The following is a 57,671-nucleotide window of genomic DNA, read 5'->3' as shown; positions in this document are numbered from 1 at the left end:
ACTTCAACAGGGGCGCGCTTCACCTTGTTTTCAACGCGGTCCAGCGCGTTGTAAACGATCTTTTCGGCAACAGATTTCTTGCCGTCGATCATCAGGTTGTTCATGAATTTGCTCAGTACCTTGTCGCCAAATTTGGCGTCAGGCAGAATCTCGCGTTTTTCGGCGGCGTGACGACGTGACATATCAGCCTCTCCTTCTTACTTAGGACGCTTCGCGCCGTACTTGGAACGACGTTGCTTACGGTCTTTGACGCCTTGGGTATCCAGAACACCACGCAGGATGTGATAACGGACACCCGGAAGGTCTTTTACACGGCCGCCACGGATCAGAACCACGGAGTGTTCCTGAAGGTTGTGGCTTTCACCTGGGATGTAAGAGATCACTTCGTAACCGTTGGTCAGGCGCACCTTCGCAACTTTACGCATAGCGGAGTTCGGTTTCTTAGGCGTGGTGGTGTACACACGTGTACATACACCGCGCTTCTGAGGGCACTGCTCCAGGTGCTGTGACTTGGAGCGCTTGATTTTAGGCTGACGCGGTTTGCGGATCAGCTGCTGAATCGTTGGCATAGGGTCTCTTTCCTATTGCTTCCATTATGCGCGGGGCGAGCCCCACACGGTTTTCGTTTTTTCTGCACATGATGTTGCCACATGCGCAAAAACCGCATTCGTTCCCATTCCGAGGCGAACGACGCGGTGGAGTCTCAGAGGTTGCGGCCTTCAAAGTAGACCGGAACTTGACCACTACAGGTATGAAACGGCGTTGGGCACACTGCTCCCATTGCCGGATGAGCGCGCGTATATTGGGAGTCGGAGCACTTGTCAACAGCTGCCCCCCTGTTGCGCTGGCCCGCCGCTGCTGCCAAGGTGCGGCCAGCAGGAAATAAGGCGCGTAAGATGCACAGCAAAGACATGCAGGTGATTGGCCTGTGCCGGTTTTCATACCCGGCATTGGGCGGGTTTCAAGTGGAACATGAGAGCATCGAGGACCGCATTGCCTTTCTCTATCAGGAGCACCGGCTGGAGGAGCGCTTCAAACTGTTTGAGGCCATCGCCCTGCCCTGCCTGCGGGAACAGACCGACCAGAATTTCGAGCTGATCGTGGTGATTGGTGACAGCCTGCCCAAGCGCCACAAAGAACGGTTGCATGACATCACCGCCGACCTGCCGCAGGTCCGCATTGAGGCCCATCCGCCCAAGCCGCACCGCCCGCTGATGAAAGAGATCATCAACCGCGCGCGCAAGGACATGAAAGCGCCCTGCCTGCAGTTCCGCCATGATGATGATGACGCCATCTCGTTGGATTTCTTTGAACGGCTGCGCGCGGCGGTGGACGATGTGCCGGGGCTGTTGCGCGACAATGCCACCGTGGCGTTTGACTGGAACCGGGGCTACATCGCGGAGATGAGTGCGGCTGGCATTGCAGCCACCGACACAGTGCGCAACCTCTATGTGGCCGCTCTTGGCATGTATGTGCGCGGCGGCGTCTCCCATACCATCATGAACTTTCGCCACGGCATCATGAACCAGCATATGCCCACGGTCTCTTTCACCGACGCGCCCATGTGGCTGCGCACCCACAACGGCTATAACGACAGCCGCCAGAAAAAGGTGAAACCGGTGCCGGTGGAACCGCTCAGCGCCGCGCAGGAGGAAGAATACCGCCTGCGCTTTGCGGTGGATGCGGATCAGGTGCGCGCGCTCTTTGCCTGAGACAGACGCCGCCCGCGGATCAATGTGAAGACCCCGGCGGCCACCACAATCGCGGCCCCGGTCAGGGTGATCGGATCGGGCCAGTCGCCAAAAACCACATAGCCCAGCATCAGCGCCCACAGCAGGCTGCTGTAGCGGAAAGGCGCGATAAAGCTGATCTCGCCCACGCGCATCACCAGCACCGAAAACAGATAGCCCCCCAGAATGAACACCGCCGCTCCGGTGAGCAGCATCCACTGGCGCAGATCCATCACGACCCACTCAGAGCCGAGGCTCGCCACTCCGGCAAAGAGCATCACTCCCAGCGAGGCCACAAGGGTCACGGTCAATGAGGGCACATCAGAAGACATCTTGCGTGTCGCCAGATCGCGCAGCGTGACAAACCCCACCGCCACCAGCGCATACAGTGCGTATTGATCAAAGCCATCCGGCCCGGGGCGCACAATCAGCAGCATCCCGCAAAAGCCGGCGGCGATGGCCGAGGCGCGCCGCCAGCCGACCGCTTCGCCAAAAAACAGCGCCCCGCCAAGGGTTACGGTCAGCGGCAGGATCTGCAAAACCGCCGTCATATTGGCAATCGGCATGTGATAAAGCGCCGTGATAAAGAAATAGGCCGCGCCGATTTCAGAGAGCGTGCGCAGCGCCACCAGCCCCCAGTCATGGCGCGACAGCTGCCAACGCAGTTTGCCAAGGGATTTGGCCAGCAGATAAATCAGCGCACTGGCAACCACACCGCGCAGAAACAACATCTGAAACAGCGGCACATCCGGCCCCAGCGACTTCACCATGGTGTCGTTGAACGTAAAGGCCGCCATGGAGCACATCATCAGAAGCGCGCCCTTGGTGTTGTCTGACATCGCCATGGACCGCCCTCCCCGTTTAGCAACCGCGCGACGTTAGGGCCGAGCGCGGGATTTGCCAACCCCGGGGGTTCCTCTTGCCCCAAATATCCTCGCCGAAGGCAAAAGGGCCCCCGGCTCGATGCCGGGGGCCCTTTTTAATCATCATTCAGTCTGAGAGGTCTCAGTCGAAGTCGCGGCTTTCCGGTGTTTCCACCAGACCGCTGTCAAACACGTCCTCGGCGGTCACATCATCGGTTGGCGCGGCCAGACGTGCGGCGGCTTCTGCCTCCTCACGGCGGGCTTCGATCACCACATTGTCGCGCTCAGACGCGATGCGGCGCACCTTCTGCGTGGCCCCACCGGTACCGGCCGGGATCAGACGACCCACGATGACGTTCTCTTTCAGGCCGACCAGCTTGTCTTTCTTACCTTGGACAGAGGCCTCGGTGAGAACACGGGTGGTCTCCTGGAACGATGCCGCGGAGATGAAGGAACGGGTCTGCAGCGACGCCTTGGTGATACCCAGCAGGATCGGCTCACCCTGAGCAGGACGACGGCCTTCGGCCAGTGCCTTCTCGTTGGCGGCGTCAAACTCGGCCTTCTCAACGTGCTCGCCTTTGAGCAGCGTGGTTTCACCAGAATCCTGGATCTCCCACTTCTGCAGCATCTGGCGCACAATCACCTCGATGTGCTTGTCGTTGATCTTCACACCCTGCAGTCGATACACGTCCTGCACTTCGTCGATCATGTAGTCCGCCAGCGCTTCAACACCCATGATGGAGAGGATGTCGTGCGGTGCCGGGTTACCGTCCATGATGTAGTCACCCTTCTGCACGAAGTCGCCTTCCTGCACAGGGATGTGTTTGCCCTTGGGCACCATGTATTCCACGGTTTCCTGGCCTTCATCAGACGGCTCGATCGCGATGCGGCGCTTGTTCTTGTAGTCGCGGCCAAAGCGCACGTAACCATCGATTTCCGCGATGATTGCGTGGTCTTTCGGACGACGCGCTTCAAAGAGTTCGGCCACACGAGGCAGACCACCGGTGATGTCCTTGGTCTTGGCGCCTTCACGCGGGATACGCGCGACAACGTCACCGGCCTGAACGTCCTGACCGTCTTCGACAGACAGAATGGCGTCCACGGACATCGGGTAGTGTACCGGGTTGCCAGCATCGTTGCGCACAGGCTCACCATCCGCGTCCACAAGGATCACTTCCGGCTTGAGCTCATTGCCCTTCGGTGCGGCGCGCCAGTCAGACACGATCTTCTGGGTCATACCGGTTGCGTCATCGGTTTCGTCACGCACCGACAGGCCGGTGATGAGGTCAACGAACTTCGCTTTACCATCTTTCTCCGCGAGGATCGGGAGGGTGTATGGATCCCATTCAAACAGCTTGTCGCCGCGGGCGATGACCTGACCGTCCTTGACAAACAGCTTGGAGCCATAACCCACTTTGTGGTTTGCGCGCTCGTCGCCGTCTTCGCCTTGGATGATCAGCTTCATGTTGCGGCCCATCACCAGAGCTTCGCCTTTGGCGTTCTCAAGGATGTTGGCGTTTTCAAAGACGATCGTGCCTTCTTGGCTCGCTTCGAGGAACGACTGTTGGCCACCCTGCGCAACACCGCCGATGTGGAAGGTCCGCATCGTCAGCTGTGTACCAGGTTCACCAATCGACTGCGCCGCGATGATGCCAACGGCCTCACCGGTGTTGACCATGGTGCCGCGTGCGAGGTCACGGCCATAACACATGGCACAGACGCCCTCTTCGGCCTCACAGGTCAGCGGGCTGCGGATGCGGGCGTTCTGAACACCTGCTTCGTCGATGGCGTCCGCCATACGTTCGTCGATCAGCTGACCATGGGCCACCAGCACTTCATCGCTGCCCGGCTTCATGATGTCCTCAGCCGCAACACGGCCCAGAACACGCTCTGCCAGCGAAGAGACAACCTCACCGTCGTTCACAGCCGCTTCGGCGTTGATCGCAGCATCAGTGCCACAATCGTGCATACGCACGATGCAGTCTTGCGCAACGTCCACCAGACGACGGGTCAGGTAACCCGAGTTCGCCGTCTTAAGCGCCGTATCGGACAGACCCTTACGGGCACCGTGGGTAGAGTTGAAGTACTCCAGAACGGTCAGGCCTTCTTTAAAGTTCGAGATGATCGGGGTCTCGATGATGTCGCCGTTCGGCTTCGCCATCAGGCCGCGCATCCCACCCAGCTGCTTCATCTGAGTGACCGAGCCTCGCGCACCGGAGTGCGCCATCATGTAAACGGAGTTTGGTTCCGCTTCGGCCCCGTTCTCGTCAGTCTGACCCGCCGAGATGGTGTTCATCATCGCGTCGGTGACTTTGTCGTTACACTTTGACCACGCATCGACAACTTTGTTGTACTTTTCGCCCTGAGTGATCAGGCCGTCCATGTACTGCTGTTCGAAGTCTTTCACCTGATCACGGGTGTCATCCACGATGGTCCACTTGTTGTCGGGGATCACCATGTCGTCTTTACCAAACGAGATACCCGCCTTGAACGCTTCACGGAAGCCCATGGTCATGATCTGGTCACAGAAGATGACGGACTCTTTCTGACCGCAGTAGCGGTAGACGGTGTCAATCACGTTCTGCACGTCTTTCTTACGCAGAAGCTTGTTCACCAGCTCAAACGGCGCCTTGTTGTTCTGCGGCAGAAGTGCGCCCAGACGCACACGGCCCGGGGTGGTTTCAAAACGCTGAACAACTTCCAGACCGTTCTCGTCGATCTGCGGGATACGGGCGTGGATCTTGGCGTGCAGGTGAACCACACCGGAATCCAGCGCGTATTGCACTTCCTCGATGGAGGAGAAGACCATGCCTTCACCCTTCATGCCTTCGCGCATGATGGTGGTGTAGTAGAGGCCCAAGATCATATCCTGAGACGGAACGATGATCGGTGCACCGTTGGCCGGCGACAGAACGTTGTTCGTGGACATCATCAGAACACGGGCTTCCAGCTGTGCCTCAAGGCTCAGCGGCACGTGAACAGCCATCTGGTCCCCGTCAAAGTCCGCGTTAAACGCAGAACATACGAGCGGGTGCAGCTGGATCGCTTTACCTTCGATCAGAACCGGTTCAAACGCCTGAATGCCAAGACGGTGCAGCGTTGGCGCACGGTTCAGCATGACAGGGTGTTCGCGGATCACCTCATCCAGAATATCCCAAACTTCGGGACGCTCTTTTTCCACCAGTTTCTTGGCCTGTTTCACAGTGGAGGACAGACCTTTGGCTTCCAGACGGGAATAGATGAACGGCTTGAACAGCTCGAGCGCCATCTTCTTGGGAAGACCACACTGATGCAGCTTGAGTTCCGGACCGGTCACAATCACCGAACGGCCAGAGAAGTCGACGCGCTTACCCAAAAGGTTCTGACGGAAACGACCCTGCTTACCTTTCAGCATGTCAGAGAGCGATTTCAGCGGACGCTTGTTGGCGCCGGTGATCACGCGACCACGGCGGCCGTTGTCAAACAGCGCATCCACGGATTCCTGCAGCATACGCTTTTCGTTACGCACGATGATGTCAGGCGCACGCAGTTCGATCAGACGCTTCAGACGGTTGTTCCGGTTGATCACACGACGATAGAGGTCGTTGAGGTCAGAGGTCGCAAAGCGGCCACCGTCCAGCGGCACCAGCGGGCGCAGCTCTGGCGGGATCACAGGGATCACGGTCAGGATCATCCACTCTGGACGGTTGCCGGACTCGATGAAGCTCTCAACCACTTTCAGACGCTTGATGATCTTCTTGGGCTTCAGCTCACCGGTGGCTTCGGCCAGATCAGCGCGCAGCTGGTCGGCTTCGGCTTCCAGATCGATCTGCGCCAGCATCTCACGGATCGCCTCAGCACCGATGTTGGCGGTGAAAGCGTCCATGCCGTATGCGTCCTGCGCATCCATGTACTCTTCTTCGGTCAGCATCTGGCCGTATTGCAGGTCGGTCAGACCCGGCTCGATGACAACGTAGTTTTCAAAGTACAGCACACGTTCCAGATCACGCAGGGTCATGTCCAGCATCAGGCCGATGCGGGATGGCAGCGATTTCAGGAACCAGATGTGTGCCACTGGCGCGGCCAGTTCGATGTGGCCCATACGCTCACGGCGCACTTTCTGAAGGGTAACTTCAACACCACATTTCTCGCAGACAACGCCGCGATACTTCATGCGCTTATATTTGCCGCAGAGACATTCGTAGTCTTTGATCGGGCCAAAGATACGCGCACAGAACAGGCCGTCACGCTCTGGCTTGAACGTACGGTAGTTGATGGTTTCCGGCTTTTTGATCTCACCGTAGGACCACGACAGGATCCGCTCAGGAGACGCGAGAGACACTTTGATCTCGTCAAACGCCTTTTGCGGTGTCAGCGGGTTGAACGGATTGTTCGTCAATTCTTGGTTCATTTTGGTACCTCAAAGGTTAGAGGGTGCAGAGGGGACGGTGCGCAGAAACTGCGCACCCTACGTAGGGTGTGCCCTGAGGGCGCACCGTTACTCATCCACCTCCGTATCCAAGAGTTCCATATTCAGGCCGAGGCCACGGACTTCCTTGACCAGAACGTTGAACGATTCTGGCACGCCCGCTTCAAAGTTGTCCTCGCCCTTGACGATGCTTTCGTAGACCTTGGTCCGGCCTGCCACGTCATCCGACTTAACGGTGAGCATTTCCTGCAGGGTGTAGGCGGCGCCGTAAGCTTCCAGAGCCCAGACCTCCATCTCCCCGAAGCGCTGACCACCAAACTGTGCCTTACCACCCAGCGGCTGCTGTGTGACGAGGGAGTATGGGCCAGTGGAACGCGCGTGGATTTTGTCGTCCACCAGGTGGTGCAGTTTCAGCAGGTACTTGATGCCCACGGTCACCGGACGCGCAAACTGTTCACCGGTACGGCCGTCAAACAGGATGGACTGACCGCTCTCAGAGAAGCCAGCACGCACCAGAGCGTCGTTCACGTCACCTTCTTTGGCGCCGTCAAAGACCGGGGTCGCGATTGGAACACCACGGGTCACATTGCCCGCCGCTTCCAGAAGCTGACCTTCGTCCATGCCAGCGATGCCTTCTTCGTAGACATCTTCGCCATAAGCCAGACGCATCATTTCGCGAACCGGTGTCAGGTCGCCGGAGCGGCGATATTCCTGAACCGCGTCGTCGATCTTCAGACCAAGGCCACGTGCGGCCCAACCCATGTGGGTTTCAAGGATCTGACCAACGTTCATACGCGAAGGTACACCCAGTGGGTTCAGACAGAAGTCAACCGGCGTACCGTCTGCGAGGAACGGCATGTCTTCCATAGGCACAACCTTGGAAATAACACCTTTGTTCCCGTGACGACCGGCCATCTTATCGCCCGGCTGAAGCTTACGCTTCACAGCGATGAAGACTTTGACCATCTTCATCACACCCGGTGGCAGATCGTCGCCGCGACGGACTTTCTCGACCTTGTCCTCAAAGCGGTGCTCAAGCGCACGCTTCTGGATCTCATACTGCTCGTTCAGAGCCTCAACGATCTGTGCGTCGGCCTCATCTTCGAGTGCCAGCTGCCACCACTGACCACGGCTCAGGCTTGCCAGCAGTTCCTCGGTGATTTCCGAGTTTGCTTTCACGCCACGCGGGCCTTTGACAGCCACTTTGCCGAGGATCATGTCTTTCAGACGGGCATAGATGTTACGATCCAGGATCGCGAGTTCGTCGTCACGGTCACGCGCCAGACGCTCGATCTCTTCACGCTCGATCTGCAGCGCACGCTCGTCTTTTTCCACACCGTGGCGGTTGAAGACGCGCACTTCCACAACAGTACCGAAGTCACCCGGCTTCACGCGCAGCGAGGTGTCACGCACGTCAGAAGCTTTCTCACCGAAGATGGCACGCAGAAGCTTTTCTTCCGGAGTCATCGGGCTTTCGCCCTTCGGTGTGATCTTACCAACGAGAATGTCGCCCGGCTCAACGTCCGCACCGATGTAAACGATGCCGGCCTCATCGAGGTTGCGCAGCGCTTCTTCACCGACGTTCGGAATGTCGCGGGTGATCTCTTCTGGGCCAAGCTTGGTGTCACGTGCGGCGACTTCGAATTCTTCGATGTGAACCGAAGTAAACACGTCGTCACGCGCGATGCGCTCGGAGATCAGGATGGAGTCTTCGTAGTTGTAGCCGTTCCAAGGCATAAAGGCGACGACCACGTTTTTACCAAGCGCCAGTTCACCGATATCGGTGGACGGACCGTCAGCAATCACCTCGCCCTTCGCAACCGTATCGCCCACTTTCACCAGCGGACGCTGGTTGATGCAGGTGTTCTGGTTGGAGCGCTGGAACTTGCGCAGACGGTAGATGTCCACGCCCGCGTCGCCCAGCTCCAGATCGGAGGTGGCACGGATCACGATACGCTGTGCATCCACTTGGTCGATGATACCCGCACGCTTAGCCTGAATGGCCGCGCCGGAGTCGATCGCCACTTTTTCCTCGATACCGGTACCCACCAGCGGTGCCTCAGCACGCAGTAGCGGAACCGCCTGACGTTGCATGTTCGAGCCCATCAGAGCGCGGTTGGCGTCGTCGTTTTCAAGGAACGGAATGAGCGAGGCCGCCACAGACACCAGCTGTTTCGGGCTCACGTCGATCAGGTCGACGTTTTCCGAAGCTGCCAGCGTATATTCGCCAGCCTGACGGGTGTTGACGAATTCGTTCACGAATTTGCCGTTTTCATCCAGCGCCGCGTTTGCCTGAGCAACGGTGTGACGCTGCTCTTCGGTTGCGGACATGTAGCTCACATCGTCGGAGACCACACCGTTCTCAACCTTGCGGTAAGGCGTTTCGATGAAACCGTATTTGTTCACGCGGGCAAAGGTTGCCAGCGAGTTGATCAGACCAATGTTTGGACCTTCCGGCGTTTCAATCGGGCACATACGACCGTAGTGGGTCGCGTGCACGTCGCGCACCTCAAAGCCCGCACGTTCACGGGTCAGACCGCCTGGGCCCAACGCGGAGAGACGACGCTTGTGGGTCACCTCGGACAGCGGGTTGGTTTGGTCCATGAACTGCGACAGCTGCGAGGAGCCGAAGAATTCACGCACAGCCGCTGCGGCCGGTTTGGCGTTGATCAGGTCTTGCGGCATCACAGTGTCGATCTCAACAGAGCTCATACGCTCTTTGATCGCACGTTCCATGCGCAGCAGGCCAACGCGGTACTGGTTTTCCATCAGTTCGCCAACGGAACGCACACGACGGTTGCCGAGGTGGTCGATGTCGTCCACGTCGCCTTTGCCGTCACGCAGCTCAACCAGCGCCTTGATGCAGGAAATGATGTCTTGCTTGCGCAGGGTGCGCTGGGTGTCTTCTGCATCCAGAGCAAGGCGCATGTTCATCTTCACACGGCCAACCGCGGAGAGGTCATAACGCTCTGAATCAAAGAACAGGGTGTCAAACAGCGCGCTTGCCGCTTCAACGGTGGGTGGCTCACCCGGACGCATCACACGGTAGATGTCCATAAGCGCGGTGTCGCGGCTCATGTTCTTGTCTGCCGCCATGGTGTTGCGCATGTATGGACCGACATTGACGTTGTCGATGTCCAGCACCGGAATGTCGGTGAAGCCAGCGTCGATCAGGTCTTTCAGGGACCCGCCGATCAGATCGCCGTCTTTGTCATATTCCAGCGTCAGCTCATCGCCGGCTTCGACGTAGATTGCACCGGTTTCTTCGTTGATGATGTCTTCAGCAACGAATTTGCCCACAATGTGGTCAAACGGCACGAGCAGCTCGGTGATGGTGCCTTCGTCGATGATCTTCTTGACCGCACGCGGGGTGACTTTCTTGCCTGCTTCACAGATCACTTCGCCGGTTGCGGCGTCGATCAGATCCATCACAGGGCGGGTGCCACGCACACGCTCAGGGAAGAACTTGGTGACCCAACCTTTGTTCTTCTCCAGCTTGAAGTTCACCGTGTCATAATAGGCATTCATGATGCCTTCCTGGTCCAGACCCAGCGCATACAGCAGGGTGGTCACAGGCAGCTTACGGCGGCGGTCGATACGGGCGTAGACGATGTCTTTGGCGTCAAACTCAAAGTCCAGCCAGCTGCCGCGGTAGGGAATGATGCGGCAGGCAAACAGCAGTTTGCCGGAGGAGTGGGTTTTGCCTTTGTCGTGGTCAAAGAACACACCAGGGGAACGGTGCATCTGAGACACGATCACGCGCTCGGTGCCGTTCACCACAAAGGTGCCGTTCTGGGTCATCAGAGGCATGTCGCCCATGAAGACGTCTTGTTCTTTGATGTCTTTAACGGATTTCGCGCCGGTATCTTCGTCGATATCAAACACGATCAGACGCAGAGTGACCTTCAGCGGCGCGCTGTAGGTCATGTCACGCTGCTGACATTCCTCAACATCGTACTTCGGCTTTTCCAGCTCGTAGTTCACGAATTCCAGAATGCTGGTTTCGTTGAAATCTTTGATCGGGAATACCGACTGAAACACGCCCATGATGCCTTCGCCAGCGGTTGGCTGCGGTGCATCACCGGATTTCAGGAAAAGATCATATGAGGATTTCTGAACCTCGATCAGGTTCGGCATCTCCAGCACTTCGCGGATCTTGCCGTAATATTTGCGCAAACGTTTCTGGCCAAGAAAGCTTTGAGCCATGACTATCGTCACCTTTCATTTCTCACCGAACGCAAGTGCCGTCGGGTCCCCGGCACCACGCCCATACGAGACGGTCAAGATCTGGACAATTCCCGGCCCCCGTCCCAAAGGGAGCCTCCCGTTCCAAACCCTGCCTTGGAAAACCTCTCATGTGCGCCTAGATCGCACCCCGAGAGGCTTACCAAGCCGGGGCTATTCGTCGATTTTTAAGGTCCGTGTAGTAACTTCCGTCAGTCTGATCTGATCGCGGGGTTTGCCGCCCCTATGCCCTGCCCTAGCTGTCTATTCGCCATTCTGTCCGCGCCACTCCGGCCACAACGTGTCCGCATAGGGCAAAAGCGGCCCCGAATCGCTCGAAACCGCAAGAGACTACCGAATAGTGAATCGCCCGTGCCTTTGCAACCCCTCAGGGCTTGACATTTGGACAAAGGCCTTCGCCCGACCTGAGCGCCGCGCCCAAGACCGGGCGCGACACTCTATGGGGTCGCTGCGTAACTTGCCCTAAAGTCCCGCGTCACACCATCGCGATAATGCGGGCCGGGCCGCCGGTGCCGCCGGCAAACTTTGGCGCGCCGATAAAGACGGTTGCGCCCGAGGCTGGCAGCTTGTCCAGATTGGCCATGTTCTCGATGCCAAACCGATTTGACGGCAGCCAAGCGTAATGGGTGGCAAAATCCGCTGAATTGCCCGGATCCAGCGACAGGGTGTCCACCGCCAGCGAGGCCGCGCCGGTCTCCTCCATCAGCATCTGCGCCGCCTCAACATGAAAGCCCGGATAGTGCTGGGCCTGACCGTCAAAATTGCGAAATTTCTCCGTGGTCACATGTGCGCCCCAGCCCGAATGCATCGCCACGCAGGCTCCGTCCGGGATATCCCCATGCGCAGAAATCCAGGCCTTCAGATCATCCGGCGTCACCGTGGTGTCCGCATCCTCCGCCGCACGTGCGGCGATATCCACCACGCAGATTGGCGCGATCAGATTTTCCACGGGGATTTCATCCACCGAATTGCCATCCGCAGAAAAATGCAGCGGTGCGTCGATATGGGTGCCGGTGTGCTCGTTGATCGTGAGGTTCAGCAGGTTGAAGCCATCTTTGGCAATCTTGAAGACCTGCTCCGCCGCAAAGCCCGGCTCCCCGCCCCAAGTGGGAAACTCCGATGACAGGCTGTAGGTCAAATCCGTGATGCCCCCGTGATTATGCGCCCGCACCGGGGTTGCGCTGGCCGCCCCGACGGCGGCAACCGCCCCTGCTGCCGCGCCCGCGCGGAAGAACTCCCGCCGCGACAGCATTTTGTCTTTGACCGCATTGATCACACATATATCGCACATTCCGCCGCTCCTTTTTGTGGCTGTGGTCTCCGTCTTTTCTTGCGTCTCTTCTGGAATTTCCCAGCAGCGTCAGCGAAGTGGCTGCAAAAAACAAGGGACTGACACAATCGTGTTTGCGAGGCGGCACCGCCCAAACGCAAAACAGGCGCCCCGAGGGACGCCTGCCAAAAGCTTGCGATAATGCGCAGGATCAGCTGTTCGCTGCGATCAGCTGCTGTGCCACCAGATCGTGGTCGAGCCACAGAACCGGACCATCGGCATTGCTGGAGGCGCCAAAGATCAAAGCGCCGGTCGCGCTCACCACATGGGCGCTCAGCACGTCACTCACCAGCTCTTTGCGGTTCTTGTGCAGCGCCACGATGTCAGCGGATGTGCCCACGGTCATTTCGACTTGCTCCGGGCTGTTCTGCATCGGCCAGGCTTCAAAGTTATAGAAGGACTGCATCACCGGGTTCTGCTGATAGGCCCCAACGGTCTCCAGAATGGCTTCCAGCGTTTCGCCGTCTTTGAGCAGCGCCTGACATTCATCCCAGACACCCTGCACCCAGGCGCCACCGCCCTCTTTGCGGTAAGCTTCCAGCAGCGGCACCAGCGACAGCTCGATCCCGGCAAACACATCCGAAGAGTTGGTGCGGATTTCAGGGCAGTTGAACACGGTTGCCTTCACGCCCTGCTCCCAAGCCTTCTGCGCAAACGCTTCCAGGTTCATCTTGGCATAGCCCTGCGTGTAGCTGGTGTAGGTCTGCCACTGATAGGTGCCATCAATCAGAACGCGGGTGCCGTGGTAGCCATATGCGGAGTAACGCACCTGCCCGCCGCCCGCTTCGATCTTGCTGCGCAGCGCGGCACTTTGCTCAAGCAGATGGCCAAAGCTGTTGGCGGTCACCTCATCAAAGTTCTGCAGGATCAGCTTGCCCAGATCGCTGTCCATCAGCGCCTGAGACGGCATGTGACGTGCGCCACGGCCTTTGTAGATGCGGTTGGCAATCGCCAGAAACGCTTTTGCGCGTGGAATGCCGCCAGCCATGGTGTGAGCAAAGAACACGTTCTTGCCCTCAGGGATCAGACCTTCCAGCTCTGCCATCACGCGGCCAAGCGCCTCGGTGAAACGCGCAGTGCCGATCTCGCGGCAGGCGTCCACTTTGGCCCAGTCGAGCTTGTACTCCTGCCAGTTGTCCAGCGTCATGTCGCCAAGCATGTCGGTCGGGGTTTCGCCACCGGCAGGCGCGTCCATGTCAAAGCCCGCCATCAGCGGGATGTTGATGATCTTGCCGCCGAGGTTTTCCTCTGCCGCTGCGTGCTCCTCATCGGTCAGCGCCCGTAGCGCGCCATCGTCTTCGCGGCGGCCCACGGTGATGCCGATCACCTCCATGCCAGCAGCCTTCGCCGCCTCGATCAGACCCGTCGCATAGCCGCGCCCGAAGAGTTCACCAAACAGGACGAAAACATCGCCCGCGCCAAAAACTGTATTCTCAGGAAGTGCCGTCAGGGGAATGGAGTGTTTCATAGTCGACTTCTTATCTGTGGCCCCAAAAAGCAAAACGGGGGGCCAGGTTTGCTGCTTGGCGCTGTTTTTGACAGGCGCTCTCGGTTCTGTGATTGCCCATTGTGCGCCTGATGGCAACCGCTAGATGGCCAAAGCCAAGGGATTAACGCGGTATGAATGGCAACCGCAACAGGTTGCCCAAACAAAAACAGGCGCCCCGAATGGGACGCCTGCAGCAAATCGGTCAAAAACCGAATTACTTAACTTCGACTTCAGCGCCAGCTGCTTCCAGCTTGCCTTTGATGTCTTCGGCTTCGTCCTTGGACACGCCTTCTTTAACTGCTTTGCCGCCAGCTTCGACCAGCTCTTTGGCTTCTTTCAGGCCCAGGCCTGTGATGCCGCGAACTTCTTTGATGACGTTGATTTTCGATGCGCCTGCGGATTTCAGGATCACGTCGAATTCAGTCTTCTCTTCTTCAGCTGCGCCACCGGCGTCGCCGCCAGCTGCTGCCATTACAACCGCGCCACCGGCGGCTGGTTCGATGCCATACTCGTCTTTGAGGATGGTTTTCAGTTCTTGTGCTTCCAGCAGGGTCAGACCCACGATGCTTTCTGCGAGTGCTTTCAGATCAGCCATTTTAGACTCTTTCCGTTATCAGATATGTGTTCCAACGTTGGGCATTCACCCTACGCGGTTCAAAAAGTTGCTTACGCAGCCTCTGCCTTTTCCTCGATGGTAGACAGGATGGATGCGATGTTCGAAGCAGGTGCGCCAATTGCACCGGCGATGCTGGAAGCAGGTGCGCCGAGCATGCCAGCGATCTGAGCGATAAGCTCGTCGCGGGAAGGCATTTTCGACACGGCTTCAACACCGGCACGGTCCAGAGCGTTCTCGCCCATTGCACCGCCAAGGATTTCGAACTTCTTGTTCGTCTTGGCGAAGTCCTCGGCCACTTTGGCGGCTGCCACAGGGTCCTCGGAATAGGTCAGAACGGTCATACCCGACAGAAGGTCACCCATGCTCTCGCATGGTTTGCCTTCCAGGGCGATCTTGGCGAGCCTGTTCTTGGCGACACGTACTGCACCACCCGCGTCACGCGCACGTGCGCGCAGGTCTTGCATGTCAGCAACCGTGAGACCCGCGTAGTGGGCAACCACTACAACGCCAGAGCTTTCAAAGATCTGGCCGAGTTCCTCGACCACCTTCTCTTTTTGTGCTCTATCCACAGTTTTACTCCAAATATGGGGCTTGCACCCCGGCTCAGTTTTGCACACCGCAAAGCGGCATGCGTTTAGGTCCAAACAAAGGGTTGGGAACCAAGATCGCCGAAGCGCCCGGAAAGGGCCTTCTTAGAATTCTTGTCTCTTACCCCATCTCGGGAAGGAATTATTCAGGCGGCTGCCGGAACCCTCCGTCTTGGACAGGCCACCTCAGAAGAATCGCTTACGCGACACCCCAAGGTGGGCAAGCGGGCTTTTAGAAGGGGCGCGCGGGTTTGTCCACAGGAAAGTTAGGAGCGCGCCATTGCGCTTAGATCTTGTGTGCGGCCAAAGCCTCCCAGAAAGCCTCCAGCCCCAAGGAGGTGTTCTCCACCTTCCGTGCCGCGCAGATGTTCCACGAAATCTCCTGCGCCATCGACACAGGTTTTGCCTGACCGGTTGGCATGATCTCTGAAAAGCTCTCCGCCACCCCGCCAACAATATACTCAGGCTCACTGAGCAGCCCGGTCAGCAGATGATAGTCGTCACTTTCGATCTGCGGCAGCGCGCGCACTGTTGCCTCCGCCTGCACATCTCCGCCCAGAGCTTTTGTCAGCGTGCTGCGCCAATGCTTGTGCAAGTAAGGTGAGGCAAACGGATAAGCAAACACCTCGGCCAGTGTGCGCGGACCACCGTCGTGAATGGCGTGATCGCGATTTGCAACGAACTGGATCACCCGTTTCTGCATCACCATGATTTCCACATTGTCCGCTTCCGGCGTGTAGGTCAGATCCCCGAGGAAAATGTCAAACTGCCCGGCCTGCAACAAATCCAGCGGGCGGCCATAGGCGCTTACAAGAACCCTAAACCGCAAATCAGGCAGGACAGCGCTCACCGCTCGGATCGCGGGCTGGATCAAGGTTCTGGTGGTCAGCGGGCCACAGCCGATGTGCAACACCCCCGGCCCTCTGTCGCGCAGTTTCGCCACATGGGTGGCATAGCGGTTGAGATCCTGCCGCAGGCCTTCAGCAATCGGCAGAAACTCCTGCCCCGCACGTGTCAGCGTGCTGCTGTTGCGACTGCGGTGAAACAGCGGTGTCCCGACGTGCTGTTCGGCCTGATTGATGTAGCGGGACAATGAAGCGTTTGACACGCCCATCGCGCGCGCTGCGCCCTGAAAACTGCCCTTTTCAGCCAAAGCGAGAAAAGCGGTCAATGCGTTTTCGGGGATCATACGGGCGCACCTGCTTTCAGTTTTCAACCTCTAGGTTTCACAATCTGAAATCTGGGTAAAGCCCCGTTGCGGCATCAAATGCTTGATCGCTATGCAGAAACACCATCGACGATACACGCTTTACGTGATGTCTAACCAGTGTGAGGTCTAAAATGCACCAACTGAAGTCTCTCGCGGCGGCCAGCGCCGTGGCTGCGGCCACGCTCTACGCCAGCCCGATCTGGGCGGAAACGCCCCCACCCAACATTCTGGTGATCATGGCCGATGACGTGGGCTGGGCCAGCCTCGGCAGTTACCATCAGGGTGTCAAAAGCATCCAGACCCCCAATCTGGATCAACTGGCTGCTGACGGCCTGCGCCTGACAGATTACTACGCCCAGCCCAGCTGTACCGCCGGGCGCTCAGCCTTCATCACCGGTCAGCTGCCGGTGCGCACGGGGATGCATACGGTGGGTCTGCCGGGCGATCCTGAAAAAGGTCTGAATGAAAATGACCCAACCCTGGCAAACATGCTCAAGGCACTGGGATACACCACCGGGCAGTTTGGCAAAAACCACCTTGGCGACATGAACAAGTTTCTGCCAACGGTGAAAGGCTTTGATGAATACTGGGGCTGGCTCTATCACCTGAACGCGATGGAATATACGTCTGACCCGGATTGGCCAAAGGATCAGACCTTTAACGACACCTTTGGCCCGCGCAATATCATCCACGCCTATGCCACCGAAACCGCGGATGAAACCGTCGATCCGCGCTGGGGACCCGTGGGCAAACAGCGCATCGTCGATGACGGCCCGGCCCCGCCGGAGCGCCAGAAAACGCTTGATGACGAGGTCACCGCCCACACGCTGGATTTCATCAACCGCGCCGTGGACAGCGAAACGCCGTTCTTTGTCTGGATGGCCCCTGCGCGTGCTCACGTCTGGACCCACCTCAGCCCGGAATATGAAGCCATGCTCGGCGACGGGCGCGGCTTGCAGGATGTGGTGATGAAAGAGCTCGACGACAATGTCGGCAAAGTCCTGGCGCATCTGGACACGCTCAACATTGCCGACAACACCATCGTTGTTTTCACCTCAGACAATGGCCCTGAAACCATGACCTGGCCGGATGGCGGCACAACGCCGTTTCACGGCGAGAAAGGCACCACATGGGAAGGCGGCTTCCGTGTGCCTGCGATCATCCGTTGGCCGGGCAAAGTGCCCGCTGGCACGGTGAGCAACGGCATCTTTGACGGCCTTGACTGGATGCCGACCCTTGTTGCCGCAGCTGGTGGCCCCGACAACCTGCCAGAGCGTCTGCTGGAAGGCCACGAAGGCTATCAAGTGCATCTGGACGGCTACAACCAGATGTCCCTGATCACCGGACAAGGCGACAGCAACCGCGATGAGATCATCTACTATGAGGGGCCAGACCTTCAGGCGGTGCGCTACCGCGACTGGAAAGCGCATTTCACCGTTCAGACGCAAGGCTGGGCCGGCCCCAAAGAGGAGCTCAACGCCCCACTGCTCTTCAACCTGCGGCGCGATCCCTACGAGAAGGCGGCGGATGAATCCGGCATGTACACCCGCTGGATGGGCAACAAAATGTGGGCCTTCGGTCCTGCGGCAAAACTGGTCCAGAAGCACCTGACCACCTTTGAGGACTTCCCGCCACGCGGTGTCGCCGTGACCAATCAGGACCACGTCGAAGAGCAAATCGCCACCGAAGGCGGCATGTCTCAATAAATGCAAAACCGGAGGCAGGCGACTCTGCCTCCGGACATATCCCCAGCCGCGCTGTCAAATCACCCGATCCGCGTGCGCCGAGGCCCATTGCTGCAGCCACGCGCGCATCTCAGCGTCGGCACAATGCTCAATGTCCCCTCTATGGAGCGGCACTCCGGCCTCCAGCGCCAACTCGGCGCACAGAATATGATCCCGGACAGGAGCTTTGGGGCAATGCCCGGCGCCGTGCATAATTGTGCCCAAAAGATCGCCGCCATAGTTGTTCTTCAATGTCAGGTCAGGTGACAGGGTCAACAAGTATTCCACGACGGCTGCCTGCCCTTCCCAACCAGCTACCTGAATGGCGGGCATACCCATTTCTTCTCGCACATTCGGATCAAGCCCGATGCCAACCAAACGCATCACATGGGAGAGCGGATCATCAAAGCCCACAATACGGCACAGCATACGCCGCTGTTCATTGGTCAGGGTGATGGCGTCAACTTTACCTTGAGAGCCTTCCGTTGCAGCACCTGCAATCAGAGCTTCGCTTGCGCTCATGTCCGTGCTTTGCCCAGCTTCCGCAAGCACATGCGCAAAGGCGTTGTTGCCATACATCATGGCCAGTGCATAAGCACTGTGACCGAATTGAAGAGTACGCCCCTCAGCCCCATGACGGAGCAGGAGCCGCGCAATCTCAGGCGAACTCCGCCGACGCGCCGCGTGATGCAAAGCACTGATCGCATAGCTCGGTTCGCCGGAGGGATGAGGCTGCGCACCCTCATTGGGATCCGCCCCCGCCTCCAATAGCAATTGAACCCCTTCAATGTTGTCAAAGTCCAACATCCGTGCAAGCGCGTTGGTCCCAGCGATCGTTGCGCCATGCGCCAGCATCAGTCGCAAACCCTCAAGATGCCCGAGTTCCGTCGCATGATAGAGAGATTCATTGTCATCTGGCGACGCGCCGTTTTCCAAAAGCCAGCGTGCTAAAACGATGTTGTCTGCATGCCCCAAAGCTCCGTAAAGCGCAGAAAGCGAAGAGCTGTTATCACCGCCATAGGCGTAGCAGTCATTCAGATCTGCACCGTGATCCTTCAGCATCTCCGCAATCCCAAGCATCTCCGCCGCTTTATTCTGTCGCTTGAATGCCTTGGAAAAAGTCAAATGCAGAAGCGGTGTCCTGCCATTGATGCGCCGCACCGCGGCCTCCGGATCTTTGGACAAGTGCTGCCTGACGCTCTCCAGATCATAGAGTGCACAGGCCAACCCCAGATTGGCATGCCCCAAGTCAGGACTTTCCGACAACAGCGCATCAATCACCCAAAACTGCCCGTGATACAGCGCCTGCTCCAAACGCGCTGCTTTCTGCGCAAAATCCATCGCGGCCTGTTCCCGCGCGAATTTCAGTTTGGGCCAGCTGTCAAAACCGCTCTCATTGGCGATCACATGCAAGTAGTCCGCATGCTTCAGCGGTGCCTCTTGCGGTTTGATAAACCGCCCCACACGCTGCAACGCTTCGGGATCCCCCATTTCAAAGCGGTGGCGGAGCTTTTTAGCTTGTTGACGTAAATGGTCGACCGTGTGTGTCATCGGTTCCTCCAAAACACCCGCCGGCTCGCTAAATCGGGCAGAGAAATCCGAAACTTCGGCTTCATATTGTCAAGGAGATGCACACCGTGCTTTCCGCGAACCAGGCAGCCTTCTCGGGGAGGCACAGGTTTGCTAACACAGCTCGCCACTTAGTTGAAGTATCTTTATATATCTGTTTTCAAAGGCGCCCCTGCCCTCAATGCAAACTCAGCAGCACCTCAACGTCGCGCTGACTGAGCGGCTTGAGCAAGGCGTGCTCATCGGCGTTGAGCTTCGCCTCCCCTGCCACATAGCGCAGGATCAGGGCGGCGACTTCGCTGGTGGGCTGATAATAGAGATCCGGATAAAGCCCGCTCAGCTCTGAGACCAGCCGTTGCAGCAACTTCTTGAGCTTCTCCGCATCCAGATCTTTCCGCTTTTCCTGCAACATGGCTGGCCCTCCTGAGGCAATTCTCTCATCTCTTAGATGCGCATACGAAACGGCGCGATCAAGGGATGACGCAAAACCGCGCGCCCTGCCGATAAAGTGAGCCGCCCCCTGCCCCGCACCGTATGAAATCTGTGCTACCCTCTGAGCAGGAGAACGACGCCCATGACCACGCGCAGCTTTGCCAGCAGCTTTATCAGGCGGATCACCTCCGCCTTTGCATCAGCGCCCGCCGCCCCGCCCGCAAGCGGCGTGGAAGTCCCAACTGCGGCACCAAGCCTCACTGACCTCAAAGACAGCCTGCGGGCGCTCGATAAGGATCCCTATCTCTATGTGGTCGACTGGGATCTGCAGATCATTTCAGTGTTTGGCGATCTCAGATATGACCGCGCCGATGTTGATGCCCTGGCCGGCCCCATGCGCAGCCATGTGATGCAAAAGCTGAAACCGCTGGGGTTTGAGCAGATCACCGGCCATGTCATCGCGCACACCACGGCTGACATGCGGATGGTCATGCCCAAGTTCCGTGCGCTTGGCGAATCCCCGTTCAACGCCACCCATTTTACCAAACGCAGGCCGCAGGATTTCTACATACTGACGCCCACCCAAAGCGCCTGTGTGCTGATCGACAGCTACCCGCCGGAAGAGGCGCAAGAGCGCCTCCTGACGTTGATCAAGCAGCAGCCGATCAACATCTACCGGATCCTGGATTATATGGCGCGCGATGACCGGCGCATGGCCTTCAAACCCGCGCTCGGCCATTTGAAATTTGTGCAGAGACAAGCGGTCCGCTCAGAGCCGCTGTGCCGCAGGCGCGCGTTGCGTTGACGCCTCAGAACCAGATCGCCAGCAAAGCCTGCGCGTCCTCATCGTTCTGATCTGCCGCCTGACGCAGCCAGGTCTCCGCCTCATCAATTTCACCCCAACGGTGCAACAGACGGCCAAGCTCCCGCTGGCTCGGCGCATGGCCACCATGCGCGCCAAGGGCAAACCAGTTTCGCGCCTTTTCCTCATCCGCCTCAACGCCACGCCCGTCCAGCATCATGCGCCCCGCGCGGTAGGTCGCCCATTCCTCGGTGACACCTTTCAGCAGCACATCAAGATACCAACTGAAGGCTTCACTTTCATTTTGCGGCTGATCTCCCTGACCCGTTTCATAGATATAGGCAATCTCATTGCCGCAGGCGTATTCCCCCAGCTCATGGGCCGAGCTGTAGGCATAGATCGCCTTCGAGCTGCTTTGAGGCACAATGTCCCCGTCCCGATAGAGATCGCCGAGGCGCTCATAGGCAGGCCCGTACTCCAAGTCGGCTGCAGCCTCATAGGCGTCTATGGCCCGCGCGGCATCCACAGAAACACCCTTACCATCCCGATAGAGGTCCCCGACGTTTATGTGCCCGAAAGGAGAACCGTAATCTGCGGCGATGGTGTAATACAGCAGCGCGTCACCATAGTCCTGCGGCACGCCGTTTCCGTCTTCATAGAGCACACCCAGATTGTTGGCCCCAAGCCCGCTGCCCAACATGGCTGCGGCCAGGCTCACATCCGCCGCCTCCTTGTAGTCCTCAGCCTTCATCAGCGCCCGGCCATAGGCCGCCATGGCCTCTGGGTCCGGATCGTCCAAATCCATCACCGGAGCGCAGGCGGCAAGCGCTTCTTCGGTGACGATGTCGTCCCAGGCCCTGCCCATGTAATCCTCGACATGCAGGGGCGCGATGGCGGCACGCATACAGGCGTTTTCGATTTCAAACACCTCCCAGTCCGTGAGCTGCCCTTCGTCATTTTCGGCCACTGCGGGTTCCGGGTCATGTTCCGGTGCAGAGACCGGCGCTGAGGGCTGGACGTTGCCCAAAGCCGCCAGCTTTTCGCGCGCCAATCCCGAATAGATCGCGCAATCCCCAAATACAGAGAGATATTCCTCGAAAACCTGCGCCGAGCCGCTGTCTTTCACATCTCCCCAGATGCTGCGCGCCTCAGCACAATCTGCAGCCGCCACTTCCGCGCTGGCCAGCCACAGGGCTGCCACGGTCAAAATGCGATTCAATATCCCGCTCCCCCAAAGTCACTTCCACCAGCGCTGCTCGCCGGTTGTTCTAATGGTTTCAACTACATCGCGAGAAAACGCTCATGTCCAGAAGAAAGCGGTGATTGCAGGGTCACGCGCCGCCCAAAGCCTGCTTCAGGATCGCGCTGCGGTGGCGGAACACGCTGTCCTGATCAAAGGCTTGCCCGTCCTGCCGGGCCTTCCCTTGCAGGGTCAAAAGCGCCTCGGGCTTATGGGCCAAGGTCTTCACCGTTTCTACCAGCGCCTGCAGATCGCCACGCGGCACAAAGCACCCACCGCCGTGGGCCGCCACCAGCTCGCGCGGATAGGCGCCGTCATAGCCGACAATCGGCGTGCCCGACATCAGCGCCTCAATCAGACAGCGCGGGCTTTCCGGGGTTTTGTGGCAAAACAGGAAGATATGCGCGCGCCGCAGGGCAGACATCACCACCTCGCGGTCCTGCACAAAGCCTGGCAGAGAGACCTGCGCCCCAAGCCCCGCCTTGGCCACCGCGCGCCGCATCTCTGCCAGCATGGGGCCATCACCCAGCCAGCTGGCGTGAAACGCCACCCCCGCGTCTCGGAGCCCCTGCAAAACGCTGAGCCATTCCAGCGGCCCCTTCATCGCATCCGCGCGCCCGGCATAGACGATCTGCAGCGGCCCCTGCTGCAGGGCGCTCTGCTTGGCCTGAAAACACGGCGCGTCGATCTGAAAACTGCGGTCGAGCAGAATGTCATGCACCACATGGGGATTGCGATTGAAAGGCGCGTAGGTGTCAAAGGTCTCCCGCCCGTGAAACAACCCCAGATCCGCGCGCCGGATCACCGCTTTCTCAAGCGCCCACATCGGCCCCGCGGTCAGCCACTTGCGCAGCCGGGTCCGCAACGGGCCTTGCGTGGCGGTCAGGCGGGTCACTTCGCTTTCCACCCGATCGGTCCAGACCGCAAAGCGACGCCCGGCGCTTTTGGCAGTGAAACAGGCCACCGCGCCCCAGTCCCCCAAGAGCCCGCCAATGGCAAAGGACAGGACATCCGCCTCTTTGATCAACGACTGGATCTTGTGGCGCGTGGCGGGGTAATGCTTTGCAAAACCAGCGAAAGAATAGGCCGCAGGCAGCGGATGCAGCGTCACCCGATCAAGGTCGGCGGGCTGATAGGCGCTCCAGCCCACCGGCGGGGGCGCATCAATCACCGGCATCATCGCGGCCACAGTGGCAAAATTATCCGCCCAAAGCCGCAAGCCAACCCGCGCCTGATCCTCCAGAAACAACTGCCCCTCCGCCCGATAAAGCGGCACGGGCGCATAAATCAGAAGTCTTTCGGCGTTGCTCTCTGTCACATCGACCTTCAGGCTGTCGTTCCCTTTATGTGACCTCATCATGCACCGCTTGGGTTACCATTCGGTGAGGCGCCACCTTCGCTGCGCAATACATCCTGCAGGGCGCCGCCTGTCCACGAAAAAGGGCGCCCCAACCGGGACGCCCTCAAATTCTTCTGCAAAGTGTTGCGCTTACTCAGAAGCAGCGGCGTCCACGGAGATGGTCACGCCTGGGCCCATGGTGGAGGACAGAGCAACCTTCTTCACGTAGGCACCTTTTGCGCCAGCAGGCTTGGCTTTCAGAACTGCGCCCATGAAGGCTTTCACGTTCTCAACCAGCTTGCCTTCGTCAAAAGACACTTTGCCAACGCCTGCGTGTACAACACCGGCTTTTTCCACTTTGAACTGAACTTCGCCGCCCTTGGCGTTTTTGACAGCGTCAGCAACGTCCATGGTCACGGTGCCAACTTTTGGGTTTGGCATCAGGTTACGTGGGCCAAGCACTTTACCCAGACGGCCAACAACAGGCATCATGTCAGGGGTCGCGATGCAGCGATCGAAGTCGATGGTGCCGCCTTGAACGGTTTCCATCAGGTCTTCTGCGCCAACGATGTCGGCACCTGCTGCTTGTGCTTCTTCGGCTTTTGCACCGCGTGCAAATACTGCAACGCGCACGTCTTTGCCGGTGCCGTTAGGCAGACCAACAACGCCACGGACCATCTGGTCTGCGTGACGTGGGTCAACACCCAGCTGAACAGCGATTTCAACGGTCTCGTCGAATTTTGCAGTCGCCGCACCTTTGACCAGTGCAACAGCTTCTTCGACACTCAGGTTCTCTTTGCCTGCGAACGCTTCACGCGCGGCGGCAGTACGCTTACCAAGTTTCGCCATTACTTCACCTCGATGCCCATGGAACGCGCGGAACCAAGGATGATCTGCATTGCAGCATCGATGTCGTTTGCGTTCAGGTCTTTCATTTTCGCTTCGGCGATTTCTTTCACCTGGGCAGCGGTCACAGAACCCACGGTCTCACGACCTGGCAGGTTTGCACCGGATTTCAGCTTGGCAGCTTTTTTCAGGTAGTAAGACGCAGGAGGCGTCTTGATGTCCATGGTGAAGGACTTGTCCTGATAATAGGTGATCACGGTTGGGCAAGGCGCACCTGGCTCCATGTCCTGTGTCTTGGCGTTGAACGCCTTACAGAATTCCATGATGTTGATGCCGCGCTGACCCAGCGCCGGACCTACGGGCGGGGACGGGTTGGCTTGACCTGCAGGAACCTGCAGCTTCATTGTACCAGCAAGCTTCTTAGCCATTTGGTTTTCCTTTCAACATAGGCAGAACGCGATCTGCCCGGTTTGTGTTGCGTGGTCCGATCTGTGCATCGCGATGCCCAAGACCTCCCACGAGAGAATCTCGCCCGAAGACGATAGAGGCGGCGTTTACGCCTGTTTTAGGGCGTTGGCAAGGGGGCGGAGCAACCTTTGGCACATGCCCTGCCCGCGCGTGACTGCCATGCCAATGGCCACAGGATCACTCCGCGTCAAGCGAGAAGGCGCTGCCAACAACAAACGGCGCCCGGAAATTCTCCGCGATATAGTAATAAAGGCCCTGCGCCTCGTCATAGTGGATGGCAAAACAGCCCCACTCGGGCTCACTCCACAGGCCCGTCCAACTGGAACAATAAGCGTTGTCCTCAATCTTGTAACGCGCCTCCGAGGGGGCCGCGTCGCCGCTCTTGATCCACAATGTCAGGCCCGACTGCGAAAAATACTGGCGGGTGTGTGCCCCGAAGTGAATGCCTTCGACAGTGTTCCCAACCAGCAGCTCTTCAATCTGCGCCGTTGACAGCGCCTTTTCCTCGGCCAAAGCCGACTGACCTGCGAAAGCGGCAAACGCACAGGCAAATGCAAGGGTCCGTTTCATGCAATATTCTCCAATGGGTATAATTGCGTGCCCTACCAGAGAGCGCTCAGCCTCGCCCAATCACGTTCCTGTAAACGCGCGCTTAGCCGCTGGCGCGCACCAGCACGCCCCACTCCGAAATTTGACAAACCCCGCCTCACCTGCTTCAAGCGCGCCGCACTCTATATCTCCGCTGCAACCTTCTGAGGCCTCCCATGACTTCCAAAAAACGCATCGTGCTTTCCAGCGACCACGCCGCCATTGATCTGCGCCGCGCCGTGGCCGATCACATCTCCGCCCAGGGCTATGAGGTTCTCGACATAGGCCCCACCACCACCGAAAGCACCCACTACCCCAAACACGGCCAGGCCGCCGCTGAGCGCGTTGTCGCTGGCGAGGCTGATCTTGGCATCCTCCTGTGTGGCACCGGCCAGGGCATCATGATGGCCGCCAACAAGGTCAAAGGCATCCGCTGCGGTGTTTGCTCTGACACGTTTTCCGCCGCAATGATCCGTGCGCACAACAACGCCAACATGCTGTCGCTTGGCGCACGCGTGGTGGGCGAAGGCCTCGCGCTTGAGATCGTGGATGCCTTTCTCTCCACCGAGTTTGAAGGCGGCCGCCACGCCACCCGCGTGGACATGATCGAAGCCTGATCGCCAAACAAATCTGCAACGACTGTTTCGTGTCACATAGACCAGCCCGCGACCCTGGGTGGGGGTAAAGCCCCCTCCCATGGGGAGGGCCCGTTAAGATGGGTGCGGCTGGTCGGCTTCGCCTCCTACGCATTGGCGGCCGTGTGTTTCAGATTTTCACGACGATGCTCTAGGCTCAGGCAACCACCAGACAAAGAAAAAGCCCCGCATCACCGGATGCGGGGCTTTTTTGTCTCTGCAAAGTGCAGCAGCTTACATCTGCTTGGTCACCTGCGTGTATTCCAGCTCAACCGGGGTCTCACGGCCGAAGATGGAGACCGTCACCTTCAGGCGCTGGTTCTCTTCATCCACTTCCTCAACCATACCGTCGAAGTCTTCAAACGGACCGTCGTTGACCTTGACCTTCTCGCCCACTTCAAAGCTGATCATCAACTTCGGTGCGGCTTCGCCTTCCTCAACGCGGCCCAGGATGCCCTGAACTTCGGCGTCGCGCATTGGCATCGGGCGGCCTTGTGGGCCCAAGAAGCCGGTGACGCGGTTGATGGAGTTGATCAGGTGATAGCCCTGGTCGCTCATTTCCATGTGAACCAGCACGTAGCCCGGCATAAAGCGGCGCTCGGTGGTCACTTTCTTGCCGCGACGCACTTCGATCACTTCTTCGGTCGGCACCAGCACTTCGTCAATCTGGTCCTCAAGCCCCTGCTCTTCGACCGACGTGCGAATTGTTTCGGCGACCTTCTTTTCGAAGTTCGAAAGCACGCTAACCGAATACCACCGTTTCGCCATCTGTTGTTCTTCCCGTCCTTGCCGGCGTCTGGCCGGAGTGTCGTTTATGTTCGCAGTCTCAAATCAGACTATCAGGAACAAAAAATCGGCGTGCAACTCGAATCGCCACACGCCATGCATCTTGTAGAAGCAGTCCCTACCGCCCTTGCCCGCTCAATTCAAGGGACAACCGGCGAGCGAAGGCCTGTGGGGATTAGCCGAAAAGCGCCAGAATGCCTTGCAAGCCGGAGCGGATCAGAATGTCCACCAGCGAGAAGAAGGCCGCAGTCAGCGCTGCCATGATGAAGACCATCACAGTGGTCAACAGCACTTCGCGACGGGTCGGCCAGACCACTTTGGAAACTTCCGCGCGGACTTGCTGAATAAAGGTGATCGGATTGGTTTTCGCCATGACGCTTCTTCTTTGCCTTGATCAAAGGCTGACATACTTGGGGCTTGCGGCAATTTCAAGGCCCAAGCGGGGGCAATGCGCAGGCAATTGGCTGGGGCTTAGCCTCTGATCCGCGCCAGCCGTGCTTCAAAGCTCGGATCCACCAACCCGTCCCATGCATCGGCCTCCGTCACAGGGCGGTTGAGAATGCCATGCCAGCGGCGCGGCAAAATCCGTTGCAGGAAGCGCGCGCGGGACTGATCGGCCCAGACATAGCGTTTCAGCATATAGAGCACGATCCGCGCCATGCGGTCCTGACCAATCAGTGCACCAATCAGCAGCACCGCAGAAATCACACTGAGGATCAGCATTGGAATGAACCAGGGCTGCCAGATCACCACGCTGCACAGAAACATGAAAGAAATCATGCGCGGAGAGGTGACCACGCGGCGCAGGCTGCGCCCGGTGCGGCCCTCCACCACCTCTATCTTGCGCCAACTGCGCTTCACGGGCTGAAGATTGTCGATGTAGGGATCCGGATAAATGGACTCAGGCTCTTGCGACGCGCTTGATTGCGGCTCTGCTACAGCCTGCGCCACACGTTCTGTGGACGACTGCGGAGCGGCGCGCATGGGCGGCTCATAGCCTGCACCAGTGTATTGCGGTCGGGCTGCAAAAGGGTTGCTTGGTGAAAGAGGCTTGGCTTCCGGCACCGGATTGGATTCCGCCAACAAGGCGCGGATGGTGTCCAAGGTCGCGTCTGTGTAGGGCTCGCCCGGCTGAATGATATCCTCGCCGAATTGATTCGGTTTCTTGGGCCGTGCAAGTGTCAGATCTTCACTCATCTCTCTACCCTGCTTTACTAGATCACCAGTGCACCAAACTGAGGGTGCGGTAGCCCTCTAAAATCAAAGGCCATCACGACATTGATGCGGTCAAACTTGGGAAAAAATGTGGCAACTCCGGTGTCGCACCACCCGGAAGATGCAAGCGCTGCCCGGCGTTCTCGCTAGGATTTAAACTCAGGAGTCGCTGCGCGCCAGCAGCTTGCGCAGCACGCCGATCTCCCGCCCCCAGACATGGGCAAAGTGAATCGCCACCGCCTGCACCGCATCCCGGGCACGTTCCGGCCCCAGAAGCACTGCGGTCAGAAGCAGCATGATCACCAGCCAGATCATCAGGCGCATGGCCACCGAGGGCACGACGGCTGCCAGTGTGATCACCACAATCAGCGCCAAAAGACGCGGCCGCGGCCAGCGTCTGCGCCAGTCAGCCATCTCCGGCTCCGCCAAGGCACGTTTTTCTGCCGACACAAGGTCAGGGGCATTGCGCAGCATGGCACGGTCTACATTCGAGAGTTCTGGCGTTTTGCTCTTGCGCAGGGACAATCGCCCCATACGGCGCTTGGCCTCACGCATCAAACGACGGTCATCGCTTGGCGGTCCATCCAAGCTGTCCTTGCCTCCGAAAACCGCATCCTGCGGCTGCTCCGGATCAAAATCTCCCAAACGAAACCCATGTCTCATAGGTCTATTTCACCTCGTACTGCCGCCCCCAAGAAACTGCGGCGTCCCAACTTCTGCTGGGCGTCTCGTCAATCATTAATGAAATGTAAAGATGTCTCGAACAGGACGCCGATTGGGGCAAAATCGGGTTCTTTTGAGGCGAAATTCTGGCCACCCCACTGCCGCTCTGGATGCAGGTCTCTCCGCAATACCGCAAAAGACTGTACGTCCTGCCCAAACAGAGGCTCTTGGCCTTTGCACAGTCCCGGTGCTACGCATTCTCCAACAACTACGGGGAGAGCAAATGGACCGTGCCGATATTGTCGATCAGGCTTTCAGAGAGCGCCTGACCAAAGGAGCCCTGCCGCAGGGGGCCGCCGCATCTGGGCCGCTGGAGGACGCGCGCGCCCGCGAGATTTTTGCCGCGCAGTGCCTCAGCCGCAATCTGGACCGCCGCTCGCGCAAAATGCAGTCTGAGGGCAATGGGTATTACACCATTGGCTCCTCAGGCCATGAAGGCATGGCAGCGGTGGCTGCGGCCCTGCGCCCCGATGACATGGCGTTTCTGCATTACCGCGACGGCGCGTTTCAGACCATGCGCTCAACGCAGGTCGAAGGTGTAGATGCGGCTTGGGACATGCTTCTGAGCTTCTGCACCTCGATGGAGGATCCGATCTCCGGCGGGCGTCACAAGGTGCTGGGCTCCAAGGCGCTCAACATCCCGCCGCAGACCTCTACCATCGCCTCCCACCTGCCCAAGGCCGTGGGGGCCGCCTATTCCATCGGCCTCGCCAAACGCCGCGCGCCCGAGCACAAACAACTGGCTGATGACAGCATCGTCATCTGCTCCTTTGGCGATGCCTCCGCCAACCACTCCACCGCGCAGGGTGCGATCAACACCGCCTGCTGGACGGCCTATCAATCCGCCCCCATGCCGCTGCTGTTTGTTTGTGAGGACAATGGCATCGGCATTTCCACCCGCACACCCGGCGGCTGGATCAACGCCAACTTTGCCAATAAACCCGGCCTGAAGTATTTCACCGCCAACGGGCTTGATATCTATGACACGTTCCGCGCCGCGCAAGAGGCCGCTGACTATGTGCGCAAACACCGCAAACCAGCCTTCCTGCACCTGACGCTCGTGCGGCTTTACGGCCATGCCGGCTCTGACATGCAGCAGGCCTACCTGCCCAAAGCCACCTTTGAGGCTTGGGAAGCGGATGATCCGCTGCTGCATTCCGTGCGCCTCTTGTCAGAGGCTGGTGCGCAAACGCCTGAGGCCTCTCTGGCGGTCTATCAGGAGGCTGAGGACCGCTGCGCCGCACTGGCGGAAAAGGCCGTGAAAACCCCGCGCCTCTCAAATGCCGCTGAGGTCATGGCATCGCTGGTGCCACCGGCCCGCGAGATCGCCGCCAGCGACGGCCCCACACCGGAGGCCCGCGAAAAGGCCTTTGGCGCGGATCTCAAGCAGATGGACAAACCCCAGCCCATGTCGCGCCTGCTGAATTGGGCGCTCACCGATCTGATGCTGGAGCACGGCGAGATCGTGATGATGGGCGAGGACATCGGCACCAAAGGCGGGGTCTACGGCGTCACTCAAAAGCTCAAGGACCGCTTTGGTGCGGACCGTATGATCGACACGCTGCTGGATGAGCAGAGCATCCTTGGCCTCGCCATCGGCATGGCGCACAACGGCTTTGTGCCAATCCCGGAAATCCAGTTCCTCGCCTATCTGCACAACGCCGAAGACCAGCTGCGCGGCGAGGCGGCGACGCTGCCGTTCTTCTCAAACGGTCAATTCGCCAACCCAATGGTGCTGCGCATCGCTGGGCTCGGCTATCAGAAGGGCTTTGGCGGGCATTTCCACAATGACAACTCGCTGGCCGTGCTGCGCGACATCCCCGGCATCATCATCGCCTGCCCCTCACGCGGCGATGACGCGGCCAAGATGATGCGCGAATGTGTGCGGCTGGCCCATGCGGAAAACCGCGTCGTGGTGATGGTGGAACCGATCGCGCTCTATCCGATGCGCGACCGGCTGGAAGACAAAGACAACGGCTGGATGGCCACCTATCCGGCGCCGGATCAATCCATCGCTCTGGGCGAGGTTGGCGTTGAGGGTGATGGCCCGCTGGCCATTCTGACCTATGGCAACGGGCGGTATCTTTCCAAACAGGCCGCCGCCGACCTTGCCAAAGAGGGCATCCAGACCCGCGTGATCGACATGCGCTGGCTCGCGCCGCTGCCTGCCGAGGGCATCCTTGCCGCGCTTGAAGGGGCCGAGAAGGTTCTGGTGGTGGATGAATGCCGCACCACGGGCAGCCAGTCTGAGGCGCTGATGGCGCTGCTGCATGAGCAGACCACCCTGCCCCACGCCCGCATCGCCGCCCATGACAGCTTTATCGCCACCGGCCCGGCCTACGCCGCCACCATGCCGTCACGCGAGAGCATTGCCGAGGCCGCCCGCGCGCTCTGGGCCAAATCCTGAGCACCAATCACAACAAAAAAAAGAAAAACCCCCGCAGCGCAAACTGCGGGGGTTTCTTATTCTCCTAAACCCGCGGGCTTAGTTCATTTCAAAGTATTTGAACTTCGGAGAATCTTCCGGTTCCACGATGGTGCCGACGTTCTCTTTCATGCCCCAGTTCAGCACCTGGTGGTGGATCGGGATATAAAGCTGCTGATCCTGCACAACCTGCCAGATCTCGTTGATCATGCCGTTGCGCTTCTCCAGATCGGTTTCACCGGCCAGCGCTTCGATCTTCGCGTCCAGATCCGCATCCGCAAAGCGGGTTGCGTTCCAGGAGCCATACTTCTCGCCTTTGGAGTGGGCGAGGAAGTTGAAGATATACTCGGAGTCATAGGTCGGAACACCCCAGCCCAGCATGTAGAAATCTGTTTCCAGATTGCTCAGCAGCGGGAAGTGCTGTGCCTTTGGCTTGGCGTCCAGGTTCACCTTCACGCCAATTTTCGCGAGCATGCCCACAGCCGCCTGACAGATCTTCTCGTCGTTGACATAGCGGTCGTTCGGGCAGTTCAGCGTAATGCCAAAGCCATCTGCATAGCCCGCTTCCGCCATCAGCGCCTTCGCGCCTTCGATGTCGGTGGTGGAGGAGCTGTCCATCGCCTCGTTCCAGCCGTTCACAAACGGCGGCGCAATCATGCCCGCAGGGGCGGACTGGCCACGCATCACAACCTTCATGATCGCGTTGCGGTCAATCGCCATGGACATCGCCTTGCGCACGCGCACGTCAGACATCGGGTTCATCCCGTCCACATCGTCATTCACGATGTCTTCCGCCGCCTGGTTCATCCCGAAGAAGATCACGCGGTTCTGTGGCGCTGTGCGCACGTCCAGACCAGCGGTGCTGTCCACACGGCCCAGATCCTGCACAGGCACGTCCTGAATGAAGTCCACCTCACCAGACAGAAGCGCCGCCACACGGGTCGCTGCGTTCTGGATCGGGGTGTAGATGATCTCGGTCACCTGGAGCGGGAACTCATCCTTGCCCCAGTAGTTCTCATTGATCGTCAGAACGGTCTTCACGTCCGGCTCGCGGCTGACCAGCTTGTAAGGGCCGGTGCCGTTGGCGTTCTTGGCTGCAAAGGTGTCTTCGCCGCCTTCATAGTCCTGCACCTTGGTGGCGTTGTTGGCCTCTGCCCAGTCTTTGTCCATGATGAACATGTTGGTCAGGTTGTTGGCCATGATCGGGTTGGGACCGTTGGTCTCAATCTCAATCGTATAGGCATCGGTGGCGCGCACTTCTTTCACAGAGGCCAGCAGCTCTTTGTAGTCAGAGTCTTCGGTCATCGCGCGGTCAAGCGAGAATTTTACATCTTCGCTGTCAAAGGTCGCACCATCATGGAAGGTCACACCTTCGCGCAGTTTGAACACCCAGACGTTCGGATTGTCCGTGGACGGACCCCATTCGGTGGCCAGCGACGGCACCATCGCACCGGAATGATCACGCATCACCAGCGTTTCCATGATCTGGTGCGCCAGCGCCGATGTTGGGCCTTCGTTCTGTGCATGTGGGTCAAGTGTCAGCGCATCACCCGCACGCGCCCAGCGCAGGGTTTCAGCTTGTGCCAGCATTGGCATCGCCACCATGGCAGCGGTCGCCAGCATCATTGTTTTGAACTTCATCAATTTCACTCCCCTGATAAAGTTGGTGGCGCGATGATCCACGTCCACGCGGGAATTATCAAGCCACAACCGCCTCTTATTTCAGCAATTCTGGACCTAAATCGGCCCGACCCAATGAAAAAAGGCGCCAAAATCGGCGCCTCTCCGGGTTTCGGTGAATTTCTATTCAGCCAGTAAATCAGCCAACCAAGCGCTCAGCGCCGGACCTCTTCCATGAAGCGCTCGCGGATCACGATCGGATTGGTCTTGATCACCGGCACCTTCACATTGCCGCTCTCACATTTGGAGACGATGATGGTCATCTCGTCGCTGGCAATCGCCGCCTGCACCGCCGCAGCCGTGTCCTCCGCCGAAACAGTCTGCACATTCTGCGCGCCACAGGCACGGGCCACGGCCGCCAGATCGGTGTTCATGCCTGCATAGGTCGGCTGATCCCCGGTGGAGCCATAAGAGCCGTTGTCGATGATCAACAGCGTGAAGTTGCCTTGCGCGTTGTTGCCAATGGTCGCCAGCGTGCCGAGGTTTGTGAGCACAGAGCCATCCCCGTCAATCGCGATCACCGGCTTGTCCTGCGCTGCTGCCAGCCCCAGACCAATAGACGACGCCAGCCCCATGGTGCCCAGCATGTAAAAATTGGACGGCTGATCGTCCATCGCATGCAGCTCCTGGCTCGGTGCGCCGATATTACAGACCACAAGATGCTCGCTGATGATCGGTTTCAGCGTCTGAAATACGTCATTACGGATCATGCGGAAGCCCTCCAGAAAGATGCATCACAAAGAATGGCGACCGGCTTGGAGGACATCTGGCAATATTCCAGAATGCCCGGCAGCTCGGCCGCATCCTCAGGCTTGTGGAAGTGATAGGTCGGGATGTGCAGCTGGTTCAGGATCGCTTTGGTGTGCAGCGCCATCTCCACCTGACAGGCCACCGGCTCGCCCACTTCCCCGCGATAGGAAATCAGCATCGGCAGCGGGATCTGATAGAACTGAATGAGCGTCGCCAACGTGTTCACCACCACGCCCAGCGCGGTGTTCTGCATCACGATGCAGGGCTTCATGCCGCCCATATAGGCACCGGCACAAAGCCCCATGCCTTCGTCTTCCTTGTTGGAGGGCATGTGCATGATCTCCGAGGTCTCATCGAGCACCTCAATCACGCCCGCCAGCTGTTTACACGGCACCGAGGTGACATAGTCGATCCCCGCCGCCTTCAGATCATTGACGATCTGCTGATCCATTTGTGTGGCCATTGTTCCTCCCTAAACTCAAGCTCTACGCCAACCGGTCAAGCACCAGATCGGCAATCATCGCACTCACGCGCACATTGCTGTCCTGCGTGACCCCCGCGATATGCGGGGTCAGGATCAGATTGCTGACCCCTTTGAAAATCTCTGCCGCATCTTGGGTCAGAGGTTCCGTCTCAAATACATCCAGCGCCGCGCCTGCGATGTGGCCAGACTGCATGGCCGCCACCAGCGCTGCCTCATCTAATACGCCGCCCCGCGCCGCATTGATCACCACCGCGCCCGGTTTCATCTGCGCAAAGGTTTCAGAGTTCATCATATGGCGGGTCTGATCGGTGAGCGGCACATGCAAGCTCACCACATCCGCCTTGGCCAGCATATCGGCGATCTCGCCGCGCTCCGCGTGCTGCCACGCCGGATGGTCGGTGGGCAAAAACGGATCATAGGCAACCAGCGTCATCCCCATGGCGCGCGCCAAACGGCCGGTTTCCTGCGCATTGGCGCCAAAGCCCAGCAGGCCAAGCACACGCCCGCCCGCCTCACGGCCGGAACATTGCGCGCGCGGCCAGTCGCCTGACAGCATCGCATGTTTGGCGTGATAGGCATCGCGCAGCAGGACCAGCGCATTGGTCACCACATATTCCGCCACAGACAGCGTATTGGCCCCCAACGCGGGCATGACCTCCACGCCGCGCGCCTCACAGGCCGCCACGTCGATATTGTCGAGCCCGACACCCAGACGGCCCACACATTTCAGATCGGGGGAGGCCTCCAAGAGCGCGGCGGTGACCTGCGTGCGGTTGCGCACAATCAGCGCCTGTACCCCGGCCATCTGCGCAGGAATATCGCCCTGCGCATCGGCCAGCTCTGGCGCATAGGTGGTGCTGTGGGCTGCTTTGAGCCGCCCCACCGCCGTGTCATCCATGAACTCCGTGATCAATATCATCAGAGGCCTCCTTCCCAGTTTGGCTTAAAGCCCGGCCACGCAGGTGTATTTGGTGATCTGGTAGTCCTCCAAACCCTGGCTGCCGCCCTCTTTGCCCATGCCGCTTTCCTTCACGCCGCCAAAGGGCGCTTCGACGGTGGTGATGAGGCCCGAGTTGATGCCCACCATGCCGTATTCCAGCCCCTCGTTCATGCGGAACGCACGGGCGAGATCTTTGGTGTAGGCATAGGCCGCGAGGCCGTAATCGGTGGCATTGGCCGCCGCCACAGCATCGTCTTCCTCCTCAAACTTGTAGATCGCCGCCAGCGGGCCAAAGATCTCATCGGTGGTGAACTGCATCTCCGATGTCGCGCCGGTGATCAGGGTCGGCTCAAAGAAGGTCTGGCCCAGCGCATGGCGTCCGCCACCCAGCACAACCTCACCGCCTTTGGCTTTGGCGTCGGCAATCATGCCTTCCACCTTTTTGACCGCGTTCTCGTCAATCAGCGGCCCCTGCACCACGCCATCCTCGGTGCCATCGCCAATCTTCATCGCCGCAATCGCGTCTTTCAGCTTGGCCACAAAGGCATCATGAATGCCCGCCTGCACGTAGAAGCGGTTGGTACAGACACAGGTCTGCCCCATGTTGCGGAACTTCGCGATCATCGCGCCTTCAACAGCGGCATCGAGATCGGCATCGTCAAACACGATGAACGGCGCGTTGCCGCCCAGCTCCATGGAGACCTTCTTCACCTGATCCGCAGACTGACGGATCAACAGCTTGCCCACATTGGTGGAGCCGGTGAAGGTCACTTTGCGCACCTCTTTGTTGCTCATGATCGCGCCGCCAATCGCGGGCGCATCGCCGGTGACGATGTTCACAACCCCATCCGGGAAGCCCACATCCTGACACAGCTTGCCCCAGGCCAGACCGCTATAAGGCGTCTGTGGCGCGGGTTTCGCCACCACGGTACAGCCCGCTGCCAGCGCCGGTGCAATCTTGCGCGCCAGCATGGAGCTTGGGAAATTCCACGGGGTGATCATGCCAACCACGCCCACCGGATGGTGGGTCACCAGCAGGCGTTTGTCGTTGCTGGGGGCCGGAATGATCTCGCCTTTGGTGCGGCGGATTTCCTCGGCAAACCAGCGCACATAGGCCGCGCCGATCGCGATCTCACCGCGCGCCTCAAACAGCGGCTTGCCTTGCTCTGCGGTCAGCAGCTGCGCGAGGTCTTCCTGATTGTCCATCAGCGCGTCATGCAGCTTGTGCAGCAGGCCCACACGTTCCGCCAACGAGGTCTTGGACCAGCTTTTGAATGCTTGGGATGCGGCGGCAATGGCGCGCTCGGTTTCATCGTGACCGGCGTTGGGCACCGTGCCCAGAACAGCGCCGGTGGCGGGGTTGGTGATCTCTGTGGTGTCGCCATCATCAGCGCCCACCCACTGGCCGCCAATCAGGTTGGCTTGCTGCATCAATCCGTTGAAATTGCTCATGTCTGACCTTTCGAAAAGACGAACTGCGTATGTTGTTGATAGGTCTCGCCAGGCCGCAGCACGGCCTGTGGAAAATCGTCATGGTGATGGGCGTCGGGCCAGACCTGCGGCTCCATCGCAATCCCGGCATAGGCCCCCATCGGCCGCCCGTCCAAACCGGGCAGTGCGATGTTGATATTTTCCCCATCGTAAACCTGCAAGCCCGGCTCGGTGGTCAGACAACGCATCGTGACCCCGGATGCCGCAGATTTAAGCGTCGCCACCGGGCGCAAAGCCTCCCGCGCGGCGGAGAGACAGAAATTATGGTCCACCGGATGTGCCTGCTGCACCGGCGCGCTTTGGCGGAAGTCAAAGCCGGTGCCCGCAACAGGTGCCTGCGCGCCGGTCGGGATCAACTCCGCATCCACCGGCAGATAGGTCTGCGCGGCAATATCAAGACTGTGGTCTGAGATCGTCTCTGCACTGTCGAGCTTGAAATAGCTGTGATGCGCCAGACTGCAGAGCGTGGTCTGATCCGTCTCGGCACTCATGCGAATGTCCAGCACGCCCCCCTCAAGCAGCGCAAAGCTCACCCGCGCGGTCAGGCTGCCGGGAAAGCCCATATGGCCGTCAGGCAGCGTGATATGCAAGGTGGCGCTGTCTTCCGCCTCTGCCACAATCTCCCAAAGCCGCTTGCCCATGCTGTCCGCCCCACCATGCAGCGTGTGCTTGCCGATGAAGTTGCGATCCAGCTGATAGCTCTGCCCGTCAAGCTCCAGATGCCCGCCCCGAATGCGATTGGCGAACCGCCCCGCCGTGGCCCCGAAATAAGGCGAATGGGTCAAATAGGGCGCAAATTCAGGAAACCCCAGCACCAGCGGCGCGTCATGGCCCGCAAGCCGCAAATCCTGCAACACCGCGCCATAGGTCAGCAGATGGGCGGTCAGCCCGCCACCCTTAAGCGTGATCCGATGCACGGCGCTGCCATCCAGCATATGGCCCCAAACTTCGCTCACAGGGTCACCGCCTGCCCGCTGCGCGCGCTTTCTTCGGCCGCTTCGCCCACGCGCACCGACCACAGCCCATCCTCAAGGCTCACTTCGGGTTTCCCTTGCCCGCTCTGCACCAGATCGCGGAAACGTTCGTGCTGGAAATATGTAGAGCCATGGTGATCGCCCGCCTGCAGGACCTTTTCATCCACCTCGACCTCCTCGCGCACCACCTCTTTGGTCGCGCGAAAGCTAATCTCCACCTCGCTGTGGCGCTCTTTGCCGTCATGGGTGAACCGCGCTGGCCCCGGCACTTTCGCCTCCACCCGCGCCCTTTCGCCGGTCACGGCAATAGTCTCCTGCCAGTAGGAGCCTTCCGCAAACATACACAGATCCAGCATCCCGCGCGCTCCATTGGCAAATTCCACTGTGACAAAAGCATTGTCCAGAATATCCGGCGTGCGGCCGTCATAGGCCTCATCCAGATGGTTCACATCCACACCCGCGCTGGCATAGACCCGCACCGGATCGCTCTGCAACGTCAGCCGCATCAAATCCCAGAAGTGGCAGCATTTCTCCACCAATGTGCCGCCCGTGCGCGCGTTAAAACGATTCCAATCGCCAACCTTTTCCAGAAACGGAAAGCGATGCTCGCGGATCGCCATCATGCGCGGGCTGCCCACGGTCCCATTGCTCAACTCCTTCAGCAGGCGCTGAACCGGCGGCATATAGCGATACTCCATCGCCACCCAAACCGGCGCCGCCCGCCCCTCTGCTTTTGCCAAAACATCCGCGCAATGCGCCGATGTGGTGCACAGCGGCTTTTCCACCAAAATCGGGTGCGGTGTCTGCAGCACATCCAGCAGGATTTCATGATGCGTGTCATTGGGCGCGGCAATCAACAGCGCATCCACCAGACCGGACCCCAGCATCTCTTTATAGTCACCAAAGGCCTTGGCCGTTCCGCCCGAGCTGTCCACCGACAGCTGGCGCATGCCCGCATCCGGGTCGCTCACTGCTGTCACCTCACAACCCTCTAGCAGGGTGAGGTTGCGGATGTGCTCCTGCCCCATCATGCCTGACCCGATCAGGCCATATCGTATCGTCATCTTAAATCTCCAAAAGCGGCAGCCCCATGGCCCCCGCAGCGCCACGCAGGGCGTCCCGATGATCGCCATAGGCCAGCGCCATATGATGCTCGAGCCCGCTCGCGATGATATCGCTCAGCACATCACCCGCCCCGCGCCCAAAACGCAAGACCCCGGAGGTGCCGGTAAAGGCCATTGGCCGCGTGAGCATCATGGCATGGCTCAAAACCATATGGGGCCGCCCATGCGCCTGACTGATCCGCATCAGCGTGACCTCACCGGCCTTCAGCGGAAACTGATAGAGCAGCGGCTGTTTGCGGTTGGTGTGAATTGTTGCCTCAGCCGCGACACCCGGTTCGATCATCGAAATCGGGGCCTGCCCGCAGTGCCAGACCACACCGGTGTCATCATCCGCGTCCATATCCACCAGATCGGTCAGAAACACCGGCGCATCCGCCGCCGCCGACAAAACCATCTGCGTAAGCGCGCCGTATACATCTGCTTCACAGGCACAGGGCACCCGCGCCTCGCCCATCATCGATGCCGGACCACAGACCGCGCCGCCATATTCGGTGAAGGTCTCCGGCCAACACCGAATGGCAAAGGCCCCGTAGCCGCCTTTTTCCTTGAGCGTATCCAGCCCCACTTTCAGGCGCAGGGAGCGGTCCAGCTCTTCCGGGTCCACCTCATCCAGCCCCGACAGCTCCGCATCCGCCTGTTTGCGCACTTCGGCGGCGGCCTCGGCAGGCACAGCGCGGGCCAGATCAAACAGATCCTCCAGCGCCAGCTCATCCACCTCAACACCAGACAGCGCCTTCATATCCGCCTTGTCATAGGCGCAGGTGTCAAACCCCGCCGGATGCTCGCCAATCCGCGCAATCCGCTGCCCGTTGACCGCTTTGGCAATCGCCCGGCCCGCCTCCGTGGCTTCCGGCACCGCGCCCAGCGTCAGCTTGCCCGAAGGCCGCCCGCCCGCGAGCATGGCGGTCAGGTCCGCCGCCACATCGCCTGTCGGGTCCGCATAAAGCCAACCAAAGGCACGGTTATTCAGACCCAAGGCATGGCTCGCCAGATTGAGCCCACAGAAGGAGTTCAGCCGCAGCCGTCCCCCCAACCGAGGTTCTGGGATCGACCAGATCGACAAAGGCTGCGCAAACGCCGCGCCAATCGCCACGGTCATGGAGGCGTCAGTAAAGGTGACCTGCAGGATCATCACCTGATCCACCTCCGCAGCCTTCAACGCCGCAATGCCTGCCTTGGTCGCCACCTCGTCAAACAGCAGCTCACGCGGGCCAACGATCTCATGGCCGGTAGCGTCGAGCGCGGCCAGCATCGCGGTTAGGTTTTCCTCTGCAAAGGGCACGTCAAAGGTGGGACGCCCCAATGGAAGAATGCCGAGTTTCATGCGCTTAAGCCCTCAGATGTCTGCGTAACTGTTGCGGAAGCTGGCATCATCGGCCAACAGCCGCGCGCCGCCGTCACCATAACAGCTGTGCTGCGCCCAGTTGGCCGCCTGCGCATCCGCCAAGGCAGAGATGTCTTTCATGTAATCAACCGCATCGCCCTCAAGCCCGGCGCGCACGGCGTCCCAATCCGGATAGGCGTTGAAGGCATCGAGCCAGATCGCCCGCCCCGCGAGAAAGCCGCTCGCGCCCGCTTTGAACGCATGCTCCAGCACATTGCGGAACTCCGCCTTGCCAGCCCCCGCCGACAGCATCACCCATGGCCGCCCGGCAAGCTGCCCCATCTCGTCAAACACCGCCTGCACCTCAGCAGAGCCATCCGCATCCGCCGCATTCACCGGGCTTTCCAGCTTGAACACATCCACGCCGTAGTCCGCCTTGGCAAATTCCTCGACCGATTTCAGAACGTCATCAGCCTTCTTGCCCTTCATCTCCACGTATTCCTTGGTCTGATACGCATCCGCCGCCAGCGGATAGACCAGCAGCTCAAACAGAAACGGAATGTCATATTTTGCACAGGCTTGGCCCACCTGCTTCACGTAATCCTTCTGCGCCTGATTGACCTCATCAGAGGCATCCGGCCGATACCAGGCCAGCACCTTCACCGCGTCACCACCCATGCGCTTGATCTTGCCCACCGACCAATTGTCGATGCTGTCAGACAGCCGCCCACCGGGGGTCTCCTTGAAAAGGCTGTCCTCCAGCGTGACCACCAGCCCCTTGTGCGGCAAGAGCGCATCAAAGCTGTAGGGAATGGCATAATGCGGGTCGAGCAACATCGCGGTGGAATGTCCTTGAAGCGTCTCCACCAACATGCCTTTGAACTTCGCGACCTCCTCCCACGGCGCGGTCTCCACCCCGTGATGTTTCGCAATCGGGCCCTTGATCGGCGGGCGCTGATCTACGGCGGTCATCTTGTAAATGCCGTTCTCATCGGCCATGCGGCGCATGCCGCTCAGCTTGCCGGGTGTCAGGGAAATCATACCTTCGTCTCCTTAAGGAAGTCGTTGAGCTGAGCGCGGCTCGGAGCCCCGGCCCGCCCGCCTTTTGTCAAACATTTCAGGGCCGCCGCGCCGTTTGCGTGACGGATTGCCTCTTCAGCGCCCATACCCTCTGCAAGCATCAGCGCAAAAATGCCGTGCCAGACGTCGCCCGCACCCAGCGTATCAATCGGGATGATCGGGAAGGCCGTCACATGGCGCACCGCATCGCCTTCGGTGAACCAAACGCCATCCGCGCCGTCGGTCACACAGACCCAGCAGCCGTGTTCTTCCGCGATCTGTAAAAGCGCGTCTTCGATATCGGCTTCCTGATAGAGCGAGCGCAGCCCCTGCATCGACAGCGCCACATGGCTTGCAGCCCCCATCAGCGCCGGATCAATCGGCGCTTCGCCGTCCAGAATACCGGGAATGCCGCGCGCGCGCGCCAGCTCCAAGGCCGCCAGCGCCGCATCCACCCGCCGCGTGTCCGTCAGCACGGCACCCAAATCAGTGAGGCCGTCAAACCAGTCGGTTTTCAGCGCCAGCCCCGCCCCGCGGAAATTCACAATCTGACGTTCGCCCTGCGCGTCTATCAGCACTGAGGAATAAGAGCTCTGCGCCCCCGCCGTGCGCGTCACGTGGGAGACATCCACGCCTTCGCGCGCCAGATCGGCCACGATCATATCGCCGATGCTGTCCTCCCCCAGCCGCGCGCCCAGCACAGCCGCGCCGCCCATTCGCGCAATCGCCACGGCGGCATTGGCGGCACAGCCCCCGCCCACGATATCCGCCTCTTCGGTGCCGTATTTCTCCGCCCGATTGGGCAAAGCTGGCAGGTGAAAGACAAAATCCACCACCGCCGCGCCGACGCACAGAATCCTGCTCATTGAGGCACCTCCAGCCCGCTTGGCACGCTGTCCGGCACGCCCAGCCGCCCCTTGATGCTCTCCGTCCCCGTCAGTGCATGCAAAAACGCCACGATCTGCGCCACCTCTGCATCATCCAGCTCAATCCGCTCGATATCGGTGCGCGACGCCAAACGCGCCCGCTCCCGTGTGTCAGAGAACGCCAGAAAATCCACCTTCGCCAGCCACGGCACCTCCGGCAGCACCGCATTGTCCTTTTCCCAAGCCTCAAAGGCGCCGCGCGGGTCCATGTGATGGCGCACCATGCCCTCAAGACTGTCGTAGGCTCCGTTGTGGCCATAAGGCGCCGTCAACGCCACATTGCGCAGCGCGGGCGTGCGGAAACGGTAGGCATCCTCCAACCGGTCAGACGCCCCCATGCGCCCCACGTCGCGCACAATCGGATCCCATTGCCGCGTCTTTCCCGGCCCAAAATGCGGCAGCATCAGCGCGTGAAACTTCTGATCCGTCATCAGCGGCCCCGCATGACAACTGCTGCACATCGCCTTGCCGTAAAACAGATCCATACCGGCCTTTTGTTCGGCATTCAGCGCCGCCGTATCGCCGTTCAGATAGGCATCAAACGGGCTGTCATAGCTCTTGAATTCCGTGCCTTCAAAGGCGGCCAAAGCGTTGACAATATGGGTGATATTGATGTCGAGCGCCTGATCCACATCGTCATAGGCGGCGATGAACATCTCCGCATATTCCGGGATGATCCGCACCCGTTTGGCCACAATCGGCCAGACATTGTCGATCCGGTCATACACCGCCCCTGCGATCTGGTTTTCCTTCGGATTGCCCGCCATCTCAAACTCGGCCGTCATCGGAAACAGCGCTTGGGCTGCAAGGATCGAATTGAGCCCATCCGGCAGCCATTCCTGTGCCGGGCTGTCAAAGCCGGTCTCGTAAATATCGCTCACCGACAGGCGGCCGTCGTGAAACAGAATGTCGATCTCTTTCGCCGCCAGATTCCACAGCGCGGGCGCATTGCGCGGGATGCGTTTCACAATCCGGCTGTCGCCTGTGCCCGGCGTCCGCTCCCGCCCCAGCCCATCGCCACCCTCGCCAATCCCAAGGCTCAGCCCGTCGCCAGAGCCAAGCTCCGGATGGTGGCAGGTGGCGCAGGCAATGTTGCGGTTGCCCGACAGGATCGGATCAAAAAACAGCAGCTGCCCGATCTTGGCCTGACGCGGATCAAACTGGATGAAATCATCCTCTTGCAACGGCTGCGGAAGCGGGCTCCCATACGCGGGCGCACACGTGAGAGCGCCAAGAACTGCGATGAGGGAGAGAGAATGAAACGCTTTGTTTTTGCTGCACTTTTGGCTAGCACGACACCCGCTTTGGCCGAGATCGAAACCGGCCGGGATTACATGGATGCCAAAGAGTACACCAAAGCGATGCAGGAGCTTCTGCCAGCCGCCAACAGCGGCAATGCCGAAGCCGAGGAATTGATTGGCGTGATGTATGCGCTTGGGCTGGGTGTGGAGCGTGATGACGTCCGTGCATTTGAGTGGTACCTGCGCGCCTCGCTCAAGGGCCACGCCGGCGCGCAAAGCGGCATCGGCTGGTACTACGAGGTCGGCCGGGGCATGCCCGCGCCCGATCTCGTGCGCGCCTACATGTGGTACACACTTTCCGCGATCGGAGGCGATCCTGATGCGGCCATTTCCCTTGAGGAAGTGGTGAAAAAGATGACGGACGAGCAAATTCAAAAAGCCCATATTCTGGTGGATGACTACCGGACCTGGCTCTATCCATTCCGGTGATTTTGGGGTGTCGGGCCGCGGCAATCCTGCGTCGGCCCGACACCAATCTTGCGTTAGATCAATACCTTAGTTCAGGTCAGACGCCATACCAGCTTCGATATCCGCCTCAGCTTCGGCCACCGCAGATGTCAGCGCGTTAAAGATCTCATCGCCACCTTTGATGTTGCCTTTGAACCAGTCATAAACCGGTGCGGCAGCCTCTTTGAACGCAGCCTTTTCCGCAGGTGTCGGCACATAGAGATCCCCGCCACCGGCGACAAAATCTTCATAAGCTTTGATCGACTTGCGCTTTGGTGAGGCAAAAGTCGCCTGCTGCAACGCGGAGAAGCCATCCACAACCACACGGCGCATGTCTTCTGGCATGCTGAGGAATTTCTGGTTGTTCATCCACCACAGCGCACCCATGTAGGCGTGCCCATCCAGCGTCACATACTGCAGGCCCGCATCCGGGAACTTCATGCCCATGATGTCGGTGATGCCGTTTTTGGAGCCTTCAACCACACCGGTCTGGAACGAAGTGAAGAGCTCAGGCCATGGGATCGGGGTTGGGGACGCGCCCAGCGCACGCACCAGCTCCTGCGGCAGGTCGGCCACCACGGTGCGGATCTTCAGGCCTTCCATATCAGATGGGGATGCCACGCGGCGTTTGGTGTTGGCAAAGTTGCGCCAGCCGCCGGTGTTGCCGATGGTCATCAGACGAATGCTGTCTCCGGAATCCGCCAGCGCCATCTCGCGCATTTTGCGGGTGAAATCGCCCGCCAGAACGGTCTCTGCAATGCGGTCATTGGCCATCAGATAGGGCAGGTCCAGCACCTGCACATAGGGGAAGATGCCCGACGCGCCGCCGGAGGTGGAGATGTAGACATCAATCGTGCCGTCAGCCACGCCCTGCAGACATTCCGCCCCCTTGGAGCAGAGCTGCGTGCCGATGAACAGCTCAACCTCGATGGCCCCGTTGGACGCGCTTTCCACAAAGTTTTTGAACACCACGAGGCCGTCATAATCCTCGTCGTTTTCATTGGAGTTGGCGGTCGCGCGGATCGTGTAATCCGCCGCCTGCGCGGCGATCGCGCTGCTGGCGACCAGCGCGGCAGTCGCCACCGCTTTAAAGGTTTTGCTGAACATAATTATCCTCCCTGATATCGTTCAAGCTTTTGATGTTACTGCACAAACCCTGTTAATCTTGGAATTGTCATGGAAATGGCAGGCACATAGGTAATGAGGAAGATCACAAAGACCTCCACTGCGAGGAACGGTAGAATCGCCTTGGCGATGGTCTCCACCCGCTCCCCGGAAACCGAACTGGCCACAAACAGCACAAGCCCCATCGGCGGCGTCGCCAGACCCACGGTCAGGTTGACGCTCATGATGATAGCGAAATGCACCGGATGCACACCCAGATCGACAAAGATTGGCCCCAGAATTGGCCCCAGAATGATGATCGCCGGCCCCGCATCCAAAAACATGCCCACCGCAAACAGCAGCACGTTGATCAGGAACAGCAGCACCAGCGGGTTTTCCGACAGGCCCAAAATAAAGCCCGCCATGGTCTCCGGCGCATGGCTCAGGGACACCACGGTCTTAAAGGCCACCGCCGCCCCCACCAGAAGCAGCACAGTCGCACTTGCCAGCCCCGCGCGCATCAGAATGCCCGGCAGGTCGCGCACCTTCAGCAGGCGCAGAATGAACAGCCCGACCACCAGCGCATAACCCACTGCGACAGCAGAGGCTTCGGTCGGGGTGAACACCCCCACCAGAATACCGCCCAGAATAATGATCGGCGTCTGCAGCGGCACCACCGCCTTTTTGCAGATGATACGGAAATCCGCGCTCACCGTTCTGCGAATGCGCAGCAGGATCACATGGGCGATCGGCAGGAACACAAGGAACACGAGCCAGCCGTTCACCGCGATGTTCACCCCGGAGGAGGCAAGAATAGCCGCAATCGCCGAGTACAAACCAAAGAGCACACCGGCAAAATTGATCCGCAACAGCACAAAGCTGAAACCGGCTTCGGTCTTGCTAATGGTCTGCCCGGCGGTCACGATCCGCTCCGCCTTGGGCAGGTCGTATTTGTCCGCCATCAGGCGCACCATCACCATCAGGCCGACGCCCACCAGCACGCCCGGCACGATCCCCGCAAGGAACAGCGCGGCCACGCTCTCGCCCATGACATAAGCGTAGATGATCATGATACCCGAGGGCGGGATGATCGGCCCGATCACCGAGCTTGCCGCCGTGATCGCCGCCGCAAATTTGCGCGAATAGCCGTTCTTCTCCATCGCCGGAATGAGCGTGGACCCCAGCGCCGATGTGTCCGCCACAGCCGATCCCGACAGGCCCGCAAACAGGATCGAGGACAGAATGTTCACATGCGCCAGCCCGCCGCGCAGATGCCCCATCAGGGCTTGGGAAAACTCCACGAGGCGTGTGGTAATACCGCCCCGGTTCATCAACTCACCTGCAAGCACAAAGAACGGCAGGGCCATCAGCGGAAAGCTGTCCATGCCGTTGTAAACATTGCGATACAGCAGCGCGATGTCCCGCTCCTGCCCATTGAGCCACAACAGCAATCCGGGTGACAGCAGCAGCGCAAAAAACACCGGCAGGCCGATCATCAGGAAGATCAGGAAAAGCGGTAGAAAAAACGCCAGCATCAGTCCGCCGCCCCCATGGCCATTGCAAATTCATCGGTGTCAGGAAGCTCGGTTTCTGGGCTGATCAGCGCCATAATCGTGCGCAGGATCAGTTCTACGGTGACCACACTCAGCATCACCGCGCAAAACAGCAGTGAGCCGTACATGTAGCGCAGCTTGATCTTGAAGCCCTCGCCGCCAACCCACTCAAGCGGCACGCGCAGCGAAGAGCTGTCAAAGTTGCCGCCAAAACCAAACGTATGCGCCTGACCGTGCTGCACCGCGATCATCAGCACCGCAAAGGAGAAACACAGCAGCACCAGATTGAGCACCAGCCCCGGCACCCGTGACAGCATGTTGGGCAGCGTATCAATCGCCACAAACCCGCCCCAACGCATCGCCGATGGCGCCATCAGACCAACCAGCCACAACATCAGAAACCGCGCCGCCTCATCCGGCCAGGCCAGAGCGTTGTTTAGCACATAGCGACAGAAAACCTGTGTCAGAATCACGATGACCATCAGCGCCAGCGCCAAAGCCCCCAGACGTCTGCACAGGCGCAAAATGTGGGTATTAACCCACGCCAAAGGCCGTAAGACCAACATCATTGCGATATATCCTCCCAAAAATATCGCGCCGAAACCACATTTCTATCGAAAGTAATTTCGTTTTTTTCGATTAGGTCACAAAACGAAGCTACACGTCAACCCATTTGACTCACCCCGCCACCACAAAGCCCACATCATGGGCCGTGGCGAGAGCCTTCATCTCAGGATCAAACTGCGCATCGGTCACCAGAGAGTTTACGTCTGCCAGCGTGCCAAAGGACACCGGCGCAAAGCTTCCGAACTTAGAGCTGTCCAGCGCCAGGATCACGTTGCGTGCACTGGAAATGATCGCCGCGCTGACCGCGCTTTCCTCCAGATCATAGTCCACAAGATCCCCGTCACGCCCCATGGCCGCAGCCCCGACAACGGCGATATCGGCGCGAAATTTGCGGATAAAATCAACCGCTGTGGCGCCAAGAATGGCGCCATCCACACCCCGCACAACACCAGCCGGGATCATCACCTGAACGCCGGGAAACTCTCTTAAAATATTGGCAATATGCACAGAATCCACAACCACGCTCAGCCCGACATGATGGCTCAGATGACGCGCCACAGCCATGGTGGTGGTGCCGCCGTTGAGGATCACACTGGCATGGTTTGGGATTTGAGCGGCGATGGTGGCCCCGATGGCATCCTTCTCATCGCGCATGATTTCCTTGCGCACATCAAAGCCCGCATATTCCGTGCCCGCCGCCAGCGTCGCCCCGCCGTGAAAGCGGATGATCTGGTTGTCCTCAGCCAGCATGGTCAGGTCTTTTCGGATGGTTTGCGGCGTGGTGTCCAGCCGCTCCGCCAGCTCCTCAACCATGGCACGCCCGGCCTGTTTGAGCAGCTTCAGGATCTCCTCCTGACGCGCGCGTGTCTTGGCACGTGCCCTCATCATCTCCCCTCCGTTTCTTTCGATTTCTAGATCAAACCGAAAGAAACACCAAGAGAGTTTCACGAATCTGCACAATTCAGGCGCGTTTTGCGAGGCAAAGTGAAACCAAAGACACGCTCAAAACGCGCTTTTGACAGCTTGAGCCGCGCCTAATCTTTCGTTTAGCAGAACCGCTTGTAGTCCGCGATCAGAGCATTGAGATCATCATAGTGATAGAGCTTCCCGCCGTAGGCCAGCACGCCCTCGTCGCAAAATTCACGGATGGTGCGCTCCGAATGTGAGATCATCACCACCCGAGACGCCTCAATCCGCTCACGCAAAGCGTGCTCGCTTTTCTTGCGAAACCGCTGATCGCCAACGGCGGTGATTTCATCCACCAGATAGCACTCAAAACGGATCGCCAGCGAAAGCCCGAATGCGAGCCGCGCCTTCATGCCGCTGGAATAGGTCTCAATCGGTAAATCCAGCGAGGGCCCGAGTTCGGCAAACTCCTGCACCTGCGCCAGCACCTGTTCCGTATCACAGCCATAGACCCGCGCGACAAAGCGCACGTTCTCCACGCCAGTCATCAAGCCATTGAACCCTTTGGAAAACCCCATGGGCCAGCTGACCTTTTCCGTGCATTTCACAGCACCGGATGTGGGCGGCTCGATCCCGGCAATCATCCGCATCATGGTGGATTTGCCCACACCGTTGTGGCCCATCAGCGCGATGTTTTTACCCTCGGCAAACTGATAGCTGGCGTCCTCCAGAATGCGTTTGTGCACCCCTTTGACGTGATAATCCTTGGTCACATGCTCAAAGGCGATCACGGCTCACGCCCTCTGTTTGCGGGTGATCCGCTCTGCAAACAGCGCGATGATCACCAAAACCGCGGCCAGCGACAGCGGATAGGCAATGTTGAGCACATCGCTGCGGTAGTTGGCGTAAAATCCTTCGCGGGTCCATTCCACGATATGCAGCAGCGGGTTCCATTTGAGCACCGCCACCGCCTCGGGCGGCAGGGCGGACGGGATGTAAAACACACCAGAGAGAAAAAACAGCGGCCGCGCCACCAGCTTTTCCACATGCTGCCAGGCTTGGGTGCGCTGATAGAGCATGGCGTTGATCGCGCCCACGCCAAAGCCCAAAAAGCATGTTGCACCAAAGGCATAGAGCAACCGCTCCGGATGGGCGGGCAGCTCCGCCCAGCCCACGATCATCAGCCCGCCGTAAACCAGCGCATTGATCACCAGAAAGGTCAGCGCGATCAATGTGAGCCGCGCAAACAGCGTGTCGGGCTCTTTGATCATCGGGTAGCTCAGCAGGGATTTGTTGGTGGTGAAGGCCCGCATCAGCGACACGGAGAGCTTGTTATAAAGATCCAGCGTCAGCACGGCGGTGGCAAAAAACAGCGCCAGCGACGCGCCAAAGGGCGCTTGTCGTCCGATCAGGTAAAACAGCCCCACCATAAAGCCCACGGAAATCACCGGCTGGGCAATCGCCCACAGATAGCCCACATGCGAGGTGCCGAAAGTCATGCGCGTTTCGCGCAGGGTGAGCGCGGCCACCACCCGCATTTGCATCCAGATCGCGTGCAGCATCCCCTGCCCTCACCGCATATGATCGCGCACCGCATAGCCCACAAGGGCGGCAATCGCCCAGACGGCAAAAGCGGCGGCGGCAATCAGCAGAAAATCCCGAAGCCGCAGCGGGTAAGCCGGCTCACTGGGCACAAAAGGGCGGGCAAACACGCCGAGATAGCGCTGTTGCCGGTCCGCATCCAGCCGCGCCGCTTCCAGTGAGGCCATGGCGGAGGCATAGGTCTGTTCGGCAAATTGCTTTTCAATCACCAGCGCCTCATAGCCCGCGAGCGTTTCCGCGGTTTTGGCGCTTGCCGCCTGCCCGGCCGCGCCGATCAGGCTTTTGCGCTCTGCAATCTGCTGACGATAGGCTCTGGCCTGACGATTGAGCTGTTTCAGGATGGGCGAATTCTCCCCAACAGAGCCTGCCACCTCATCAATCTGGGACTGCACTTTCACCAGGTTGGCCTCCAGCGACGAGACCAGCTCCGCATCCAATTGCGCATTGACCATCGGGTCCACCGCACCGCTTTCTGCGCGAAAGGCCACCAGATCGAGGCTCACATCGCGCACCCGCGCCTCGGCACGGGCCACCTCATCAGCGGCAAATTGCACTGAATCCCGCCGCGCGGTCTCAGAAAGCTCGTTGACCAGCCGGTCGGCGGCCGCCAGCGCGCTGCGCGCCACCCGCACCGCCGTGCCGGGATCAAAGGCCTGCACCTCAAAGCTCACAATGCCGGTGGTGCTGTCATAGCTCGTGCTGATGCGCCACTGCCAATACTCCACCATATCCTCAAAGCTGCTCTCCGGGCTCAGACGGGCAATCGTATCAATATGGTCCTGGGAAAAATGGCCGCGCAGATTGAGCTCGTCATCGATCTCGCGCAGAAGGTCCGGGCTTTCCAGATAGTTGCGCACCACATAGCTGTCAGAGGTGTGGCTGCTGCTGGCGGGAAATCCGGTGACCGAAGCCATCAGATCCGGCGTGCCGCCGCCATCAAGAGAGCGGATCACAAAGCTCGCGCTGGCCGCGTAACGGTCTGTCGCGACAAAGCCGAAATAGCTCGCCGCCATGGCCACCGGCAACAGAAACAGCGCCACAAATGAGGCCAGCAGCCCCCAACGCTTGCGCCGGTGCGGCGCGTTTTTCGGCCCCGCCTGCACAACGCCAAGAGGCCCATCAAACGCAGGCACCGGTTTGAGCAATTTGATTTCAGCCATGCCGTCCCTTTCTGGCCCCTTCTGGCGGAATGTGAGGCCCCCGCCCCATTGGTTACTGCCCAGTTTACGCCCGAAGGGTTTACGAAATGTCAGCATCTCCACATGCGCCCACAAATCCTGCCCACTCGTGCCGTCTCACCCGCCTGCCACACGCCAGAACGGATCACGTTTCACATACTCCAGTAGCCAGCCGCGCGCGGCAAAGGTTGGCCGGTCTGCCAGCGACGGCTCCGTCCAGCCAAACACCTGTGCGCGGTGGGCGGCGTCGATCTCCTGCCCCTCCGCCAGATAGCGCGTCATCACCCGCGCCACATCACTCTCCGGCAACAACGCCTTGCGCAGATAGAGCGAGGCCATATCGCGCGGCACCGCGTCTTCGCGGCTCAGAACCAGATGGGCGATGCGTTGCTTGAGAAAGATCGCCTCCATTCCGGAGACATCGCACAGCCCCAGCGCCACCGGCAGCGGCGCGGCGCGATCCGGCAAAAAATGCTGCGCCCTGCGCAACGCGCGCAGGCACGCAAGGCGCAGCGGCACGCTGGCGTCTTCCATCATCACCGAGACCCGCAGCCCCGCCTGCCGCAGCTGACGCACCCCGGCCACAAAGCTGCGGATGATCGCAGGACGCAGCAGGCCCAGATAAGGGTGCGGTTTGATCACTACGCGGCGCAGGCCTGTTGCGTCAGCCGCCGCCAAAACCGCCGCAATGCCGCGCAGGCCCGAGAGCGAGCTGTAATTGTCTGCCTGCCCGCCAAACCCTTCCCAGGTTGGTGCGTAAAACAGGGCCGGATCCGCATCACAGCTGCGCGCGGCGCGGATCTCCGGCATGGGCTGCACAAAGGTGTCGCCCATCATCACCAGCCGCCCTCTGTCCACGTCATCAGCGGTGAAAATCCCCGCCTTCAGGTAGCGGTCCCGCGCCAGTGGCCCGGCGATGGAGACATAATCATAAATCCGTGCGGCCGGGCGCATCGACGCGCCTTTGTTGCTCTCCCCATGCAGGGTCAGCACATGGCGAATATCCCGCCGGGTGACCGTCTGCAGATTGGAGCGCGCATTAAACGGGTAAAACACCACCCCGCCCGCCGCCACCGGCAGGCGCGCGGCCCGTCTCTTGATCCATCTGACATCCAATTCCTGAGGCAACCGCCCCAAGGCGCGCTGCAAACGCAGCAGGGGTTTCTGACGCAAAAACAAAGGCGTATCGGTGACGCCAAAAGCCCCACTTTCAAAAAACGGGCGGATCTGTGTCACCGCTGAGAGCACCGGACTGTCCAGATAGACCGCCTGATCCGGCAGCCCATCGGGAGCCGAGGACACGCGCAATTGCCCCGCCTCCATATCCTGAAGCTCCGGCGCGGCGGCAGGCTTTTTGGGGGAAATATCTGGATTGGGAGTGCGCGCCAGAAGCATTAGATCACAAGCGCACCACCAGATTTTCGCTCATCAGCATCTTGCCCGCTGGGGAGGACATCATCGCGATCACATCCGCCACATGCTCCGGCTGCATGATCGTGCTGGGATCTTCATCCGGGGCCAAAGTCTTGCGCAGATCGGTGGCGCAGCGCCCGGGCGACAGGCAGACCACATCGATGCCGTAAGGCGCAAGCTCCTCGCGCATGACCTCTGACATATTGATCACCGCCGCCTTGGAGGTGGAATAGCTCATCCAGCCAGAGCGCCCGTTGACACCGGCCGTGGAGGCAATATTGATCACCTTTTCAAGGGGATGGCTGCGCAACAGAGCCTCTTGCACAAAACGGAACGGCGCATAGAGATTGATCTGCATCGTGCGCTGAAAATCCGCCATATCGGTTTCATTGATCGACGCCGGCTTGGTGAAACCTGCGTTGTTCACAATAGCGGTGATGGCGATGTTTTCCGCCGCGAGCCGGTCAAACACATCCGACACCGCCTGCGGATCAGAGAGATCCGCCTCAACCGCCACAATCTGACGGTTGCCAGCAATCGCGCGCACCTCTGTCACCGCATCGTCAAAATGCCTTGAGCGGCGCGCCACCATCACGATGCAGGCCACATCATCCATGCCGCGGGCAAAGCGCCGCGCCGTGGCCAGACCGATGCCTCTGGAGGCGCCGCTGATCAAAACAGTCTTAGTCATGGGCAGCGGCCTTTCTGTTGCTGTGAAACCCCTTCATCATCTCTTGCGCGATGACAAAATCCTCGGGCGTCGTCACTTTCCGGTTGCGGCTGAACCCTTCCAGCGCCTGCACTGGCTGCCCGGTCATTTCCACGACCATGACGCTGTCCTCATTGTAGACCGCACCGGTGTTGCGCGCGGCAACATGCGCCTTTTGCAGCGTAGCGCGGTCAAATTTCTGCGGCAGCTGAATGTCAAAGACCCTATCGCGCGACACGCCGCGCCGCACCTGACGGGTTTCGGTATCAATCCGGCACATGGAAAAGGCGATCGCATGGCAATAGCCCGCGTTTTCGGCCTCACAGGCAATCAGATCGCTCAGCATCTCGGGGTTGATGAACGGCCGCGCCGCCTCATGCAGCACAACAACATCGTGAGACGCCGCCGCCGCCAGCGCCGCGCAGCTTTCCTGACGGGTTGCTCCGGCGGGCACCACCTGAAACGGCAGGCGGCCGCAATAGGCCTCCATCAGCTGTTGTGTGCGCTCTTCAAATCCTTCCGGCGCGTTGATCAGCACCTCGGCCACATGTGGCGAGCGCACCGCCGCAATCAGCGAATGCGCCACCATCGGGTGGCCTGCGAGTTTGTAAAACTGTTTGGGTTCATGATGTTCCGCCCGCGCGCCCACGCCGCCAGACAGCAGCAAAAAAGAGACCCGAGGGGTGCAAAGCGGACGTGTCAGAGGGTGTAAATTCATCAGGCGTCGCCTTTATGCGCTGGTTTGCGCCACCCGTTGCGAGCGAAACATCGGCTGGCCGGTGCCGTCAGGGCCAGACTTGGGGGCCAACCTGCCAAATGCACCCTCAGGGGCACCCTGCCCGATCAGGTTAGCGCCCCCAGCCGCACCGCCCAGTGCACATCCCGAAAGCTCTTCGGAATGATGCCTGAGACCAGCGGTTCTTACGTCTGTATCCATTTTGGTCGTCAACTTTCTGTTTCGCGCCCAACGGGCGTAACCCAATGGTACAAATGGACTTTTTCCATTGTCGCCAAATGCACTTCTGTACGGTGGCGATCACGAAGCCATTTCTTGTCTCCGTGACTCCATTTTTGGCGAAAGTGGTTACTGATCTGATAACACTTGTGCAGAATTCGGGGCACAGACTGTGCAACGCGCGCCTTCTTGCCCCTGCGGCAGGCGGCAGTACCGCAGTCCCTCGTCGACACTCAGGCCGAGGCATGCTGCTCCATCGCGTCGCGCCCGCCTTGCAACCCAAGGAAGAGAAGTGCAGTTTTCCTATATTTTTAAGTACATTGCAGGCTTCACGCCACCTTAGAGTACGCGCTCCAACGCTCCGAAAAACCTCGAAATCTCCCCTGATCCAGCCGCCAAACCCTTAACAAAAGTTGACTCAAATCTCGCGCATTTGAGGCAAATACCGCCTTCAAACCTGCCCCAAAACACGAGCTACAGGGCAAAAACTGCCTCTGGTACAGGCCGCAGAAGTCACTTGGGAAGAATCAGAGACACGCTCAGGCCGAAACCGCGCAAAGAGAAAGCCGCCTAGCGGGCGGCCTACAGATCACACAACACTGCCAAGCTTATAGGCATCGATCGCCAGATCACGACACAGCAGCCGGGCGATCTCATTGGCATCAGAACGGGTCAGCACACCGCGGGCGCGCTGCTGCGCCAGATGCTGGCTCACGCCGCGCCGCCACATATCGTGACGCGCAGGAATGGACATGAAGGCGCGCGTGTCATCATTGAACCCGGCAAGGTTCCAATACCCGGCGGTCTCCACAACCTGATCCAGATACCGCGCGATGCCGTTTGCGCTGTCCGAATAGCGCCAAGGTGCGCCAAGGCGCAGCGCTGGCCAATGGCTGACCATCGGCGCGAGCTCGCGGGCAAAAGCGCTTTCATCAAGGGTAAAGAGCAGGATGTTCATTTCCCGCACATTGCCCACCCGCGCCAGAAGCGCACCCAGACCACGCACCCAATTCGCGCCAACCGGCATGTCCGCCCCGACCTGAGGGCCGTATTTTCCGTGCAGCACCTTGTTGGTGTTGCGCATGCTACCCCCACGGATCTGCATCACAAGCCCGTCTTCCACTGACATCTGCGCCATTTCGGTCAACATATGCCCGTAAAAACCCTGCGACTCTTTCGGTGTGATCGTTCCGGCCAGCGCCTTGGCAAACAGCGTCGCCGCACGCTTTTCCGTCAGATAGCAGGTCGCCAGTTCACCCACTTCGTGATCCGTTGCAGTTGCCCCGTTTGCCATGAAATAGGCCCGCCGCTCACGCAGCGCCTCAAGATATCCGGCAAAGCTCGCGGTGTTCTCACCGGTGATTTCTCCCAGCGTCGCAACATCGGCGCGGAAATCCGGATGGGTTGGGTCCAGCACGGAATCCGGGCGGAATGTGGGAATGATCTTGCCGCGCAGTTTCTGCAGGCGCGCCGCCTTGTGGCTGGTCAGATCATCAAGCGCGCTGTCGGTTGTGGCCAGCGCATCAATATTGAAGCTCTGCAACAGCGCCTGAGGCCGCATGCGCGAGGATTTCAGCTCCGCATCCACGCGATCATAAATGCTGTCTGCGGTCTCCGCGTTCAGCGGCATCGCCACGCCAAACACATGCACAAGCGCATGGGAAATCCACAGATGGCTCGGCGTGCCGCGGAACTTGTGCCAGTGGTTCGCAAACAGCTGGAACGCCGCACGCGGATTGCGCGCCTCTCTGGGCACACCGATGCCGATGTCCTCCAGCCAGACACCCTGGCTCAGCAACATGCGGATCACGGAGACATCCGGATCAATGAAGACTTCTGCCGGGTCCGAAAACGGGCGGTTCTCTGCAAACCACTCTGGCAAACAATGCCCATGCGGCGAAACAATTGGCAGCGCCTGCACAGCCTCATAAATATCAAGCGCCGCATCCGACAACTGCAGTGTCGGCACGGAGTGACTTACAAGGTTCATTACGGCTTCGCCCATTGTTCTTGTTCTCTCTGCTAGTCCAAGCGGCCCAAGCGACCGCATGACGCGCGCCTTTGACGTCCTTTGACCTCACGGGCTGCGCTCTGTTCTGGTCCCTCCCAGATGCCCACAGATTGATTTACGAGACACTAACGCGACAGCGCCCAAGTCCATCGCGACATCCAAGACACGCGGCTGAAAGAGCTGCCAAATTCGCCAGATCTCTCATGCTGAAACGGTCCCGACACCGGCACCGCACAGCCCCCAGATGTGCGCAGTAGGATCAGCGGCCACACGCGCCCTTTTCACACAGGCAAATGCCTAAAATCCGCAAAGGCTTGGCCTGTCAGACAAAAAATGGCCGGATCGGTATCACCTTGCCTTGCGTCCGACGCTTATGCGCCGCATCAGGGCCGTGGATCACTGGCTCAAATCAAGATCGCGCCTGCCCGCATTCGCCCCAAGGCTGTATGCGTGCCAAACTTCCCTGACCGCCCGGAACGCGACGCAGCGCTTGCGGCAAAGAAATTTGCATTCAATTTACTCTTTTTTCTTTGAGATCCGAAAAGTAGCTATAGTTTTAGTAAAGGTTTAACTGCACCTGTGCAGATCAGACTTCTAGAGCTGGGCACACCAGCCGCTAAGATTATTCACGCCCTCCGCCTTGACCGGAGACAAGATATTTTCGGAACCGACAACATGTCCTCCAAAGCCAATATCCTCACAGACCTCTCCGTGGTGCATGTTATGTATTCCGGCCGTGTAACACTTGAGGGTCTTCGAGATCCTTGGCGCGAGGCTTACACCTCTCCGGATTTCAAACGCGGCATGAATGAGGTTGTGGATTTCAGCGCGGTCACCGACTTTGACATCGGCTTTGACGAGCTGCTCGCCTTTGCCAAGACCTCACAAGAGATCCACTCCAGATACGGCCACAAGATCACCGTCTGCCTGATTGCGCCGGATAAGGCCTCAACCGGCTTTGCCGATATGTTCATCGACCTCGCGCAGGCCATGCAATACGACAACGATGTCATGATTGTGCAGGGCTATCCTGAGGTCTTTGCTATCCTCGATCTCTCTGACGAAGAGATCGCCCAATTCCCCGAACCCTGCCGGAAAGAAGCGCATCTGCTGTAGATGCGCCTCCGGCGACCGCCCTCACCTGAGAGGGCAGCCCTTAAAATCAGTAGCTGTGTTCGCCGTAGATCTTGGTCAGATCGCCGCCCCAATCCCCGTGGTATTGCGCCAACAGCTCATCGGCGGGCACCTGACCGGTTTCTACGCTTTCCTGCAACGCGCTGAGGAAATGGGTCTCATCCGGCACCAGCCCGCCAGCCCCGGCCTGCCCGCGCGCCTTCAGGCCCGCCTCAGAGATCTTCAGCACTTCACGCGCCAGCTCATGCATGTTGATCTTGCCCACCTGGGCCTGCAGCGCCTGCTCGCTCGCGGCCACACGCAGCGCCTCGCGGGTCTCCGCATCCCAGCCCTTGACCAGATCCCAGGCCGCATCCAGCGCGGATTGATCATACATCAGCCCCACCCAGAAGGCCGGCAGCGCACAGAGTCGCCGCCACGGGCCACCATCGGCCCCGCGCATCTCCATGAATTTCTTGATCCGTGCCTCCGGGAAAGCGGTGGTCAGATGGTCTGCCCAATCGCTCAGGGTTGGCGTCTCACCGGGCAGCGCAGGCAGCTCGCCTTTGAGGAAATCGCGAAAGCTCATGCCCAGCGCGTCAATATATTTGCCGTCGCGGTAGACAAAATACATCGGCACATCGAGCGCATATTGCACCCAGCGCTCAAAGCCAAAACCCTCTTCAAACACAAAGGGCAACATGCCGGTGCGCGCATCATCCAGATGCCGCCAGACCAGACCCCGGGTGGATTTCACCCCATTGGGTTTGCCATCCAGAAACGGCGAATT

At 59.4% G+C, this 57,671-nt stretch carries 52 protein-coding genes (2 of these 52 running past the window's edge); 7 read left to right on the top strand and 45 right to left on the bottom strand.

From position 1 onward, the window contains the following. A protein-coding gene (gene rpsG, locus J7400_RS20155) for a 30S ribosomal protein S7 (RefSeq protein WP_132861092.1) crosses the window boundary here: on the bottom strand, positions 1-182 show its beginning. The gene continues 289 nt to the left of window position 1, outside the view; 182 of the gene's 471 nt are visible here — the first part of the coding sequence; the start codon lies at positions 180-182; its stop codon lies off the left edge, out of view. A 15-nt stretch (positions 183-197) separates the two neighbouring features. Continuing rightward, positions 198-569 carry a 30S ribosomal protein S12 gene (rpsL, locus tag J7400_RS20150; protein WP_054000841.1) on the bottom strand — a complete coding sequence of 124 codons (372 nt, stop codon included), beginning with the start codon at positions 567-569 and terminating at the stop codon, positions 198-200. A gap of 342 nt (positions 570-911) precedes the next feature. On the opposite strand from rpsL, the gene J7400_RS20145 reads away from it, so the two are divergent. Further along, on the top strand, positions 912-1,712 hold the full coding sequence (locus J7400_RS20145; protein WP_209065908.1) for a putative rhamnosyl transferase: 801 nt from the start codon (positions 912-914) through the stop codon (positions 1,710-1,712). Here the strand turns inward: J7400_RS20145 and J7400_RS20140 are convergent. From J7400_RS20140 to J7400_RS20105, 8 genes are all read right to left on the bottom strand, one after another. Continuing rightward, positions 1,688-2,569 (bottom strand): DMT family transporter, encoded by an 882-nt coding sequence (locus J7400_RS20140; protein WP_209065909.1) that lies wholly within the window; start codon positions 2,567-2,569, stop codon positions 1,688-1,690. The genes J7400_RS20145 and J7400_RS20140 overlap by 25 nt on opposite strands. Positions 2,570-2,735: 166 nt before the next feature. Further along, positions 2,736-6,983 (bottom strand): DNA-directed RNA polymerase subunit beta', encoded by a 4,248-nt coding sequence (gene rpoC, locus J7400_RS20135; RefSeq protein ID WP_209065895.1) that lies wholly within the window; start codon positions 6,981-6,983, stop codon positions 2,736-2,738. A gap of 87 nt (positions 6,984-7,070) precedes the next feature. Further along, complete coding sequence (gene rpoB / locus J7400_RS20130) at positions 7,071-11,207, bottom strand: DNA-directed RNA polymerase subunit beta (RefSeq protein WP_209065894.1); 4,137 nt, start codon at positions 11,205-11,207, stop codon at positions 7,071-7,073. Positions 11,208-11,721: 514 nt separating this feature from the next. Further along, a complete protein-coding gene (locus J7400_RS20125; protein ID WP_209065893.1) occupies positions 11,722-12,537 on the bottom strand; it encodes a cyclase family protein in 816 nt (271 codons plus the stop codon). Positions 12,538-12,727: 190 nt separating this feature from the next. After that, entirely contained in the window at positions 12,728-14,044 is a 1,317-nt protein-coding gene (locus J7400_RS20120; RefSeq protein ID WP_209065892.1) for a hypothetical protein, read from the bottom strand. Between the two features lie 235 nt (positions 14,045-14,279). Next, complete coding sequence (gene rplL / locus J7400_RS20115) at positions 14,280-14,660, bottom strand: 50S ribosomal protein L7/L12 (protein ID WP_209065891.1); 381 nt, start codon at positions 14,658-14,660, stop codon at positions 14,280-14,282. A 71-nt stretch (positions 14,661-14,731) separates the two neighbouring features. Continuing rightward, positions 14,732-15,250, bottom strand: a complete 519-nt coding sequence (gene rplJ, locus J7400_RS20110; protein ID WP_058239829.1) for a 50S ribosomal protein L10 — start codon at positions 15,248-15,250, stop codon at positions 14,732-14,734. A 304-nt stretch (positions 15,251-15,554) separates the two neighbouring features. After that, positions 15,555-16,457, bottom strand: a complete 903-nt coding sequence (locus J7400_RS20105) for a LysR family transcriptional regulator (protein ID WP_209065890.1) — start codon at positions 16,455-16,457, stop codon at positions 15,555-15,557. Positions 16,458-16,609: 152 nt separating this feature from the next. On the opposite strand from J7400_RS20105, the gene J7400_RS20100 reads away from it, so the two are divergent. Then, the gene (locus J7400_RS20100) at positions 16,610-18,184 is read left to right on the top strand and encodes an arylsulfatase (RefSeq protein ID WP_209065889.1); all 1,575 of its coding nucleotides are present in this window, start codon (positions 16,610-16,612) and stop codon (positions 18,182-18,184) included. Between the two features lie 54 nt (positions 18,185-18,238). On the opposite strand, the gene J7400_RS20095 is transcribed toward J7400_RS20100, so the two are convergent. Both J7400_RS20095 and J7400_RS20090 read right to left on the bottom strand, forming a co-directional pair. Further along, the gene (locus J7400_RS20095; protein WP_209065888.1) at positions 18,239-19,753 is read right to left on the bottom strand and encodes an ankyrin repeat domain-containing protein; all 1,515 of its coding nucleotides are present in this window, start codon (positions 19,751-19,753) and stop codon (positions 18,239-18,241) included. Positions 19,754-19,949: 196 nt separating this feature from the next. Next, positions 19,950-20,183 (bottom strand): hypothetical protein, encoded by a 234-nt coding sequence (locus J7400_RS20090; protein ID WP_209065887.1) that lies wholly within the window; start codon positions 20,181-20,183, stop codon positions 19,950-19,952. A gap of 162 nt (positions 20,184-20,345) precedes the next feature. Here J7400_RS20090 and J7400_RS20085 point away from each other — a divergent pair, with 162 nt between their 5' ends. Continuing rightward, the gene (locus J7400_RS20085) at positions 20,346-21,008 is read left to right on the top strand and encodes a hypothetical protein (protein ID WP_209065886.1); all 663 of its coding nucleotides are present in this window, start codon (positions 20,346-20,348) and stop codon (positions 21,006-21,008) included. Positions 21,009-21,012: 4 nt separating this feature from the next. On the opposite strand, the gene J7400_RS20080 is transcribed toward J7400_RS20085, so the two are convergent. The 5 genes from J7400_RS20080 to J7400_RS20060 form a co-directional block, all read right to left on the bottom strand. After that, on the bottom strand, positions 21,013-22,224 hold the full coding sequence (locus tag J7400_RS20080; RefSeq protein ID WP_209065885.1) for a tetratricopeptide repeat protein: 1,212 nt from the start codon (positions 22,222-22,224) through the stop codon (positions 21,013-21,015). A gap of 112 nt (positions 22,225-22,336) precedes the next feature. Continuing rightward, positions 22,337-23,602 (bottom strand): glycosyltransferase, encoded by a 1,266-nt coding sequence (locus J7400_RS20075; protein WP_209065884.1) that lies wholly within the window; start codon positions 23,600-23,602, stop codon positions 22,337-22,339. Between the two features lie 132 nt (positions 23,603-23,734). Further along, positions 23,735-24,433, bottom strand: a complete 699-nt coding sequence (gene rplA / locus J7400_RS20070) for a 50S ribosomal protein L1 (RefSeq protein WP_209065883.1) — start codon at positions 24,431-24,433, stop codon at positions 23,735-23,737. Further along, on the bottom strand, positions 24,433-24,858 hold the full coding sequence (gene rplK, locus J7400_RS20065) for a 50S ribosomal protein L11 (protein WP_058239823.1): 426 nt from the start codon (positions 24,856-24,858) through the stop codon (positions 24,433-24,435). Before rplK ends, rplA begins: the two co-directional genes overlap by 1 nt. 217 nt (positions 24,859-25,075) lie before the next feature. Further along, complete coding sequence (locus tag J7400_RS20060) at positions 25,076-25,468, bottom strand: hypothetical protein (protein WP_209065882.1); 393 nt, start codon at positions 25,466-25,468, stop codon at positions 25,076-25,078. A gap of 194 nt (positions 25,469-25,662) precedes the next feature. Between J7400_RS20060 and rpiB the strand changes: the two genes are divergently transcribed. Beyond that, positions 25,663-26,103 carry a ribose 5-phosphate isomerase B gene (rpiB, locus tag J7400_RS20055; RefSeq protein WP_209065881.1) on the top strand — a complete coding sequence of 147 codons (441 nt, stop codon included), beginning with the start codon at positions 25,663-25,665 and terminating at the stop codon, positions 26,101-26,103. A gap of 252 nt (positions 26,104-26,355) precedes the next feature. Here the strand turns inward: rpiB and nusG are convergent, their stop codons facing one another. From nusG to J7400_RS20035, 4 genes are all read right to left on the bottom strand, one after another. After that, on the bottom strand, positions 26,356-26,889 hold the full coding sequence (gene nusG / locus J7400_RS20050; protein ID WP_209065880.1) for a transcription termination/antitermination protein NusG: 534 nt from the start codon (positions 26,887-26,889) through the stop codon (positions 26,356-26,358). 193 nt (positions 26,890-27,082) lie between these two features. Further along, positions 27,083-27,280 carry a preprotein translocase subunit SecE gene (gene secE, locus J7400_RS20045; protein WP_209065879.1) on the bottom strand — a complete coding sequence of 66 codons (198 nt, stop codon included), beginning with the start codon at positions 27,278-27,280 and terminating at the stop codon, positions 27,083-27,085. 98 nt (positions 27,281-27,378) lie between these two features. Continuing rightward, positions 27,379-28,104, bottom strand: coding sequence for a hypothetical protein (locus J7400_RS20040; RefSeq protein WP_209065878.1), 726 nt, complete (start codon positions 28,102-28,104; stop codon positions 27,379-27,381). 177 nt (positions 28,105-28,281) lie between these two features. Then, complete coding sequence (locus tag J7400_RS20035; RefSeq protein WP_209065877.1) at positions 28,282-28,785, bottom strand: hypothetical protein; 504 nt, start codon at positions 28,783-28,785, stop codon at positions 28,282-28,284. 283 nt (positions 28,786-29,068) lie between these two features. Here J7400_RS20035 and J7400_RS20030 point away from each other — a divergent pair, with 283 nt between their 5' ends. After that, positions 29,069-31,252 (top strand): thiamine pyrophosphate-dependent enzyme, encoded by a 2,184-nt coding sequence (locus J7400_RS20030; RefSeq protein ID WP_209065876.1) that lies wholly within the window; start codon positions 29,069-29,071, stop codon positions 31,250-31,252. Between the two features lie 78 nt (positions 31,253-31,330). Here J7400_RS20030 and J7400_RS20025 read toward each other — a convergent pair whose 3' ends face one another. The 11 genes from J7400_RS20025 to J7400_RS19975 all read right to left on the bottom strand — a co-directional run bounded on the left by J7400_RS20025 (position 31,331) and on the right by J7400_RS19975 (position 43,206). Next, the gene (locus J7400_RS20025) at positions 31,331-32,911 is read right to left on the bottom strand and encodes an ABC transporter substrate-binding protein (protein ID WP_209065875.1); all 1,581 of its coding nucleotides are present in this window, start codon (positions 32,909-32,911) and stop codon (positions 31,331-31,333) included. Between the two features lie 194 nt (positions 32,912-33,105). After that, positions 33,106-33,660, bottom strand: coding sequence for a sulfopyruvate decarboxylase subunit beta (comE, locus tag J7400_RS20020; RefSeq protein ID WP_209065874.1), 555 nt, complete (start codon positions 33,658-33,660; stop codon positions 33,106-33,108). Then, positions 33,657-34,163: a sulfopyruvate decarboxylase subunit alpha gene (gene comD / locus J7400_RS20015; RefSeq protein ID WP_247738941.1), complete on the bottom strand. Its 507-nt coding sequence runs from the start codon at positions 34,161-34,163 to the stop codon at positions 33,657-33,659. The genes comE and comD overlap by 4 nt, the downstream gene beginning before the upstream one ends. A 22-nt stretch (positions 34,164-34,185) precedes the next feature. Continuing rightward, a complete protein-coding gene (locus J7400_RS20010; RefSeq protein WP_209065873.1) occupies positions 34,186-35,103 on the bottom strand; it encodes a hydroxyacid dehydrogenase in 918 nt (305 codons plus the stop codon). A gap of 24 nt (positions 35,104-35,127) precedes the next feature. Continuing rightward, complete coding sequence (locus J7400_RS20005) at positions 35,128-36,576, bottom strand: NAD-dependent succinate-semialdehyde dehydrogenase (RefSeq protein ID WP_209065872.1); 1,449 nt, start codon at positions 36,574-36,576, stop codon at positions 35,128-35,130. Further along, the gene (locus J7400_RS20000; protein ID WP_348540218.1) at positions 36,573-37,571 is read right to left on the bottom strand and encodes an aldose epimerase family protein; all 999 of its coding nucleotides are present in this window, start codon (positions 37,569-37,571) and stop codon (positions 36,573-36,575) included. Before J7400_RS20000 ends, J7400_RS20005 begins: the two co-directional genes overlap by 4 nt. Beyond that, positions 37,568-38,653, bottom strand: a complete 1,086-nt coding sequence (locus J7400_RS19995; protein WP_209065871.1) for a Gfo/Idh/MocA family oxidoreductase — start codon at positions 38,651-38,653, stop codon at positions 37,568-37,570. Before J7400_RS19995 ends, J7400_RS20000 begins: the two co-directional genes overlap by 4 nt. A 1-nt stretch (position 38,654) precedes the next feature. Further along, positions 38,655-40,037: a hypothetical protein gene (locus J7400_RS19990; protein WP_209065870.1), complete on the bottom strand. Its 1,383-nt coding sequence runs from the start codon at positions 40,035-40,037 to the stop codon at positions 38,655-38,657. 12 nt (positions 40,038-40,049) lie between these two features. Then, positions 40,050-41,078, bottom strand: a complete 1,029-nt coding sequence (locus J7400_RS19985) for a tagatose 1,6-diphosphate aldolase (protein ID WP_209065869.1) — start codon at positions 41,076-41,078, stop codon at positions 40,050-40,052. After that, the gene (locus tag J7400_RS19980; protein ID WP_209065868.1) at positions 41,075-41,962 is read right to left on the bottom strand and encodes a PfkB family carbohydrate kinase; all 888 of its coding nucleotides are present in this window, start codon (positions 41,960-41,962) and stop codon (positions 41,075-41,077) included. Before J7400_RS19980 ends, J7400_RS19985 begins: the two co-directional genes overlap by 4 nt. Beyond that, positions 41,959-43,206, bottom strand: coding sequence for a cytochrome c peroxidase (locus tag J7400_RS19975; RefSeq protein WP_247738940.1), 1,248 nt, complete (start codon positions 43,204-43,206; stop codon positions 41,959-41,961). Before J7400_RS19975 ends, J7400_RS19980 begins: the two co-directional genes overlap by 4 nt. Positions 43,207-43,278: 72 nt before the next feature. Between J7400_RS19975 and J7400_RS19970 the strand changes: the two genes are divergently transcribed. Next, positions 43,279-43,752: a tetratricopeptide repeat protein gene (locus J7400_RS19970; protein ID WP_209065867.1), complete on the top strand. Its 474-nt coding sequence runs from the start codon at positions 43,279-43,281 to the stop codon at positions 43,750-43,752. Between the two features lie 66 nt (positions 43,753-43,818). Here J7400_RS19970 and dctP read toward each other — a convergent pair whose 3' ends face one another. The 12 genes from dctP to uxaC all read right to left on the bottom strand — a co-directional run bounded on the left by dctP (position 43,819) and on the right by uxaC (position 55,762). Next, positions 43,819-44,877, bottom strand: coding sequence for a TRAP transporter substrate-binding protein DctP (dctP, locus tag J7400_RS19965; RefSeq protein ID WP_209065866.1), 1,059 nt, complete (start codon positions 44,875-44,877; stop codon positions 43,819-43,821). A 35-nt stretch (positions 44,878-44,912) separates the two neighbouring features. Continuing rightward, complete coding sequence (locus J7400_RS19960) at positions 44,913-46,409, bottom strand: TRAP transporter large permease (protein ID WP_209065865.1); 1,497 nt, start codon at positions 46,407-46,409, stop codon at positions 44,913-44,915. Further along, entirely contained in the window at positions 46,409-46,996 is a 588-nt protein-coding gene (locus tag J7400_RS19955; RefSeq protein WP_209065864.1) for a TRAP transporter small permease subunit, read from the bottom strand. The genes J7400_RS19960 and J7400_RS19955 overlap by 1 nt, the downstream gene beginning before the upstream one ends. A 109-nt stretch (positions 46,997-47,105) precedes the next feature. Continuing rightward, positions 47,106-47,882 (bottom strand): DeoR/GlpR family DNA-binding transcription regulator, encoded by a 777-nt coding sequence (locus J7400_RS19950; protein WP_209065863.1) that lies wholly within the window; start codon positions 47,880-47,882, stop codon positions 47,106-47,108. A gap of 158 nt (positions 47,883-48,040) precedes the next feature. Continuing rightward, on the bottom strand, positions 48,041-48,691 hold the full coding sequence (locus J7400_RS19945) for an ABC transporter ATP-binding protein (RefSeq protein WP_209065862.1): 651 nt from the start codon (positions 48,689-48,691) through the stop codon (positions 48,041-48,043). Positions 48,692-48,694: 3 nt separating this feature from the next. Continuing rightward, positions 48,695-49,462 carry an ABC transporter permease gene (locus J7400_RS19940; RefSeq protein ID WP_209065861.1) on the bottom strand — a complete coding sequence of 256 codons (768 nt, stop codon included), beginning with the start codon at positions 49,460-49,462 and terminating at the stop codon, positions 48,695-48,697. Between the two features lie 9 nt (positions 49,463-49,471). Beyond that, positions 49,472-50,662 (bottom strand): hypothetical protein, encoded by a 1,191-nt coding sequence (locus J7400_RS19935; protein WP_209065860.1) that lies wholly within the window; start codon positions 50,660-50,662, stop codon positions 49,472-49,474. Positions 50,663-50,797: 135 nt separating this feature from the next. Further along, positions 50,798-52,075: a hypothetical protein gene (locus J7400_RS19930; RefSeq protein WP_209065859.1), complete on the bottom strand. Its 1,278-nt coding sequence runs from the start codon at positions 52,073-52,075 to the stop codon at positions 50,798-50,800. 4 nt (positions 52,076-52,079) lie between these two features. Continuing rightward, positions 52,080-52,784, bottom strand: a complete 705-nt coding sequence (locus tag J7400_RS19925; protein ID WP_209065858.1) for an SDR family oxidoreductase — start codon at positions 52,782-52,784, stop codon at positions 52,080-52,082. After that, complete coding sequence (locus J7400_RS19920; protein WP_209065857.1) at positions 52,777-53,520, bottom strand: 2-C-methyl-D-erythritol 4-phosphate cytidylyltransferase; 744 nt, start codon at positions 53,518-53,520, stop codon at positions 52,777-52,779. Before J7400_RS19920 ends, J7400_RS19925 begins: the two co-directional genes overlap by 8 nt. Positions 53,521-53,532: 12 nt before the next feature. Further along, on the bottom strand, positions 53,533-53,739 hold the full coding sequence (locus tag J7400_RS19915) for a hypothetical protein (protein WP_209065856.1): 207 nt from the start codon (positions 53,737-53,739) through the stop codon (positions 53,533-53,535). 607 nt (positions 53,740-54,346) lie between these two features. Beyond that, a complete protein-coding gene (gene uxaC, locus J7400_RS19910) occupies positions 54,347-55,762 on the bottom strand; it encodes a glucuronate isomerase (protein ID WP_247738939.1) in 1,416 nt (471 codons plus the stop codon). Between the two features lie 681 nt (positions 55,763-56,443). Here uxaC and J7400_RS19905 point away from each other — a divergent pair. Then, on the top strand, positions 56,444-56,884 hold the full coding sequence (locus tag J7400_RS19905) for a hypothetical protein (RefSeq protein WP_209065855.1): 441 nt from the start codon (positions 56,444-56,446) through the stop codon (positions 56,882-56,884). 46 nt (positions 56,885-56,930) lie between these two features. Here the strand turns inward: J7400_RS19905 and J7400_RS19900 are convergent, their stop codons facing one another. Then, positions 56,931-57,671, bottom strand: the 3' portion of a protein-coding gene (locus tag J7400_RS19900) for a glutamate--cysteine ligase (protein ID WP_209065854.1). Its footprint extends 630 nt past the window's final position; the window shows 741 of its 1,371 coding nt (coding positions 631-1,371); its start codon lies beyond the right edge, outside the window; its stop codon occupies positions 56,931-56,933.

The sequence above is a fragment of the Shimia sp. R9_2 genome, from assembly GCF_017743735.1.
Classification (GTDB): domain Bacteria; phylum Pseudomonadota; class Alphaproteobacteria; order Rhodobacterales; family Rhodobacteraceae; genus Shimia.
The sequence above is the reverse complement of the archived record's forward strand: the minus strand, read 5'-3'. Positions and strand labels throughout refer to the sequence as shown.

Bases quoted from the DNA above. Each gene is read 5' to 3' on its own strand.
- J7400_RS20125 (WP_209065893.1), bottom strand. From the start codon at position 12,537: ATGTGCGATATATGTGTGATCAATGCGGTCAAAGACAAAATGCTGTCG.
- J7400_RS19985 (WP_209065869.1), bottom strand. From the start codon at position 41,078: ATGATTTCCCTGACACCCGGCAAGCTGAGCGGCATGCGCCGCATGGCC.
- J7400_RS20010 (WP_209065873.1), bottom strand. From the start codon at position 35,103: ATGATATTGATCACGGAGTTCATGGATGACACGGCGGTGGGGCGGCTC.
- J7400_RS19915 (WP_209065856.1), bottom strand. From the start codon at position 53,739: ATGGATACAGACGTAAGAACCGCTGGTCTCAGGCATCATTCCGAAGAG.
- J7400_RS20105 (WP_209065890.1), bottom strand. From the start codon at position 16,457: ATGATCCCCGAAAACGCATTGACCGCTTTTCTCGCTTTGGCTGAAAAG.
- J7400_RS20120 (WP_209065892.1), bottom strand. From the start codon at position 14,044: ATGAAACACTCCATTCCCCTGACGGCACTTCCTGAGAATACAGTTTTT.
- J7400_RS20100 (WP_209065889.1), top strand. From the start codon at position 16,610: ATGCACCAACTGAAGTCTCTCGCGGCGGCCAGCGCCGTGGCTGCGGCC.
- J7400_RS20040 (WP_209065878.1), bottom strand. From the start codon at position 28,104: ATGAGTGAAGATCTGACACTTGCACGGCCCAAGAAACCGAATCAATTC.
- J7400_RS19970 (WP_209065867.1), top strand. From the start codon at position 43,279: ATGAAACGCTTTGTTTTTGCTGCACTTTTGGCTAGCACGACACCCGCT.
- J7400_RS19960 (WP_209065865.1), bottom strand. From the start codon at position 46,409: ATGCTGGCGTTTTTTCTACCGCTTTTCCTGATCTTCCTGATGATCGGC.
- J7400_RS20085 (WP_209065886.1), top strand. From the start codon at position 20,346: ATGACCACGCGCAGCTTTGCCAGCAGCTTTATCAGGCGGATCACCTCC.
- nusG (WP_209065880.1), bottom strand. From the start codon at position 26,889: ATGGCGAAACGGTGGTATTCGGTTAGCGTGCTTTCGAACTTCGAAAAG.
- J7400_RS20060 (WP_209065882.1), bottom strand. From the start codon at position 25,468: ATGAAACGGACCCTTGCATTTGCCTGTGCGTTTGCCGCTTTCGCAGGT.
- J7400_RS19935 (WP_209065860.1), bottom strand. From the start codon at position 50,662: ATGGCTGAAATCAAATTGCTCAAACCGGTGCCTGCGTTTGATGGGCCT.
- J7400_RS19980 (WP_209065868.1), bottom strand. From the start codon at position 41,962: ATGAGCAGGATTCTGTGCGTCGGCGCGGCGGTGGTGGATTTTGTCTTT.
- rpoC (WP_209065895.1), bottom strand. From the start codon at position 6,983: ATGAACCAAGAATTGACGAACAATCCGTTCAACCCGCTGACACCGCAA.
- J7400_RS19955 (WP_209065864.1), bottom strand. From the start codon at position 46,996: ATGATGTTGGTCTTACGGCCTTTGGCGTGGGTTAATACCCACATTTTG.
- J7400_RS20035 (WP_209065877.1), bottom strand. From the start codon at position 28,785: ATGAGACATGGGTTTCGTTTGGGAGATTTTGATCCGGAGCAGCCGCAG.
- rpoB (WP_209065894.1), bottom strand. From the start codon at position 11,207: ATGGCTCAAAGCTTTCTTGGCCAGAAACGTTTGCGCAAATATTACGGC.
- rplK (WP_058239823.1), bottom strand. From the start codon at position 24,858: ATGGCTAAGAAGCTTGCTGGTACAATGAAGCTGCAGGTTCCTGCAGGT.
- comD (WP_247738941.1), bottom strand. From the start codon at position 34,163: ATGGCCACACAAATGGATCAGCAGATCGTCAATGATCTGAAGGCGGCG.
- J7400_RS20005 (WP_209065872.1), bottom strand. From the start codon at position 36,576: ATGAGCAATTTCAACGGATTGATGCAGCAAGCCAACCTGATTGGCGGC.
- J7400_RS19940 (WP_209065861.1), bottom strand. From the start codon at position 49,462: ATGCTGCACGCGATCTGGATGCAAATGCGGGTGGTGGCCGCGCTCACC.
- comE (WP_209065874.1), bottom strand. From the start codon at position 33,660: ATGATCCGTAATGACGTATTTCAGACGCTGAAACCGATCATCAGCGAG.
- rplA (WP_209065883.1), bottom strand. From the start codon at position 24,433: ATGGCGAAACTTGGTAAGCGTACTGCCGCCGCGCGTGAAGCGTTCGCA.
- rpiB (WP_209065881.1), top strand. From the start codon at position 25,663: ATGACTTCCAAAAAACGCATCGTGCTTTCCAGCGACCACGCCGCCATT.
- J7400_RS20030 (WP_209065876.1), top strand. From the start codon at position 29,069: ATGGACCGTGCCGATATTGTCGATCAGGCTTTCAGAGAGCGCCTGACC.
- J7400_RS19995 (WP_209065871.1), bottom strand. From the start codon at position 38,653: ATGACGATACGATATGGCCTGATCGGGTCAGGCATGATGGGGCAGGAG.
- J7400_RS19925 (WP_209065858.1), bottom strand. From the start codon at position 52,784: ATGACTAAGACTGTTTTGATCAGCGGCGCCTCCAGAGGCATCGGTCTG.
- J7400_RS20075 (WP_209065884.1), bottom strand. From the start codon at position 23,602: ATGAGGTCACATAAAGGGAACGACAGCCTGAAGGTCGATGTGACAGAG.
- J7400_RS19990 (WP_209065870.1), bottom strand. From the start codon at position 40,037: ATGAAACTCGGCATTCTTCCATTGGGGCGTCCCACCTTTGACGTGCCC.
- uxaC (WP_247738939.1), bottom strand. From the start codon at position 55,762: ATGGGCGAAGCCGTAATGAACCTTGTAAGTCACTCCGTGCCGACACTG.
- J7400_RS19905 (WP_209065855.1), top strand. From the start codon at position 56,444: ATGTCCTCCAAAGCCAATATCCTCACAGACCTCTCCGTGGTGCATGTT.
- secE (WP_209065879.1), bottom strand. From the start codon at position 27,280: ATGGCGAAAACCAATCCGATCACCTTTATTCAGCAAGTCCGCGCGGAA.
- J7400_RS19930 (WP_209065859.1), bottom strand. From the start codon at position 52,075: ATGCTTCTGGCGCGCACTCCCAATCCAGATATTTCCCCCAAAAAGCCT.
- J7400_RS20140 (WP_209065909.1), bottom strand. From the start codon at position 2,569: ATGTCAGACAACACCAAGGGCGCGCTTCTGATGATGTGCTCCATGGCG.
- J7400_RS20145 (WP_209065908.1), top strand. From the start codon at position 912: ATGCAGGTGATTGGCCTGTGCCGGTTTTCATACCCGGCATTGGGCGGG.
- J7400_RS20025 (WP_209065875.1), bottom strand. From the start codon at position 32,911: ATGAAGTTCAAAACAATGATGCTGGCGACCGCTGCCATGGTGGCGATG.
- dctP (WP_209065866.1), bottom strand. From the start codon at position 44,877: ATGTTCAGCAAAACCTTTAAAGCGGTGGCGACTGCCGCGCTGGTCGCC.
- J7400_RS19920 (WP_209065857.1), bottom strand. From the start codon at position 53,520: ATGAATTTACACCCTCTGACACGTCCGCTTTGCACCCCTCGGGTCTCT.
- rplL (WP_209065891.1), bottom strand. From the start codon at position 14,660: ATGGCTGATCTGAAAGCACTCGCAGAAAGCATCGTGGGTCTGACCCTG.
- J7400_RS20090 (WP_209065887.1), bottom strand. From the start codon at position 20,183: ATGTTGCAGGAAAAGCGGAAAGATCTGGATGCGGAGAAGCTCAAGAAG.
- J7400_RS20095 (WP_209065888.1), bottom strand. From the start codon at position 19,753: ATGACACACACGGTCGACCATTTACGTCAACAAGCTAAAAAGCTCCGC.
- rpsL (WP_054000841.1), bottom strand. From the start codon at position 569: ATGCCAACGATTCAGCAGCTGATCCGCAAACCGCGTCAGCCTAAAATC.
- J7400_RS19950 (WP_209065863.1), bottom strand. From the start codon at position 47,882: ATGATGAGGGCACGTGCCAAGACACGCGCGCGTCAGGAGGAGATCCTG.